At 66.2% G+C, this 52,994-nt stretch carries 65 protein-coding genes and 1 riboswitch (2 of these 66 running past the window's edge); of the genes, 22 read left to right on the forward strand and 43 right to left on the reverse strand.

Translation table 11 applies throughout. The annotated features are described in order from the left end of the window. Window positions 1-172 carry the end of a YbaK/EbsC family protein gene (locus OXS31_RS07910; RefSeq protein WP_144956426.1) on the forward strand. It extends 305 nt beyond the left edge of the window, so only the last 172 of its 477 coding nucleotides appear in the window; its start codon lies beyond the left edge, outside the window; the stop codon is at window positions 170-172. Here the strand turns inward: OXS31_RS07910 and OXS31_RS07915 are convergent. Further along, window positions 160-288: a hypothetical protein gene (locus OXS31_RS07915; RefSeq protein ID WP_007161186.1), complete on the reverse strand. Its 129-nt coding sequence runs from the start codon at window positions 286-288 to the stop codon at window positions 160-162. The genes OXS31_RS07910 and OXS31_RS07915 overlap by 13 nt on opposite strands. Before the next feature lie 145 nt (window positions 289-433). On the opposite strand from OXS31_RS07915, the gene OXS31_RS07920 reads away from it, so the two are divergent. Continuing rightward, window positions 434-1,837: a PLP-dependent aminotransferase family protein gene (locus OXS31_RS07920; protein WP_074584947.1), complete on the forward strand. Its 1,404-nt coding sequence runs from the start codon at window positions 434-436 to the stop codon at window positions 1,835-1,837. Here the strand turns inward: OXS31_RS07920 and OXS31_RS07925 are convergent. Genes OXS31_RS07925 through mpl form a run of 3 tightly spaced genes read right to left on the reverse strand, consistent with a single transcriptional unit; the run spans window position 1,834 to window position 4,113 of the window. Further along, window positions 1,834-2,133 (reverse strand): YceK/YidQ family lipoprotein, encoded by a 300-nt coding sequence (locus tag OXS31_RS07925; RefSeq protein ID WP_077171403.1) that lies wholly within the window; start codon window positions 2,131-2,133, stop codon window positions 1,834-1,836. The two genes, OXS31_RS07920 and OXS31_RS07925, sit on opposite strands and share 4 nt — an antisense overlap. Beyond that, window positions 2,126-2,758, reverse strand: coding sequence for a flavin prenyltransferase UbiX (gene ubiX / locus OXS31_RS07930; RefSeq protein ID WP_007161189.1), 633 nt, complete (start codon window positions 2,756-2,758; stop codon window positions 2,126-2,128). Before ubiX ends, OXS31_RS07925 begins: the two co-directional genes overlap by 8 nt. Further along, on the reverse strand, window positions 2,758-4,113 hold the full coding sequence (gene mpl, locus OXS31_RS07935; protein WP_144956423.1) for a UDP-N-acetylmuramate:L-alanyl-gamma-D-glutamyl-meso-diaminopimelate ligase: 1,356 nt from the start codon (window positions 4,111-4,113) through the stop codon (window positions 2,758-2,760). The genes ubiX and mpl overlap by 1 nt, the downstream gene beginning before the upstream one ends. A 207-nt stretch (window positions 4,114-4,320) precedes the next feature. On the opposite strand from mpl, the gene OXS31_RS07940 reads away from it, so the two are divergent. Together OXS31_RS07940 and OXS31_RS07945 are read left to right on the forward strand one after the other, a co-directional pair. Then, complete coding sequence (locus OXS31_RS07940) at window positions 4,321-4,695, forward strand: hypothetical protein (RefSeq protein ID WP_058791008.1); 375 nt, start codon at window positions 4,321-4,323, stop codon at window positions 4,693-4,695. A gap of 130 nt (window positions 4,696-4,825) precedes the next feature. After that, on the forward strand, window positions 4,826-5,986 hold the full coding sequence (locus tag OXS31_RS07945; RefSeq protein WP_144956421.1) for a C4-dicarboxylate ABC transporter: 1,161 nt from the start codon (window positions 4,826-4,828) through the stop codon (window positions 5,984-5,986). 185 nt (window positions 5,987-6,171) lie between these two features. Here OXS31_RS07945 and OXS31_RS07950 read toward each other — a convergent pair whose 3' ends face one another. Next, complete coding sequence (locus OXS31_RS07950) at window positions 6,172-8,064, reverse strand: sigma-54-dependent Fis family transcriptional regulator (protein ID WP_144956418.1); 1,893 nt, start codon at window positions 8,062-8,064, stop codon at window positions 6,172-6,174. Between the two features lie 247 nt (window positions 8,065-8,311). Here OXS31_RS07950 and OXS31_RS07955 point away from each other — a divergent pair, with 247 nt between their 5' ends. The 6 genes from OXS31_RS07955 (at window position 8,312) to OXS31_RS07980 (ending at window position 14,890) form a co-directional block, all read left to right on the forward strand. Beyond that, complete coding sequence (locus tag OXS31_RS07955) at window positions 8,312-9,832, forward strand: aldehyde dehydrogenase family protein (protein ID WP_077171399.1); 1,521 nt, start codon at window positions 8,312-8,314, stop codon at window positions 9,830-9,832. Window positions 9,833-10,085: 253 nt separating this feature from the next. After that, the gene (gene adhP / locus OXS31_RS07960) at window positions 10,086-11,117 is read left to right on the forward strand and encodes an alcohol dehydrogenase AdhP (protein WP_144956415.1); all 1,032 of its coding nucleotides are present in this window, start codon (window positions 10,086-10,088) and stop codon (window positions 11,115-11,117) included. A 175-nt stretch (window positions 11,118-11,292) separates the two neighbouring features. Continuing rightward, window positions 11,293-11,940 (forward strand): DedA family protein, encoded by a 648-nt coding sequence (locus tag OXS31_RS07965; RefSeq protein ID WP_007161196.1) that lies wholly within the window; start codon window positions 11,293-11,295, stop codon window positions 11,938-11,940. 4 nt (window positions 11,941-11,944) lie between these two features. Next, a complete protein-coding gene (locus OXS31_RS07970) occupies window positions 11,945-12,781 on the forward strand; it encodes a M90 family metallopeptidase (protein ID WP_144956412.1) in 837 nt (278 codons plus the stop codon). A gap of 51 nt (window positions 12,782-12,832) precedes the next feature. Next, window positions 12,833-13,360, forward strand: a complete 528-nt coding sequence (gene ppa / locus OXS31_RS07975) for an inorganic diphosphatase (RefSeq protein ID WP_007161198.1) — start codon at window positions 12,833-12,835, stop codon at window positions 13,358-13,360. A gap of 468 nt (window positions 13,361-13,828) precedes the next feature. Beyond that, on the forward strand, window positions 13,829-14,890 hold the full coding sequence (locus OXS31_RS07980) for a DUF748 domain-containing protein (protein WP_267398642.1): 1,062 nt from the start codon (window positions 13,829-13,831) through the stop codon (window positions 14,888-14,890). Between the two features lie 164 nt (window positions 14,891-15,054). Here the strand turns inward: OXS31_RS07980 and ilvA are convergent, their stop codons facing one another. Then, on the reverse strand, window positions 15,055-16,596 hold the full coding sequence (gene ilvA / locus OXS31_RS07985; RefSeq protein ID WP_267398643.1) for a threonine ammonia-lyase, biosynthetic: 1,542 nt from the start codon (window positions 16,594-16,596) through the stop codon (window positions 15,055-15,057). Continuing rightward, window positions 16,593-16,994 carry a DUF4440 domain-containing protein gene (locus OXS31_RS07990; protein WP_077171393.1) on the reverse strand — a complete coding sequence of 134 codons (402 nt, stop codon included), beginning with the start codon at window positions 16,992-16,994 and terminating at the stop codon, window positions 16,593-16,595. Before OXS31_RS07990 ends, ilvA begins: the two co-directional genes overlap by 4 nt. Before the next feature lie 260 nt (window positions 16,995-17,254). Here OXS31_RS07990 and OXS31_RS07995 point away from each other — a divergent pair, with 260 nt between their 5' ends. The 4 genes from OXS31_RS07995 (at window position 17,255) to OXS31_RS08010 (ending at window position 22,749) form a co-directional block, all read left to right on the forward strand. After that, entirely contained in the window at window positions 17,255-17,497 is a 243-nt protein-coding gene (locus OXS31_RS07995) for an exodeoxyribonuclease VII small subunit (protein WP_007161201.1), read from the forward strand. Beyond that, a complete protein-coding gene (locus OXS31_RS08000) occupies window positions 17,494-18,372 on the forward strand; it encodes a farnesyl diphosphate synthase (protein WP_077171392.1) in 879 nt (292 codons plus the stop codon). The genes OXS31_RS07995 and OXS31_RS08000 overlap by 4 nt, the downstream gene beginning before the upstream one ends. A gap of 150 nt (window positions 18,373-18,522) precedes the next feature. Continuing rightward, window positions 18,523-20,472: a 1-deoxy-D-xylulose-5-phosphate synthase gene (gene dxs, locus OXS31_RS08005; RefSeq protein WP_267398644.1), complete on the forward strand. Its 1,950-nt coding sequence runs from the start codon at window positions 18,523-18,525 to the stop codon at window positions 20,470-20,472. 120 nt (window positions 20,473-20,592) lie between these two features. After that, window positions 20,593-22,749: a methyl-accepting chemotaxis protein gene (locus OXS31_RS08010; RefSeq protein ID WP_267398645.1), complete on the forward strand. Its 2,157-nt coding sequence runs from the start codon at window positions 20,593-20,595 to the stop codon at window positions 22,747-22,749. Here OXS31_RS08010 and ribA read toward each other — a convergent pair whose 3' ends face one another. The 10 genes from ribA to nrdR all read right to left on the reverse strand — a co-directional run bounded on the left by ribA (window position 22,750) and on the right by nrdR (window position 30,416). Continuing rightward, entirely contained in the window at window positions 22,750-23,376 is a 627-nt protein-coding gene (ribA, locus tag OXS31_RS08015; protein ID WP_027601106.1) for a GTP cyclohydrolase II, read from the reverse strand. It lies immediately after the preceding gene. Between the two features lie 95 nt (window positions 23,377-23,471). After that, the gene (locus OXS31_RS08020) at window positions 23,472-24,104 is read right to left on the reverse strand and encodes a TIGR02281 family clan AA aspartic protease (RefSeq protein WP_027599166.1); all 633 of its coding nucleotides are present in this window, start codon (window positions 24,102-24,104) and stop codon (window positions 23,472-23,474) included. Window positions 24,105-24,131: 27 nt separating this feature from the next. Continuing rightward, on the reverse strand, window positions 24,132-24,641 hold the full coding sequence (locus tag OXS31_RS08025) for a phosphatidylglycerophosphatase A (protein ID WP_042137302.1): 510 nt from the start codon (window positions 24,639-24,641) through the stop codon (window positions 24,132-24,134). A 21-nt stretch (window positions 24,642-24,662) separates the two neighbouring features. Further along, a complete protein-coding gene (thiL, locus tag OXS31_RS08030) occupies window positions 24,663-25,619 on the reverse strand; it encodes a thiamine-phosphate kinase (RefSeq protein ID WP_169853342.1) in 957 nt (318 codons plus the stop codon). Window positions 25,620-25,631: 12 nt separating this feature from the next. Beyond that, window positions 25,632-26,111, reverse strand: a complete 480-nt coding sequence (gene nusB, locus OXS31_RS08035; RefSeq protein ID WP_027599169.1) for a transcription antitermination factor NusB — start codon at window positions 26,109-26,111, stop codon at window positions 25,632-25,634. Between the two features lie 8 nt (window positions 26,112-26,119). Next, window positions 26,120-26,596 (reverse strand): 6,7-dimethyl-8-ribityllumazine synthase, encoded by a 477-nt coding sequence (gene ribE, locus OXS31_RS08040; RefSeq protein ID WP_007161209.1) that lies wholly within the window; start codon window positions 26,594-26,596, stop codon window positions 26,120-26,122. Between the two features lie 109 nt (window positions 26,597-26,705). Continuing rightward, complete coding sequence (ribBA, locus tag OXS31_RS08045) at window positions 26,706-27,794, reverse strand: bifunctional 3,4-dihydroxy-2-butanone-4-phosphate synthase/GTP cyclohydrolase II (protein WP_007161210.1); 1,089 nt, start codon at window positions 27,792-27,794, stop codon at window positions 26,706-26,708. Window positions 27,795-27,804: 10 nt separating this feature from the next. Continuing rightward, window positions 27,805-28,467, reverse strand: coding sequence for a riboflavin synthase (locus tag OXS31_RS08050; RefSeq protein ID WP_027599170.1), 663 nt, complete (start codon window positions 28,465-28,467; stop codon window positions 27,805-27,807). Window positions 28,468-28,609: 142 nt separating this feature from the next. Continuing rightward, window positions 28,610-28,768, reverse strand: a riboswitch (FMN riboswitch). Between the two features lie 56 nt (window positions 28,769-28,824). After that, the gene (ribD, locus tag OXS31_RS08055) at window positions 28,825-29,949 is read right to left on the reverse strand and encodes a bifunctional diaminohydroxyphosphoribosylaminopyrimidine deaminase/5-amino-6-(5-phosphoribosylamino)uracil reductase RibD (protein WP_267398648.1); all 1,125 of its coding nucleotides are present in this window, start codon (window positions 29,947-29,949) and stop codon (window positions 28,825-28,827) included. Continuing rightward, the gene (gene nrdR, locus OXS31_RS08060) at window positions 29,946-30,416 is read right to left on the reverse strand and encodes a transcriptional regulator NrdR (RefSeq protein ID WP_007161213.1); all 471 of its coding nucleotides are present in this window, start codon (window positions 30,414-30,416) and stop codon (window positions 29,946-29,948) included. The genes ribD and nrdR overlap by 4 nt, the downstream gene beginning before the upstream one ends. A gap of 181 nt (window positions 30,417-30,597) precedes the next feature. Between nrdR and OXS31_RS08065 the strand changes: the two genes are divergently transcribed. From OXS31_RS08065 to trxA, 3 genes are all read left to right on the forward strand, one after another. After that, window positions 30,598-31,062, forward strand: coding sequence for a YbaY family lipoprotein (locus OXS31_RS08065; RefSeq protein ID WP_027599172.1), 465 nt, complete (start codon window positions 30,598-30,600; stop codon window positions 31,060-31,062). Then, complete coding sequence (locus OXS31_RS08070; protein WP_042137291.1) at window positions 31,059-31,706, forward strand: 50S ribosomal protein L11 methyltransferase; 648 nt, start codon at window positions 31,059-31,061, stop codon at window positions 31,704-31,706. Before OXS31_RS08065 ends, OXS31_RS08070 begins: the two co-directional genes overlap by 4 nt. Window positions 31,707-31,774: 68 nt before the next feature. Beyond that, entirely contained in the window at window positions 31,775-32,644 is an 870-nt protein-coding gene (gene trxA / locus OXS31_RS08075) for a thioredoxin (RefSeq protein ID WP_007161216.1), read from the forward strand. A 125-nt stretch (window positions 32,645-32,769) separates the two neighbouring features. Here the strand turns inward: trxA and OXS31_RS08080 are convergent, their stop codons facing one another. After that, window positions 32,770-33,126, reverse strand: coding sequence for a hypothetical protein (locus OXS31_RS08080; RefSeq protein WP_007161217.1), 357 nt, complete (start codon window positions 33,124-33,126; stop codon window positions 32,770-32,772). A gap of 122 nt (window positions 33,127-33,248) precedes the next feature. Between OXS31_RS08080 and OXS31_RS08085 the strand changes: the two genes are divergently transcribed. The 5 genes from OXS31_RS08085 (at window position 33,249) to OXS31_RS08105 (ending at window position 37,065) form a co-directional block, all read left to right on the forward strand. After that, entirely contained in the window at window positions 33,249-33,800 is a 552-nt protein-coding gene (locus OXS31_RS08085; RefSeq protein ID WP_027599174.1) for a DUF2796 domain-containing protein, read from the forward strand. A 7-nt stretch (window positions 33,801-33,807) separates the two neighbouring features. Next, window positions 33,808-34,515, forward strand: a complete 708-nt coding sequence (locus OXS31_RS08090; protein WP_027601111.1) for an ABC transporter ATP-binding protein — start codon at window positions 33,808-33,810, stop codon at window positions 34,513-34,515. A 1-nt stretch (window position 34,516) separates the two neighbouring features. Continuing rightward, window positions 34,517-35,770: an ABC transporter permease gene (locus tag OXS31_RS08095; protein ID WP_027599176.1), complete on the forward strand. Its 1,254-nt coding sequence runs from the start codon at window positions 34,517-34,519 to the stop codon at window positions 35,768-35,770. Window positions 35,771-35,783: 13 nt separating this feature from the next. Continuing rightward, window positions 35,784-36,278, forward strand: a complete 495-nt coding sequence (locus OXS31_RS08100; protein WP_007161221.1) for a DUF3299 domain-containing protein — start codon at window positions 35,784-35,786, stop codon at window positions 36,276-36,278. Between the two features lie 97 nt (window positions 36,279-36,375). Then, window positions 36,376-37,065 carry an OmpW family outer membrane protein gene (locus OXS31_RS08105; protein ID WP_027601114.1) on the forward strand — a complete coding sequence of 230 codons (690 nt, stop codon included), beginning with the start codon at window positions 36,376-36,378 and terminating at the stop codon, window positions 37,063-37,065. An 89-nt stretch (window positions 37,066-37,154) separates the two neighbouring features. On the opposite strand, the gene OXS31_RS08110 is transcribed toward OXS31_RS08105, so the two are convergent. The 25 genes from OXS31_RS08110 to rpsC form a co-directional block, all read right to left on the reverse strand. Next, window positions 37,155-38,084: an NAD-dependent epimerase/dehydratase family protein gene (locus OXS31_RS08110; protein ID WP_042137286.1), complete on the reverse strand. Its 930-nt coding sequence runs from the start codon at window positions 38,082-38,084 to the stop codon at window positions 37,155-37,157. Then, window positions 38,077-38,976, reverse strand: a complete 900-nt coding sequence (locus OXS31_RS08115) for a sugar nucleotide-binding protein (protein WP_267398649.1) — start codon at window positions 38,974-38,976, stop codon at window positions 38,077-38,079. The genes OXS31_RS08110 and OXS31_RS08115 overlap by 8 nt, the downstream gene beginning before the upstream one ends. An 87-nt stretch (window positions 38,977-39,063) precedes the next feature. Next, on the reverse strand, window positions 39,064-41,268 hold the full coding sequence (yccS, locus tag OXS31_RS08120) for a YccS family putative transporter (protein WP_027599180.1): 2,205 nt from the start codon (window positions 41,266-41,268) through the stop codon (window positions 39,064-39,066). Between the two features lie 146 nt (window positions 41,269-41,414). Continuing rightward, window positions 41,415-42,872, reverse strand: a complete 1,458-nt coding sequence (locus tag OXS31_RS08125; protein ID WP_042137282.1) for a catalase — start codon at window positions 42,870-42,872, stop codon at window positions 41,415-41,417. Window positions 42,873-43,071: 199 nt separating this feature from the next. Continuing rightward, entirely contained in the window at window positions 43,072-43,461 is a 390-nt protein-coding gene (gene rplQ / locus OXS31_RS08130; protein WP_007161227.1) for a 50S ribosomal protein L17, read from the reverse strand. Window positions 43,462-43,505: 44 nt separating this feature from the next. Then, complete coding sequence (rpoA, locus tag OXS31_RS08135) at window positions 43,506-44,507, reverse strand: DNA-directed RNA polymerase subunit alpha (protein WP_027599182.1); 1,002 nt, start codon at window positions 44,505-44,507, stop codon at window positions 43,506-43,508. A gap of 22 nt (window positions 44,508-44,529) precedes the next feature. Further along, window positions 44,530-45,150: a 30S ribosomal protein S4 gene (gene rpsD, locus OXS31_RS08140; protein WP_007161229.1), complete on the reverse strand. Its 621-nt coding sequence runs from the start codon at window positions 45,148-45,150 to the stop codon at window positions 44,530-44,532. Window positions 45,151-45,166: 16 nt separating this feature from the next. Continuing rightward, window positions 45,167-45,556, reverse strand: a complete 390-nt coding sequence (gene rpsK / locus OXS31_RS08145; RefSeq protein WP_003281811.1) for a 30S ribosomal protein S11 — start codon at window positions 45,554-45,556, stop codon at window positions 45,167-45,169. Between the two features lie 30 nt (window positions 45,557-45,586). After that, the gene (rpsM, locus tag OXS31_RS08150; RefSeq protein ID WP_007161230.1) at window positions 45,587-45,943 is read right to left on the reverse strand and encodes a 30S ribosomal protein S13; all 357 of its coding nucleotides are present in this window, start codon (window positions 45,941-45,943) and stop codon (window positions 45,587-45,589) included. Between the two features lie 130 nt (window positions 45,944-46,073). Beyond that, complete coding sequence (gene rpmJ, locus OXS31_RS08155; protein WP_002555468.1) at window positions 46,074-46,190, reverse strand: 50S ribosomal protein L36; 117 nt, start codon at window positions 46,188-46,190, stop codon at window positions 46,074-46,076. Window positions 46,191-46,220: 30 nt separating this feature from the next. Beyond that, complete coding sequence (gene secY, locus OXS31_RS08160; protein WP_027599183.1) at window positions 46,221-47,552, reverse strand: preprotein translocase subunit SecY; 1,332 nt, start codon at window positions 47,550-47,552, stop codon at window positions 46,221-46,223. Then, on the reverse strand, window positions 47,553-47,987 hold the full coding sequence (gene rplO / locus OXS31_RS08165) for a 50S ribosomal protein L15 (protein ID WP_007161232.1): 435 nt from the start codon (window positions 47,985-47,987) through the stop codon (window positions 47,553-47,555). A gap of 3 nt (window positions 47,988-47,990) precedes the next feature. Continuing rightward, entirely contained in the window at window positions 47,991-48,173 is a 183-nt protein-coding gene (rpmD, locus tag OXS31_RS08170) for a 50S ribosomal protein L30 (protein WP_007161233.1), read from the reverse strand. Between the two features lie 2 nt (window positions 48,174-48,175). Next, a complete protein-coding gene (rpsE, locus tag OXS31_RS08175; protein ID WP_007161234.1) occupies window positions 48,176-48,676 on the reverse strand; it encodes a 30S ribosomal protein S5 in 501 nt (166 codons plus the stop codon). Window positions 48,677-48,679: 3 nt separating this feature from the next. After that, window positions 48,680-49,030 carry a 50S ribosomal protein L18 gene (gene rplR, locus OXS31_RS08180; protein ID WP_007161235.1) on the reverse strand — a complete coding sequence of 117 codons (351 nt, stop codon included), beginning with the start codon at window positions 49,028-49,030 and terminating at the stop codon, window positions 48,680-48,682. Between the two features lie 10 nt (window positions 49,031-49,040). Continuing rightward, window positions 49,041-49,574, reverse strand: coding sequence for a 50S ribosomal protein L6 (gene rplF / locus OXS31_RS08185; RefSeq protein WP_017640286.1), 534 nt, complete (start codon window positions 49,572-49,574; stop codon window positions 49,041-49,043). An 11-nt stretch (window positions 49,575-49,585) separates the two neighbouring features. Beyond that, window positions 49,586-49,978: a 30S ribosomal protein S8 gene (rpsH, locus tag OXS31_RS08190; RefSeq protein WP_017640285.1), complete on the reverse strand. Its 393-nt coding sequence runs from the start codon at window positions 49,976-49,978 to the stop codon at window positions 49,586-49,588. A 162-nt stretch (window positions 49,979-50,140) separates the two neighbouring features. Further along, the gene (rpsN, locus tag OXS31_RS08195) at window positions 50,141-50,446 is read right to left on the reverse strand and encodes a 30S ribosomal protein S14 (protein WP_007161238.1); all 306 of its coding nucleotides are present in this window, start codon (window positions 50,444-50,446) and stop codon (window positions 50,141-50,143) included. 13 nt (window positions 50,447-50,459) lie between these two features. Next, window positions 50,460-50,999 carry a 50S ribosomal protein L5 gene (gene rplE / locus OXS31_RS08200; protein WP_007161239.1) on the reverse strand — a complete coding sequence of 180 codons (540 nt, stop codon included), beginning with the start codon at window positions 50,997-50,999 and terminating at the stop codon, window positions 50,460-50,462. A 19-nt stretch (window positions 51,000-51,018) separates the two neighbouring features. Continuing rightward, window positions 51,019-51,333: a 50S ribosomal protein L24 gene (gene rplX / locus OXS31_RS08205; protein ID WP_007161240.1), complete on the reverse strand. Its 315-nt coding sequence runs from the start codon at window positions 51,331-51,333 to the stop codon at window positions 51,019-51,021. A 12-nt stretch (window positions 51,334-51,345) separates the two neighbouring features. Further along, window positions 51,346-51,714, reverse strand: coding sequence for a 50S ribosomal protein L14 (gene rplN / locus OXS31_RS08210; protein ID WP_007161241.1), 369 nt, complete (start codon window positions 51,712-51,714; stop codon window positions 51,346-51,348). A 12-nt stretch (window positions 51,715-51,726) separates the two neighbouring features. Continuing rightward, window positions 51,727-51,993, reverse strand: coding sequence for a 30S ribosomal protein S17 (gene rpsQ, locus OXS31_RS08215; protein WP_007161242.1), 267 nt, complete (start codon window positions 51,991-51,993; stop codon window positions 51,727-51,729). A gap of 2 nt (window positions 51,994-51,995) precedes the next feature. Next, complete coding sequence (rpmC, locus tag OXS31_RS08220) at window positions 51,996-52,187, reverse strand: 50S ribosomal protein L29 (protein ID WP_007161243.1); 192 nt, start codon at window positions 52,185-52,187, stop codon at window positions 51,996-51,998. After that, a complete protein-coding gene (rplP, locus tag OXS31_RS08225) occupies window positions 52,187-52,600 on the reverse strand; it encodes a 50S ribosomal protein L16 (RefSeq protein ID WP_007161244.1) in 414 nt (137 codons plus the stop codon). Before rplP ends, rpmC begins: the two co-directional genes overlap by 1 nt. A 12-nt stretch (window positions 52,601-52,612) precedes the next feature. Continuing rightward, window positions 52,613-52,994, reverse strand: the 3' portion of a protein-coding gene (gene rpsC, locus OXS31_RS08230) for a 30S ribosomal protein S3 (protein WP_007161245.1). The gene runs 308 nt beyond the window's last position; 382 of the gene's 690 nt are visible here — the last part of the coding sequence; its start codon lies off the right edge, out of view; it ends in the stop codon at window positions 52,613-52,615.

Raw genomic sequence — 52,994 nt, forward strand, 5'->3', positions numbered from 1 at the left:
GCTGGCCACCCCGCTGCCGGTCTATTGCGACGAATCGCTGAAAGCCTTCGACGAGGTATTACCGGCCGCGGGTGCCATCCACAGCTGCGTGCGCCTCACCCCGGAGCGGCTGGCCGCCCTCAGCGAGGCGCGCTGGGTGGATGTCTGTGAGGTGGGCGATCAGCGCAGCTGATCGTTCTTTTCCACGTCGCGCCGATCCTTGTTCAGCACCACGCAGGCGTAGTAGCCGCCGCCGAGCAGGATGAGCGCGAGCAGGCTGAAGAGAATCATGAAGATACCATCGTCCATGGCTGCCTCCGAGGGATGCCAGAAAGGGATGGATAAAGCTTAGGCCTCCCGCCGCCCGCGTTACAGCAGCAGGTAGACACATGAAAAACCGGATCAGATGGGGCCCTGCTCGCTATAGTGACGGTCTCCCCTGCCCTGGCCCTGCATGAAGCGCTACGAAAGATTCGCCGACCAGCTCGCCACCCTGATGACCCGCGGTGTCCTCGCCCCCGGCGAGCGGCTGCCCTCGGTACGCAGCGCCAGCCAGACCCATGGCATCAGCCCCTCCACGGTGTTCCAGGCCTATTACCTGCTGGAGAGTCGCGGGCTGATCGAGGCCCGCGAGCGGTCCGGCTATTTCGTCCGCGAACCGGCCCGGGCGCGCGACGCGGCGCCGCTGTTGGCGCCTCTGGAAGGCACCGAGGTCGCGGTGAGCGACCTGGTCTATTCGGTGCTGCAGTCGCTGCAGGATCCGGACATCGTGCCCTTCGGCTCGGCCTTTCCCAGCCCTGATCTCTTTCCCCTGGCGCGCCTGGCCCGCAGCATGGCCCACGGCCTGCGCGATCTGCCCGCCCAAGACCTCACCGCCTACGTCACCCCCGGTCATCCCGAGTTGCGCCGGCAGATCGCCCGGCGCTACGGCCTGGCCGGCATGCCGGAGGTCGGCGAAGAACTGGTGATCACCCACGGCGCCCTGGAGGCGCTGAATCTGGGACTGCAGAGCCTGACCCGTCCCGGCGATCTGGTGGCGGTGGAAAGCCCGGCCTTCTACGCCAGCCTGCAGGTGCTGGAGCGGCTGCAGCTCAAGGCGGTGGAGATTCCCGTCGATGCCGAGCGCGGGCTCAACCTGGACGCCCTGGAAGAAGCCCTGAGTCGCTTGCCGATCAAGGCCTGCTGGTTCATGAGCGGCCTGCAGAATCCCACCGGGGTCAGTCTCGACGATAGCGCCCAGCAGCGCCTCTATGGCCTGCTGCAACGCCATCAGGTTCCGCTGTTGGAAGACGATGTCTACGCCGAACTCTACAGCGGCAGCGAACCGCACCGCCCGGTCAAGCGCTTCGACCGCGACGGTCTGGTGCTGCACTGCGGCTCCTTTTCCAAGTGCCTGGCGCCCGGCTATCGCATCGGCTGGATCGCCGCCGGTCGCCAGGCCGGCGCCGTCGCGCGGTTGCGGCTGATGACCACCATCACCCCCTCGATGCCGGCCCAGGCCGCCCTGGCCGACTACCTCCAGCACGGCGGCTATGATCGCCACCTGCGTCGTCTGCGCCTGAGTCTTGATCGCCAGCGCCAGGCCATGCTGACTGCGGCGCGGCGCTACTTTCCCGCCGACACCCACGTCAGCCGGCCCCAGGGTGGCTACTTTCTCTGGTTCGAATTGCCCACCCGGGTGGACAGCCTGGCGCTCTACCGCCAGGCCCTCGCCGAAGGCATCAGCCTGGCGCCGGGCCCGATCTTTTCCGCGCAGCAGGGCTTTCGCCACTGCATCAGACTCAATTGCGGGCATCCCTGGGACGCCCGCAGCGAGGCGGCCATGGCCAGGCTCGGCGAGTTGCTGAAGGCGTTCTAGAGGCCGCCACGCACGCTGCCCCGCCCACCGATGGCGGCCGGCAGGGACAGCGGCAGCAGCAGGGTGTCGAGCAGGGCGCTGGCGGGCAGGTCCAGCACCGGCCAGGCCGGCGCCTCGGCGCCGAAGCGCTCCCAAGCGCAGCAGCCGCCCTGCAGGGCATAGAGATCCAGCCGGGTACCGGAATAGACCACCGGCGCGCCGGGCTTGGCGGCATCCAGGGTGCGCGCCGTGGCGCAGCCGCCGAGGACCAGGACGGTCGTTAGCAGCAGGCCGAGGCGCGCGACGGCCCTAGTCATCGTTGCCGGACAGGTGATGTTCGCCCCAGCGCGGCAGCATGTCCTGGGGGATGCCCAGGGTGTTGAGGATGCGCGCCACCACGAAGTCCACCAGGTCGTCGAGGGTTTGCGGCTGGTGGTAGAAGCCCGGCGAGGCCGGCAGGATGGTCACGCCCAGGTTGGACAGCTTGAGCATGTTTTCCAGGTGGATGCTGGAGAACGGCGACTCGCGCGGCACCAGGATCAGTTGCCGCCGCTCCTTGAGGGCCACGTCGGCGGCGCGCTCGATGAGGTTGTTGCTGGCACCGGTGGCGATGGCCGAGAGGGTGCCGGTGGAACAGGGGCAGACCACCATGGCCGCCGGAGCGCTGGAACCGGACGCCGGCGGCGCCATCCAGTCGCTCTGGCCGAACACCCGCACCTGGCCCGGCGCCGCGCCGGTGTATTCGGTGAGAAAGGCCTGCATGGCCTGGGGCTTGGGCGGCAGCACCACGTCGGTCTCGGTGGCCATCACCAGCTGCGCGGCCTTGGAGATGAGGAAGTGCACCTCGCGCTCCTCCTGCACCAGGCAGTCCAGCAGGCGCAGGCCGTACTGGGAGCCGGAGGCGCCGGTCAGCGCCAGGGTGATGCGTTCCGGGCCGGCCATCATGCCTGCTCCAGGGCGGCGGCCAGCTTGCCGTGCAGGCCGCCGAAGCCGCCGTTGCTCATGATCACCACGTGGGTGGGGCCGTCCAGCTCGGCCTGGACCCGGGTGATGATCGCCTCCAGGGAATCGCAGACCACGGCCGGTACGGCGCAGGCCTCGGCGGTGCCGGCCAGGTCCCAGCCCAGATTCGGCGGGGCGTACCAGATGACGCTGTCGGCGCCGGTGACGCTGGCCGGCAGGCCGTCACGGTGGGCGCCCAGCTTCATGGAATTGGAGCGCGGCTCGATGACGGCGATGATCCGCTCGCTGCCGACCCGGGCACGCAGCCCCTGCAGGGTGGTGGCGATGGCGGTGGGATGGTGGGCGAAGTCGTCGTAGACGGTCACGCCGCGCACCTCGGCGACCTTTTCCATGCGCCGCTTCACGCTGCGGAATTCGCTCAGGGCGGCGACACCCAGGCTCGGCACCACGCCGACATGACGAGCCGCGGCCAGGGTGGCCAGGGCATTGGCCACGTTGTGCTGGCCGGTCAGTTCCCAGTTCACCGTGCCCTGCACCGCGCCGTCGAACATCACCTCGAAGCGCGAGCCGTCGTCGGCCAGCAGGCGGGCCTGCCACTGGCCACCTGCGCCAGTGGTCTGCACCGGGGTCCAGCAACCCATCTCCAGCACCCGCACCAGGGCCGTTTCGGCGGTGGGGTGGATGATCAGGCCGCTGCTGGGGATGGTCCGCACCAGATGGTGGAACTGCCGCTCGATGGCCGCGAGATCCGGGAAGATGTCCGCGTGATCGTATTCCAGGTTGTTGAGGATGGTGGTTCGCGGTCGGTAGTGGACGAACTTGGACCTCTTGTCGAAGAAGGCGCTGTCGTATTCGTCGGCTTCCACCACGAAGAAGGGCGTGCCGCCCAGGCGCGCCGAGATGCCGAAATTCTGCGGCACCCCGCCGATGAGAAAGCCCGGACTCATGCCGGCGTGCTCCAGCACCCAGGCCAGCATGCTGGTGGTGGTGGTCTTGCCATGGGTGCCGGCGACCGCCAGCACCCAGCGGCCCTGCAGGACGTGCTCGGCCAGCCACTGGGGGCCGGAGACATAGGGCAGGCCCTTATCCAGCACGTATTCCACCGCCGGATTGCCGCGCGACAGGGCGTTGCCGATCACCACCAGGTCCGGCGCCGGATCCAGTTGGGCCGGATCGTAGCCCTGGGTCAGCTCGATGCCCTGGGCTTCCAGCTGGGTGCTCATGGGCGGATAGACGTTGGCGTCGGAGCCGGTCACGCGATGGCCGGCTTCCTTGGCCAGCACCGCGAGCGACCCCATGAAGGTGCCGCAGATACCGAGGATGTGGATGTGCATGACAGGCGGGCTCCGCTGCAGATTGAACGGCGGCAAGGTTAGCACGGGGGGCCGCGCCGCCGGAGCGATGGCCGTCGCGGATACCCGGCGCTGCGCCGGCCCCGGACGGCAGGATTTCGACTAGAGTGCGCAAGGCATCCCTGGCTTTGCGGATGCCCGAGTAGCCGTGGCTCCGTTCGCCCTGATAACAAGCACAAGAGGTCGACCATGCTGAAACACCTGCTGATCACCGCTGCAACCCTTTCCTTCGCCAGCCTGGCCCTGGCCGCCGCGCCGACCAAGGTCGCCGACACCGCCCTGGGCAAGGTGCTCGTCGACGGCAAGGGCATGACGCTCTACACCTTCGCCAAGGACAGCGCGGGCAAGTCCGCCTGCAACGGTCCCTGTGCCCAGAACTGGCCACCGCTGACAGCCGAAGCGGGCGCCAAGGCTGCCGATGGCTACAGCCTGGTCACTCGCGACGACGGCAGCCAGCAATGGGCCTACCAGGGCAAGCCGCTGTATACCTGGGTCAAGGACAGCAAGCCGGGCGATACCACCGGGGATGGCGTCAATCAGGTCTGGCACGTGGCCAAGCCCTGATGCCCGGGCGCTGTCTGCCCCGTGCGGGCAGCGCCTTATCTATCCTATGGTTTAATATTTCATGATCATTCATTTTTAATGATAAGCGAGCAGGCATAGCCTGAGGGCCTTCCCTTTCAGGAGCCCGGCCATGCCGTTTTTCGCCGCTGTCCCAGCGCAGGCCCTCAGACCCTTCAGCCAGCTCGACCGCCCCCTAGAGGTCATCCGCCAGTTCACCCCCCACTGGTTCGCCGTGACCATGGGCACCGGCGTGCTGGCCCTCGCCCTGGCCGCCTTTCCCTGGCGGTTGCCTGGATTGCCCGCCCTCGCCGAGGGCCTCTGGCTGCTCGCTGTGCTGTTGTTCTGCCTGTTCGCCGGGCTCTATGCCGCGCGCTGGCTGCTGTTCTTCGACGAGGCCCGCGAGATCTTCGCCCACGCCACCGTCTCGATGTCTATCGGCACCATCCCCATGGGCCTGGCCACGCTGATCAACGGCCTGCTGCTGTTCGGCCTGCCGCGCTGGGGCGCGGCGGTGCTGCCCCTGGCGCTCGGCCTCTGGTGGCTGGATGTGGCCATGGCGCTGGCCTGCGGGGTGCTGATCCCCTATCTGATGTTTACCCGCCAGGCGCATCGCATCGACCAGATGACCGCCGTCTGGCTGTTGCCGGTGGTAGCCGCGGAGGTGGCGGCGGCCAGTGGTGGCCTGCTGGTGCCGCATCTGGCGGCCGGCGAGCACTTCACCGTACTCGTCGCCAGCTATGTGCTCTGGGCCTATTCGGTGCCGGTCGCCCTCAGCCTGCTGGTGATCCTGCTGCTGCGCCTGGCGCTGCACAGGCTGCCGCCGGCCAGTATGGCGGCGTCGAGCTGGCTGGCGCTGGGTCCGATCGCCACCGGTGCCCTGGGTCTCCTGGTACTGGGCAGCGCGGCGCCCGCGGTGTTCGCCGCCCATGGCCTGGCCGGCATTGGCGAGATCGCCCGGGGCCTGGGCCTGCTGGGCGCGCTGCTGCTCTGGGGCCTGGGACTCTGGTGGCTGGCGCTGGCGGTGCTGGTGACCCAGCGTCAGGCCCGCGAGGGCATGCCCTTCAACCTGGGCTGGTGGGGCTTCACCTTTCCCCTGGGCGTCTATGCCCTGGCCACCCTGCGCCTGGGCGAGGCCCTGGCGGCGCCCTTCTTCACCGGCCTGGGCGCCGCGCTGGTGGTGCTGCTGGCCCTGCTGTGGCTGCTGGTCGCCAGCCGCACCCTGGCCGGCGCCTACCGGGGCGGTCTGTTTGTCTCGCCCTGCATCGCCCACCTGTGCAAGAAGGTGCGCTAGAGCCTTTTCAAAGGCTCGCGAGCTAGAGACAAACAAGGCCTAGGCGGCCCCGCGAAAATAGCTGAGGAAGCGGATCGGACTCGCGCTCGAGTTTACAAAGAGTAAATGAGCATTCCGACGGGGCTGGCCTTCCAGGCCATTTTTAACGCCGTTTGGCCGACGCGCAGCAGACTTTGAACAGGCTCTTAGTCCTGGGGGCGCTGCAGGCCGTGTTGATGCAGCCAGCGATAGAGGGTGTTGCGACTGACCCCCAGGCGCTTGGCGGCGCGGGTCATCTGCCAGTGGCAGTCGTCCAGCACCGCGCGCAGCTCCTCCCGGGCGCTGTCGACCGGCGTCGCGCTGGACGACAGGGGCAGCCGGGCGCCACAGCAGTCGGCGGGTAGCTCGTCCAGGCCGATATGGCCGTCTTCGCTCAGGGCCACCAGGGTGCGCAGCACGGTGCGCAACTGGCGGACGTTGCCGGGCCAGGGCTGGGCCAGCAGGCAGGCGCGCGCGGCCGGATCGAGGCGGATCGACTCGCCACGCGCCTCTTCGGCCAGCAGCTGATCGAGCAGTTCGCCACGGTCACTGCGCTCGCGCAGCGCCGGCAGGGTCACCACCAGGCCGCGCAGGCGATAGTAGAGGTCTTCGCGAAAGCTGCCGGCGGCCACCAGGGCTTCCAGATCGCGGTGACTGGCGCTGACCAGGCGCAAGTCCAGGGCCCGCGGAGCACCGCCGCCGAGGGGGACCACCTGGCGCTCTTCCAGCACCCTGAGCAAGCGGGTCTGCAGCGCCAGCGGCATGTCGCCGATCTCGTCGAGAAAGAGGATGCCGCCATCGGCCTGCTGCAACTTGCCGGCCATGCCTTCCTTGCGCGCCCCGGTGAAACTGCCGCCGCGATAGCCGAACAGCTCGCTTTCGATCAGCGTCTCCGGGATGGCCGCGCAATTGAGGGCGACGAAAGCCTGGCCGGCGCGACTGCTGGCGCGGTGCAGGGCGCTGGCGAAGGCTTCCTTGCCGGTGCCGGTCTCGCCGTGCAGCAGCACCGGCACGTCGCGCTCCAGGACCTTGAGCGCCCGGCTGAAATCCCGCGCCAGGGCCGGATCGGCCAGGCAGATGCCGCTGGGCAGGGGCGCCTTGGGCACCGCCACCGGGGTGACCGGCCGTACCTGGGGACCGCGCACCAGGCCGTGGAAGCCCTGGCCCTGGCGGCCACGCAGCGCCCAGCAGGCGCTGGGTTGCGGACGGGCGCGCTCCAGCAGGTCGTCCTGCCGCAACTCGAACAGGCTCTCCATCCGCTGCCCCAGCACCGCGCTACGCGCCAGGCCCAGCAGCATCAGGGCGGTCTCGTTGGCGGCCTGGACGCGACCCTCGGCGTCGAAGGCCAGCAGCCCTTCGCTGAGCAGGCCGACATAGGCCGCCTGGGCATGGAAGCGCAGCAGATAGCCGTCGGCGTAGCGGTCGAGGAAGTAGCAGCTCTCGATCAGCTTGGCCGAGAGATTGACCAGCGCCATGGTGTGGAACTGACCCTGGCGCGAGGCTTCCTGGCGGGCGGTGGAGACGTCCAGCACCGCCAGCAGTTCGCCGGCCGGATCGAAGACCGGACTGGCCGAGCAGGTCAGCTGGGTATGCCGACTGCGAAAGTGTTCGTCGCGATGGATGGTCAGCGCCTGGCGCTCCACTACGCAGGTGCCGATGCCGTTGGTGCCCTCGCAGGCCTCGCTCCAGTCGGCGCCCAGCCACAGCCCGGCCTGCTGGAAGGTCTCGCGCTCGGCCTCGGCGGTGACGCAATCGAGGATCAGCCCGCGGGCATCGGTGAGCAGCACGGCATGGCCGGCGCCGCCCAGTTGCTGGTGCAGGGCATTCATCTGCCCACGGGCGATCTGCAGGACCCGCTGCTGGCGCTGGCGGTGCTCGTCGAAGCGGGCGCGCTCCAGCACCCAGGGCGCTACCGGAGCGGCCGGGTCGAGCTGGTGTTCGTCGAGACAGCGCCGCCAGGAGCGGGCGATGGCCGGATCGCTGGCCGGGCCGTCGAGGACGGCGCCGCGAGCGAGTTCGAGCACCTGGCTGGCATGACGATCGGACGGGGTGGCGGCCATTGTTGTTGTCCTCCGCGGGGGCGTCTGCGCGGCCCCCAGCATAGGCCAAATCGGTCGGACTGGGCACTCTGTCACCCCCAGGTGACAGGCTGTCACGCCAAGGGGTGACACCTCTGTCACAGTGACAGGGAGCGGCTTTCCCCGAGACAGGCCGCAAGGCCGCAACCATGCGGGTTCGCCCGACTTGGCCCGCACCTTGCTCAGGATCGGTGCGCCGCTTCATACAAGAACAAACAGGAGACCCACCATGCGCTACGCAGCTCCCGGCACCCAAGACGCCCTGCTGACCCTGCAGGCCCGCTACGGCAACTACATCGGCGGCGAATTCGTCGCCCCGGTGAAAGGCCAGTACTTCACCAACACCTCCCCGGTGAACGGCTCGGTGATCGGTGAATTCCCCCGCTCCGACGCCGCCGACATCGAGCGCGCCCTGGACGCCGCCCATGCCGCCGCCGATGCCTGGGGCCGCACCTCGGTGCAGGAGCGCTCGCTGATCCTGCTCAAGATCGCCGACCGCATCGAACAGAATCTGGAAAAACTGGCCGTCGCCGAAACCTGGGACAACGGCAAGGCGGTGCGCGAGACGCTCAACGCCGACGTGCCCCTGGCCGCCGACCACTTCCGCTACTTCGCCGGCTGCATCCGCGCCCAGGAAGGCAGCGCCGCCGAGATCAACGACAAGACCGCCAGCTACCATTTCCACGAGCCGCTGGGCGTGGTCGGCCAGATCATCCCCTGGAACTTCCCGCTGCTGATGGCTGCCTGGAAGCTGGCCCCGGCGCTGGCCGCCGGCAACTGCGTGGTGCTCAAGCCCGCCGAGCAGACCCCGCTGTCCATCACCCTGTTCGTCGAACTGGTCGGCGACCTCCTGCCACCGGGCGTGCTCAACGTGGTGCAGGGCTACGGCAAGGAGGCCGGCGAGGCCCTGGCCACCAGCACCCGCATCGCCAAGATCGCCTTTACCGGCTCCACCCCGGTGGGTTCGCACATCCTCTCCTGCGCGGCCAAGAACATCATCCCGAGCACCGTGGAGCTGGGCGGCAAGTCGCCCAACATCTACTTCGAAGACATCATGCAGGCCGAGCCGAGCTTCATCGAAAAGGCTGCCGAAGGTCTCGTCCTGGGCTTCTTCAACCAGGGCGAGGTCTGCACCTGCCCCTCGCGCGCCCTGGTGCAGGAATCCATCTACGCCCCCTTCATGGAAGCGGTGATGAAGAAGATCGCCCAGATCAAGCGTGGCGATCCGCTGGACACCGACACCATGGTCGGCGCCCAAGCCTCCCAGCAGCAATTCGAGAAGATCGTCTCCTACCTGGAGATCGCCCGTCAGGAAGGCGCCGAATTCCTCACCGGCGGCAACGTCGAGAAGTTGCAGGGTGACCTGGCCAGCGGCTATTACATCCAGCCGACCCTGCTCAAGGGTCACAACAAGATGCGCGTCTTCCAGGAAGAGATCTTCGGCCCGGTGATCGGCGTCACCACCTTCAAGGACGAAGCCGAGGCCCTGGCCATCGCCAACGACACCGAGTTCGGCCTCGGCGCCGGCGTATGGACCCGCGACATCAACCGCGCCTACCGCATGGGCCGGGGCATCAAGGCCGGTCGCGTCTGGACCAACTGCTACCACCTCTATCCCGCCCATGCCGCCTTCGGTGGCTACAAGAAATCCGGCGTCGGCCGGGAAACCCACAAGATGATGCTCGACCACTACCAGCAGACCAAGAATCTGCTGGTCAGCTACGACATCAATCCGCTGGGCTTCTTCTAGGAGCGACCGGCAGACCCCGGGGTACGGCCGCCACTGACTGTGCCCCGGGGCCAACGCCGCTCCGCGAAGACGACGCCTGGATCGCGCGCCTCAGCAGGACGTCGGGGCGCGCCTCCCGCCTGACCTGGATCAACACCCCCTCCCCGTGGGTGGCCGACGCTAGACGCAACGGCCGCCCGTGGTGGACAGGTGCGTCCCGGCGCAGGCCCCGTCTGGCTTCATCCACGCATCATGCCTCCATGAGGGACTCGTCATGCCCAAAACAATGAAAGCCGCTGTCGTCACCGCCTTTGGCAAACCCCTGGAATTCCGCGAAGTCGAGGTGCCGACCCCGGGTGCCGGCCAGGTACTGGTCAAGATCGCCGCCAGCGGCGTCTGCCACACCGACCTGCACGCCGCCCAGGGCGATTGGCCGGTCAAGCCCAATCCGCCCTTCATTCCCGGCCACGAAGGCGTCGGCCATGTGGTGGCGGTGGGCGCCGGGGTCACCCACGTCAAGGAAGGCGACCGGGTCGGGGTGCCCTGGTTGTATTCCACCTGCGGCCACTGCGAGCACTGCCTGGGCGGCTGGGAGACCCTCTGCGAATCCCAGCAGAACACCGGCTACTCGGTGAACGGCGGCTTCGCCGAATACACCCTGGCCGACGCCGGCTACGTCGGCCGCCTGCCGGACAACGTCGGCTTCGTCGAGATCGCGCCCATCCTCTGCGCCGGGGTCACCGTCTACAAGGGCCTGAAGATGACCGATACCAAGCCGGGCAACTGGGTGGTGATTTCCGGCATCGGCGGGCTTGGCCACATGGCGGTGCAGTACGCCCGGGCCATGGGCCTCAACGTGGCGGCGGTAGACGTGGATGACAAGAAGCTCGACCTCGCCCGCCGGCTGGGCGCCGAGGTCACGGTCAACGCCCGCGAGCAGGATCCGGCGGCCTACCTCAAGAAGGAGATCGGCGGCGCTCACGGCGCCCTGGTCACGGCGGTCTCGCCCAAGGCCTTCGAACAGGCCATCGGCATGACCCGCCGCGGCGGCACCATCGCCCTCAATGGCCTGCCGCCGGGCGATTTCCCGCTGTCGATCTTCGACATGGTGCTCAACGGCACCACGGTGCGCGGCTCCATCGTCGGCACCCGCCTGGACCTGCAGGAGGCGCTGGACTTTGCCGGCGAGGGCAAGGTCAAGGCCACGGTGAGCACCGAACCGCTGGAGAACATCAATGACATCTTCGCCCGCATGCACGGCGGCGGCATCGAGGGTCGGGTGGTGATCGACATGGCGCTGAGCTGAGACCTGGCTCGCCACTCCCGCGCCCATCCGGGCGCGGGACTGAACCTTTGCCCTACCCTGACCTCTGAGCGGCTGGCGTTTTTTCCCGGCGCCGATCTCGACCAGGCCACAAAACCCGGTCCCGGCTGCCTTTATAATCGCCGCCGGACCCTCGCAACCACGGTAGGCACGCCCCATGGAATTCAACCCGATCGATCTGATCCTGCACCTCGACGTCTATCTCAGCGGGTTGGTCGCCCAGTACGGCACCTGGATCTACGCCATTCTCTTCGCCGTGATCTTCTGCGAGACGGGCCTGGTGGTCATGCCCTTCCTGCCCGGCGACTCCCTGCTGTTCATCGCCGGCGCGCTCTCCGCCCTCGGCGACATGGACCCCTATCTGCTGGCCGGACTGCTGATGTTCGCCGCGGTGGCGGGCGACAGCACCAACTACCTGATCGGCCGCTTCGCCGGCGACAAGCTGTTCAGCAACCCCCATTCCAAGGTGTTCCGCCGCGACTATCTGCTGCGCACCCAGGCCTTCTACGAGCACCATGGCGGCAAGACCATCACCCTGGCGCGCTTTCTGCCCATCATCCGCACCTTCGCCCCCTTCGTCGCCGGCGTCGGCCGCATGCACTATCCCTACTTCCTGGCGTACAGCGTGCTCGGCTCGCTGCTCTGGGTCGGCGGTCTGGTGAGCCTGGGCTACTTCTTCGGCAACGTGCCCTTCATCAAGCAGAATCTCACCCTGATGGTGCTGGCCATCATCGGCATCTCCCTGCTGCCGATGATCCTCGGTCTGATCAAGAGCCGACGCGCCGCGGTCCAGAGCGGAGTCTGAGTCCTTGGGTTTCTGGCGCGCCTGGCGCGAGCGGCGCCTGCTTGCGCGGGTCGCCATCGCCGACGAGCTCTGGGCGCGCCTGCGTCAGCGCCTGCCGATCCTCGATGGCCTGACCGTCGCGGAAGACGCCTGGCTGCGCGAGCACTGCGTGCTGTTTCTCGCCGAGAAGCGCCTGACCCTGCTCCAGGGCCTGGAACTGGACGACGGCGACCGCCTCTTGCTGGCCGCCCAAGCCCTGCTGCCGCTGCTGCACCTGCCGGAAGCGGCGCTCTACCCCAACGTCCGCGAAATCGTCGTCTACCCGGACGCCTTCGTCAGTCCCCAGCGCCATCGCGACGAGGGCGGCCTGGAGCACGAATGGGACGAGGAGCGCGACGGCGAAGCCTGGGATCGCGGCCAGGTGGTGCTGGCCTGGCCCGGCATCCAGGCCAGTGGCGGCTGGGAGGCCTACAACCTGGTCATCCACGAATTCGCCCACCTCCTCGACCTGCTCGCCGGCGGCCTGTGCAACGGTCAGCCACCACTGCACCCAGGCATGCCCCAGGCGGCCTGGACCGGCGCCCTGCAGCACGCCTATGACGAACTCAATCGCCAGCTCGACGCCGATCCGGACGCCGAGACCGCACTCGACCCCTATGCGGCGGAAAGCCCCGAGGAATTCTTCGCCGTCGCCTGCGAGTACTTCTTCAGCGCGCCCGACCTGCTCGGCGAACACTATCCGGCGGTCTATGCCCAGCTGCAGCAGCTGTTCCGCCAGGATCCGCGCCAGCGTCTCACCGTCAGCCTGGCGAGCGTGCAACAGCCGACACCCCCGGGGTCCGAGGCTCGAACCCCGATCTGAAAGCGCCTATACTCCCGGCCACTTTTCCCAACCGACCAGAGGGACCCGTTCATGAGCTACAGCAAGATTCCCGCCGGCAAAGACCTGCCGAACGACATCTACGTCGCCATCGAAATTCCGGCCAACCACGCGCCGATCAAGTACGAGATCGACAAGGACAGCGACGCCCTCTTCGTCGACCGTTTCATGGCCACACCCATGTTCTACCCGGCCAACTACGGCTACATCCCCAACACCCTGGCCGACGATGGCGATCCCCTGGACGTGCTGGTCGTGACCCCCTACCCGGTCGCTCCCGGCGCCGTGATCCGCGCCCGTCCGGTCGGCGTGCTGCACATGACCGACGAAGCCGGCGGTGACGCCAAGCTGATCGCCGTCCCCCACGACAAGCTGAGCGTCCTGTACAAGGACGTGAAGGAATACACCGACCTGCCGGCCCTGCTGCTGGAGCAGATCAAGCACTTCTTCGAGAACTACAAGGATCTGGAGAAGGGCAAGTGGGTCAAGGTCGAAGGCTGGGGCGACGCCGACGCCGCCCGCGCCGAGATCACCAAGGCCGTGGCCGCCTACAAGGGCTGATCCACGCCGCTGTCGCAAAGCCCGGTTCGCCGGGCTTTTCTGTTTACGGACGTCACAGCGGCCACGCCGGGCTTCCTATCCGGCGGCAAAGCGACTACCCTGCACCCCTCGTCGCCATCCGCGACCCTGCGCCGATCCGCCATCTGCCGATCGCCGCCGGAGGCCCCAGGCCTCTTTCTCATCTGCCCGGCAAGGGCAACCCGGGCGGGCCGGGCTCACCAAAAATCAGCTCAACCCGCCCTCGAAAGCCGGCCACAAGCCGGCTTTTTTGCGTCTGCGATTCGAGCAGTGCTCAGCCAGGCCCAGCAGACCGACGACCGGCGCCGAGGTCTGGTGTTCGCCAGGCGGCAAGCCAGAGCCCTTCGTTGCCAGCGCCGCGACCGGCTCCTCCCGTCACGCCTGGTCGCAAGAAACTCAGGCGGGGCGCCCAGGGTCGACCGGGGACGAAGTTTGTCCCGAGCCACCGTCATGTCCCGTCGTCTGCGCCTGCCTCTTTATATTCTCCTCGGCCTGGTCGTCCTGCTGCTGTGCTTGCACCTGGCCGCACCCCTGCTCATCCGTCACTACCTCAACGACAAGCTGGCGGACATGGGCGACTACCGCGGCCAGGTAACCGACGTGGACCTGGCCTGGTGGCGCGGCGCCTATCGCATCGAGGGGCTGGAGATCGTCAAGGTCAACGGCAAGGTGCCGGTGCCCTTTCTCAAGGCGCCCAGCATCGACATCGCGGTGAGCTGGCGCTCGCTGTGGCGGGACCATGCCATCGTCGGACGCATCCTCTTCGATCGCCCCGAACTCAACTTCGTCGACGGCGGCGCACGCAAGGACCAGTCGCAGACCGGTGAAGGCACCGACTGGCAGGACCAGGTGGACAAGCTGATCTCCATCACCCTCGACGAGGTGCGGGTGGTCAATGGACGGGTGACCTTCCGCAACTTCAATTCCAAGCCCCAGGTGAATCTGGCGGCCACCGACGTCAATGCCAGCCTCTACAACCTGACCAACGCCGCCGATGCCCAGGGCGAACGCATCGCCCACTTCGAAGGCAAGGCCGCCGTGCTCGGCAGCGCGCCGCTGGAAGCCAGTGCCCGCTTCGATCCCTTCAAGGACTTCACCGACTTCGACTTCCGTCTGCGCGTGACCGACATCGACCTGCCCAAGCTCAACGACTTCGCCCGTGCCTATGGCAAGTTCGATTTCCGCGCCGGCAGCGGTGACGTGGTGGTCGAAGCCAAGGCGGTGGATGGCCGGCTCAGCGGCTACGTCAAACCCCTGATGAAGAACGTCGATATCTTCGACTGGCAGCAGGATGTCGAGAATCGCAACAAGAACGCCCTGGAAAGCGCCTGGGAAGCCGTGGTCGGCACGGCCCAGACGCTGCTGAAGAACCAGCCCCGCGACCAGTTCGCCACCCGGGTGGATCTCTCGGGCAGCGTGAAGAACCAGGACATCAGCCCGCTGCAGGCCTTCTTCAATATCCTGCGCAACGCCTTCGTGCGGGCCTTCAGCGCCCGCTACGACGCGGATTGAGGTCCGGCGTCTTGTGCCCGGGCTTCGTAGCGTGGAAAACCGCGCAGCGTTTTCCACTGATAGGCCCCAGTGCCAATCGCGGCCATGGGCCGCTCCTACAGGCTCAGGTGTGACCGTAGGTCCGAGGTAGGAGCGGCCCATGGCCGCGATCCTTCTGACTCGGTCTATCCAATGAACAACCGATACGCCGGATTCTCCGTCTCGTCCCAGTAGCGATAGCCGATGGCATCCAGGGTCGCCAGCAGCTCTTCCCGCTCGGCTTGGCTGGCTTCCAGCCCCGCGAACACCCGGCCGTCCGCCGCGCCGTGGTTGCGGTAATGGAACATGCTGATGTTCCAGCGCCCGCCCAGGCGTTCGAGAAAGTCGAACAGTGCCCCGGGACGCTCGGGGAATTCGAAGCGGAACACCTGCTCCTGGCCGACCCGCGCGGCATGGCCGCCCACGGTGTGGCGGATATGCAGCTTGGCCAGCTCGTTGTCGGTCAGGTCCAGCACCGGAAAACCCTGATCGCGCAGGCCCTGGATGAGGGCGTCGCGCGGATCGCGCTGAGGATGGGTCTGGACGCCGACGAAGATGTGCGCCTCTTCGCCGGTGTGATAGCGATAGTTGAACTCGGTGATCTGCCGCCGGCCCAGGGCCTCGCAGAAGGCGCGGAAGCTGCCCGGCCGCTCGGGAATGGTCACGGCGATGATGGCTTCGCGCTGCTCGCCCAGTTCGGCGCGCTCGGCCACGTGTCTCAGCCGATCGAAATTGATGTTGGCGCCGGAGTCGATGGCCACCAGCACCTGGCCGCTCGAACCTTCCCGCTCGGCGTATTTCTTGATCCCCGCCACGCCCAGGGCGCCCGAGGGCTCGGTGATGGAGCGGGTATCGTCGTAGATGTCCTTGATCGCCGCGCAGATCTCATCCGAGCTGACGGTGATGACCTCGTCGACATAACGGCGGCAGATCTCGAAGGTGTGATGGCCGATCTGGGCCACGGCCACGCCGTCGGCGAACAGCCCCACCCGCGGTAAGACCACCCGCTCGCCGGCGGCCATGGCCTGCTGCAGGCAGTTGGAATCGTCCGGTTCGACGCCGATGATCCTGATCTCGGGCCGCAGGTATTTCACGTAGGCCGCGACACCGGCGATCAGACCACCGCCCCCGACCGGGACGAAGATGGCATCCAACCGCCCCGGATGCTGGCGCAGGATCTCCATGGCCACGGTGCCCTGACCGGCGATGACGTCGGGATCATCGTAAGGCGGGACGAAGGTGTAACCCTGCTCCTCGACCAGGCGCAGCGCCTCGGCCAGGGCCTCGGGGAAGGCGTCGCCGTGCAGCACCACCTCGCCACCGCGCGATTGCACGCCGATGACCTTGAGCTCCGGCGTGGTGCGTGGCATCACGATGATCGCCCGCACCCCCAGTTCGCGGGCCGCCAGGGACAGGCCCTGGGCGTGGTTGCCGGCGCTGGCGGTGATGACGCCACGGGCCTTTTCGCTGGCCGAGAGGCTGGCCAGCTTGGTGTAGGCACCACGGATCTTGAAGGAGAACACCGGCTGCAGGTCTTCGCGCTTGAGCAGCACCTGGCAGCCCAGTCGTTCGGACAGCGCCCGCGCCGGTTGCAGGGGCGTTTCGATGGCCACGTCGTAGACGGGGGCTTCGAGGATCTTGCGGGCATAGCGCTGCAAGAGATCGGTGGCGGGTTCCTGGACGGTCATGGCGCGGCCTCCATCTGGGCATCCAGCAGCCCAGTCCCATAGGAGTTATCTACTGCACAACGCCACTGGTCATCGGCTTCCCGTCGAAAGACATAGGTAGCCTGACGCTGCGCCACGGGCTGGTCTGCCGATCCCAGCGCCAAGCGCGCGAGAACTAACGCAGTGTCACAAGTGGCCAGAACCTGAAAACAGGATTGCCGCACCTGCAAGTCATCTCCGAAATGCGCGGCGATGCGCTCGAAGGCCCCGATGATAGCAATGCGGCCATTCACCTGGAGCCCTGGCCTGAGTACCAATAGGGCATCCTCGGTATAGAAGTCGGCCAGCGCCGCGAAATCGCGGCTATTGATGAGAGCATCTGCTCTCTGGATACGAGCACACAGCGCAGCGGTAGACATGGAGCTCTCCTGGTCTTCGCATTGGCCCAGGAGTCAGAAAGTACAAACCCGCCTCTCGGGCGGGTCTGGTTGCGCAGCTAACGCTGTCCCGCCATCAGGTAATGGCGGTAATAATGCTGGGGCGTTGGTGGCTACGCGTTTTCATGACCGCTACCCTAGGGCCTGGCCGGGCATGGCGTCAAGCGGCGCCGATGGCTGTGGCACAATGGCCGACCCATTGCCCCCTTCCCGCGACCCGATCGCCTCTGTCGAGAATCCCGATGGCCCGCAAGAAAGCTCCCGACTTCGAACAATCCCTGGCCGAGTTGCAGACCCTGGTGGAACGCCTGGAAAGTGGCGAGCTGTCCCTGGAGGACTCCCTCGGCGCCTTCGAACAGGGCATCCGCCTGACCCGCGAATGCCAGGGCGCCCTAGCCCAAGCCGAGCAGAAGGTGCAGATCCTGCTGGAAAAGGACGGCGAACTCAGCGCCGCGCCCTTCGCCCCGGTTGGGGACGACGCATGATCGAGGCCTACCAGCAGCGCTGCCAGAGCCGCGTCGACACCGCCCTCGCCCCGCTCTTCACCGCCCCGCGCGCCGAACTCGCCCGGCTCTATGCGGCCATGGCCTACAGCGTCATGGGCGGCGGCAAGCGGGTGCGGCCGCTGCTGGTCTATGCCGCCTGCGAAGCCCTGGGCGGCGATCCGGCGCGCGCCGACCAGGCCGCCTGCGCGGTGGAGCTGATCCACGCCTATTCCCTGGTCCACGACGACCTGCCGGCCATGGACGACGACGACCTGCGCCGCGGCCGGCCCACCACCCACAAGGCCTATGACGAGGCCTGCGCCATCCTCGCCGGCGACGGCCTGCAGACCCTGGCCTTCGAGACCCTGCTGGCGGCGCCCCAGGACGCCGCGGTGCGGCTGGAGATGGTCGCGGTGCTGGCGCGCGCCAGCGGCCCGGCGGGCATGGTCGGCGGCCAGGCCATCGACCTGGAATCGGTCGGCCGGCGCATCGACCAGCCGGCGCTGGAGACCATGCACCTGCACAAGACCGGCGCCCTGATCGCCGCCAGCGTGCAACTCGGCGCCCTGGCCAGCGAAGCCGCCGGTGCCGGCGAGCGTGAGGCCCTGGGCCGCTATGCCGAGGCCATCGGCCTGGCCTTCCAGGTCTGGGACGACGTGCTCGACATCGAAAGCGATACCCAGACCCTGGGCAAACGCCAGGGCGCCGATCTCGCCCGCGACAAACCGACCTACCCGGCGCTGCTCGGCCTGGACGCGGCCAAGGCCTATGCCCTGGAGCTGCGCGACACTGCCCTGGCCGCCATCGAGGCCCTGGGCGAGCCCGCCGAACCCCTGCGCGCCCTGGCCCGCTACATCGTCGCCAGGCGCAGCTAGCCGCTTCCCGGCGGAAAAACTCGTGACCCGGGCCGCATTTGCCCCCGGGTCCGTTGTCACAGGGGCATAACAAGACGCCCTGTCCGCTGTTGGGATGCCACGCGGGCATCGGGTAAACTGCCTAATTCTCTGCGCAAAGTGATCAGCCAGATGCCCAAGACGTTTCACGAGATTCCCCGCCAGCGTCCCGCGACGCCCCTGCTCGACCGCATCGACTCGCCGGTCCAGCTGCGCCAGCTCGGTGACGCCGAGCTGGAAGCCGTCGCCGACGAACTGCGCGCCTTTCTCCTGTGGACCGTGGGCCAGACCGGCGGTCATTTCGGCGCCGGCCTCGGCGTCATCGAACTGACCGTGGCCCTGCACTACGTCTTCAACACCCCGGAAGACCGGCTGGTGTGGGACGTCGGTCACCAGGCCTATCCGCACAAGATCCTCACCGGTCGCCGCGAGGGCATGGCCAGCCTGCGCCAGAAGGACGGCCTGGCCGCCTTCCCCCGCCGCAGCGAGAGCGAGTACGACACCTTTGGCGTCGGTCACTCCAGCACCTCCATCGGCGCCGCCCTGGGCATGGCCATCGCCGCCCAGCTGCAAGGCATCGAGCGCAAGTCGGTGGCGGTGATCGGCGACGGCGCCCTGACCGCGGGCATGGCCTTCGAGGCCCTCAACCACGCCTCGGATACCGGCGCCAACATGCTGGTTGTGCTCAACGACAACGACATGTCCATCTCGCGCAACGTCGGTGGCCTGTCCAACTACCTGGCGCGACTGCTCTCCAGCCGCACCTACCAGCACCTGCGCGAGAACGGCAAGAAGGCCCTCTCCAAGCTGCCCGGTGCCTGGGAAATCGCCCGCCGCACCGAAGAGGCCGCCAAGGGCATGCTGGTACCCGGCACCCTGTTCGAGGAACTGGGCTGGAACTACATCGGCCCCATCGACGGTCATGACCTGCCGACCCTGGTCACCACCCTGCGCAATCTGCGCGACGCCAAGGGCCCGCAGTTCCTCCATGTCATCACCCGCAAGGGCAAGGGCCTGTCCATCGCCGAGGCAGACCCCATCGGCTACCACGCCATCACCAAGCTGGAGCCGCTGGACGCCAAGCCCAAGCGCCCGGGCGCGCCCAAGTACTCCAACATCTTTGGCGACTGGCTGTGCGACATGGCCGCCGCCGATGCCAAGCTGGTGGGCATCACCCCGGCGATGAAGGAAGGCTCCGACCTGATCCGCTTCGCCGAACGCTATCCCGAGCGCTACTTCGACGTGGCCATCGCCGAGCAGCACGCGGTGACCCTGGCCGCGGGCCTCGCCTGCGACGGCATGAAGCCGGTGGTGGCCATCTACTCCACCTTCCTGCAGCGTGGCTACGATCAGCTGATCCATGACGTGGCGGTGCAGCATCTGGACGTGCTCTTCGCCATCGACCGCGCTGGCCTGGTCGGCGAAGACGGCCCGACCCATGCCGGCAGTTTCGACCTGTCCTACCTGCGCTGCATCCCCGGCATGGTCATCATGGCGCCCAGCGACGAGAACGAGCTGCGCCGCCTGCTCACCACCGGCTATCGCCATCAGGGTCCCGCTGCGGTGCGCTACCCGCGTGGCAGCGGTCCCAACGCCGCCCTGGATCCGGGCCTGGAACCCCTGCCCATCGGCAAGGGCGTGGTGCGTCGCCAGAGCAGCCTGAAAAACGGCACCACCGTCGGCTTCCTGGTGTTTGGCGTGCAACTGGCCGAGGCCCTGCAGGTCGCTGAGCGCCTGGACGCCAGCGTGGCCGACATGAGATTCGTCAAGCCGCTGGACGAAGCCCTGATCCGCCAGTTCGCCGCCGACCACGACCTGCTGGTCACCGTCGAGGAAAACAGCGTCATGGGCGGTGCCGGCAGTGCGGTCAACGAATTCCTGCAGGCCAATGCCCTGGTCCAGCCGGTGCTGAATCTGGGTCTGCCGGACAGCTACATCGAACACGCCAAGCCGGCCGACATGCTGGCCGAGTGCGGTTTGGACGTCGCCGGGATCGAGCGCGCGGTACGCGAGCGCCTGGCACGGCTGGAAGCCGCCCAGGCCGATACCTCGCCACGCCTGGCCCGCGGTGCCTCCGCCTAAAGGGCCGCGCACCGCTGATCTGAAGGCACCGACACCTCGTCCAGCCGCTCTAGTGCGCGGCTGGAGCCCCCACCATGCTGGCTGCTGACTGCAATCAGCGTGGCGACAAGGATGGGTGTTATGAGTGACATGGATCTGAGCGGCCCCGAGCGCCGCTGGCTGCCCTGGCTGGGGCGCAATGGAAAGATTGCCCGTGGCTGGGCCTGCCTGCGCAACGGAGGTCGACAGGCACGCCTGGAAAAGACCTTTGCCGGCCTGGCCGGCACCCGTCGTGATCTGCTGCTGACCTGGACCCAGAGACACTGGCAGCAACTGGAACGGATCGCCGCGGCGGTGGAGACCGGCTGGCCCGCGCTGGATCCCCAAATCCTGGACGACGCCCTGCTGCACCTGGGCGCGGCCTCCGAACTCTTCGTGGTGGATACCCAGGGCCTGGTCCTCGCCTCCACCGCACGTCAGCGCCAGGGGCAGCGGCACGACGCCGCGGCCCTCGCCCGCGGTCTGCAGGCGCCCTTTCTGCAAGGCCCCTATCGCGATCCGGTCACCCTTGCCCTGGGCCCGACCACCTCGGCCTTCCACGATGCCGTCACCCTGCTGTTCCACCAGCCGCTGCGCCAAGCCGGCAAGCCGCTGGGCTGTCTCTGTCTGCGCCTGCCCAACGATGTCCTCAGCGATCTCATTCAGCGCGAGGCTGGGCATGTCTTTCCGGATTCCGGCGACAACTACCTGTTCATGGTCAAGGCGGTCGCCGACCCCAGCATAGCGCCCGGCACCGCGCTGTCGCGCTCGCGCTTCGAAGACGCCACCTTCACCGCCGGCGATAACCTCAAGCAAGGGGTCGCCACCCCCTTCGGGACGGTACGGATCCGCGAGCACACCGAGTTCGAGCTGAAATTCACCGCCCCGGCGACCAAGGAACTGCACCCTGGGGTGCGCGAGACCATTCGCAAGGGGCGCAATCTGTTCGTCGCCTATCCGGGCTATTCCGATTACCGCCACGTCCCGGTGATTGGCGCCGGCCTCACCCTGCAATTGCCCGGTTCGCCGGATACCTGGGGCCTGCTCTGCGAAGCGGATCTGGAAGAAGCCTATCGTGGCGGCAGCCTGACCCAGCACCTGCTGCTCGGCGCCCTGCTGCTGGCCGGTGGCGCCTGGGGCCTGCAGGCCGCACTCAGCCTCTGGCAACCGCTGTGGCAGAGCGGCTTCGCCCTGGGCAGTGCAGCCCTCGCCCTGGCGCTCTACGGCGGTTTGGTGGTGCGGCCCTGTACCCGTCGCCTGCAACGCCTGGGCGACTTCTTCCTCGACATCGCCGAATGCGGCGCCAGTCTCGACCAGCGCCTGGATCGCCAGGGCTTTCGCGCCGACGAGACCGGCGAGCTGGCGGTCTGGATCAACAGCTTCGTCGATCGCCTCGACACCTCGCTGCAGACCGTCAAGCAGGTCACCCGCGCCCTCAGCGCCGATGCCGCCAGTCTGCAGCGCGGGGCCCAGCACGCCAGCCAGGAAGCCGAACAGCAATGGCAGGCGGCCGAGGCCAACACCCAGGCCATGCAGACGATGCTGCAGGGCAGCCAGGAGATGGCCGCCCATGTGCGCGACAGCAGCGGCCTCTCGACCCGGGCACGCAACGGCAGCGACCACGGCAATCTGCTGGTCGGCCAGGTGGCCCGCGATCTGGAAATCCTCGATGGCACCATCGGCACCTCGGCCAGCACCATCAGCGCGCTCAACGAGCAGACCCACGCGGTGCGCCATGTCACCGACACCATCCGCGGCATCGCCGAACAGACCAACCTGCTGGCGCTCAACGCCGCCATCGAAGCGGCCCGCGCCGGCGATCAGGGACGCGGCTTCGCCGTGGTCGCCGACGAGGTGCGGCGCCTGGCCAATCATTCGGCGGATTCCACCCGCGAGATCGCCAGCATCCTCGACCAGATCCGCCTGCTGTCGGAACAGGCGGTGGCCGCCATGCAGCGCTGCAAGGCGGACGCCCAGACCTCGCGCAGTCGTTCGGACCAGGCCCAGGAGGCCTTGGGCGCCATCGATCGCGATGTCGGCGCGCTGCAGGAGCACCTGACCCACATCGGCCACACCCTGGAGGCCCTGGATACCAGCGGCAACCAGCTGCAGCTACGCAGCCAGGCGGCCCAGGACCAGGCACGGCGCAGCGCCGAGCTGGCCCAGACCACCCTGGGCGCCAGTCGCAACGTGGATCAACAGGTACTGGAATTGCAGGAAGCCGCGCAGCGCCTGGAACCGGCGCGCGCAGCCGGCTGATCAGGAGGCCGGATCGGCGGTCTCTTCGTTCTGATGCAGATTGCCGAGCATGTGGCCGAGCTTGCCGGCCTTGGTCAGCAGATAGCGGCGGTTGTGCGGATTGAGGCCTTCCTGCAGCGGCACCCGCTCAGCGACCGGGATGCCCAGGACCTCGAGCGCCTTCACCTTGCGCGGATTGTTGGTCATCAGCCGCAGCGAGGTGATGCCGAGGTGTTCGAGCATCGGCTTGCACAGCGCATAGGTACGCTGGTCGGCGCCGAAACCCAGGCGCTCGTTGGCTTCCACGGTATCGGCGCCGGCATCCTGCAACTCATAGGCGCGGATCTTGTTGAGCAGGCCGATGCCGCGTCCTTCCTGGCGCAGATAGAGCAGCACGCCACGCCCGGCTTCGGCGATGGCGCGCAGCGCCGCTTCCAGCTGGAAGCCACAGTCGCATCTCAGGCTGAACAGCGCGTCGCCGGTCAGGCACTCGGAATGCAGCCGTCCCAGGACCGGCTCGCCATCGGCCACGTCACCGAAGGTCAGGGCGACGTGCTCCTTGCCATCGGTTTCGTCGAGGAAACCGTGCATGGTGAACAGGCCAAAGGGGGTGGGCAGTTGGGAGGCGGCGACAAAGACGACGGACACCTGCGGGCTCCTGGCGGGGAAAGACGTACATTGTAACCTTTTCCCCGGCTCCGGCGTCATCGCCAGGGGTTATGACGTCGATACCCGATGATCTATCAGCGTGCCTGGACGTAGAAGATGCCCTGGGCCTCGCGCCAGCCCACGCGGTTGAGGAAACTCATGCCCAGCAGGCCCTGGCTGGGATAGTTGCCTTCCAGGACCATGGCGTCCACCCCGACCACCTCGACATCGCCCAGGCGCACCTGCTTGAGCGTGGTGCGCCAGGCGCGGGCATGGCCGCTGGCGGTCTCCACCCAGCCCGGGGTGCCGTCGCGATAGCTGATGCCCAGCTGATCGGCCTGGGCGCCACTCAGGGCGACGCTGGTGGCGCCGGTGTCCACCAGCAGCGACACCGGACGGCCATTGACGTTGGCGGTGACCTGGTAATGGCCGTTGTTGCTGCGCGGCACGCTGAATTCGCGGCGCTGCGGGGCGCTGTAGCCATCGCTATATTCGCGGTCGAGGGTAAAGGCCTGGGTCCGGCCGTCTATGCGCAGCACCGCCTGCTGGGGATCCGCGCTGACCACCTCGACGTCGTCCAGGCGCTGGCCGACCCGCAGCAACTTGCGCTGGCCATTGACGTTGACCACCGCCGCGCCGTTGAACAACCCCACGACCCTGACCTGGGGTTGCGCCCAGGCGAGCGAACCGACGGCCAACAGGAGGCCGTACGCGCCCAGTCTTTTCACTGCCCTGCTCCTTGGGCCTGCGTCTCGTCAGCCGACGAGATGACCCCAACCGATGTGTAATCCCTGAACCACCAGCCAGGCGAGGATGCCGGCCAGTACATCGTCGACCATGATGCCGACGCCGCCGCGGACATTGACATCCAGCCAGCGGATTGGCCAGGGCTTGCAGATGTCCAGCACGCGGAAGGCGACGAAACCCACCAGCAGCCAGATCAGGCCCGGCGGCGCCAGCCAGAAGGTGATCCAGATGCCGACCATCTCGTCCCAGACGATGCCCTCGTGATCGTGCACGCCCAGCTCGCGGGCGACCTTGCCGCACAACCAGCAGCCGAAGACGGTCACCAGCACCAGCAGCAGCGGATAGCTCCAGCCGCCGAGCAGCTGCCAGAGCGGCAGGAAGGGCAAGGCGATCAGCGAACCCCAGGTCCCGGGCGCCTTGGGCAGGGTACCGGAACCCAGGCCGAAGGCCAGGAAGTGCCAGGGATCGCGCCAGACCGACGGAGGGACCGGCTGGGCGGGGGCTTGCTGTTCGCTCAAGAGAGGACTCCGCGCGGGGCGCTAGAAATGTTGGAAGCCGGCCTGCGCCGGGATCATGGGTTGACCGTCGGCGGCGAGGACGACAACGCCACTGCCCGCCTCGACTCGCCCGATCACCTGCGCCTGGGGCCAGGCGGCGGCCAGGGCCGGCGCCTGGTCCGGCGGCAGGGTGAAGACCAGCAGATAGTCGTCGCCTGCGCCGAGGGCCAGGCGCAGCACCTCGTCGGCGGGAAAGAGTTCGGCCAGCGCCGAACTCACCGGCAGCCGCGCCGCCTCCACGACCAGGCGGACGCCGGAGGCCGTGGCGATATGGCCGCAATCGGCCACCAGGCCATCGGAGACGTCCTGGGCCGCCGTCGCCCGACCCCGCAGCCAGAGGCCGAGGTCGAATTGCGGCTGGGGGGCCCAGTAGCGTGCCAGCAGGTGCCGACTGGCGGCACCCTCCGCGGCACGCTGACCGAGGACGAAGGGCAAGGCCCCACCGGCCTCGCCCGGCGCACCGCCCAGGCACAGCAGATCGCCCGGGCGGGCGCCGCTGCGCAAGAGCGCCTGACCGGCCGGTACCTGACCGAAGACCGTGAGAGTGAGGGACAGCGGACCGCGGGTGGTGTCACCACCGACCAGGCGCAGCTCGCACTGCTCGGCCATCTGCGCAAGGCCTGCCGCCAGGCCTTCCAGCCAGGCGGGCTCGATGCTCGGCAGGGTCAGCGCCAGGGTGAAGCCCAGCGGCGTAGCGCCCATGGCGGCGAGGTCGCTGGCGCTCACCGCCAGGGCGCGCTGGCCGAGGCCATGGGCATCCGGGCAGGGATCGGGAAAATGCACCCCGGCGGTCAGGGTATCGGTGGAGACCGCCAGCTGTTCACCCGGGACGGGTGCCAGCAGCGCGCAGTCGTCACCGATGCCCAGTGCCACGCCGGGTCCGCCACGGGCGCAGGGCGCCGCGGCGAAATAGCGACGGATGAGTTCGAATTCACCCATGCCCGCGGGCGATCAGCGCTTGCCGCGCAACTCGGCGCTGCGCAGCTTGGGCGCCAGCTTGTCCAGCACGCCGTTGACGAACTTGTGGCCGTCGGTGGCGCCGAAGATCTTGGCCAGCTCGATGCCCTCGTTGATCACTACGCGATAGGGCACGTCGATGCGCTTGAGCAGCTCGTAGCAGGACAGTCGCAGCACGGCCAGCTCGACCGGGTCGACCTCGTCCATGGCGCGGTCCAGGCAGGGCAGGATCAGACCGTCGATCTCGCCCTTGTTGGCCGGGACACCGTGGAGGATTTCATGGAAATAGGCGCCGTCGACCTTGGCGAAATCATTGTCGACGCGAAACTGCGCCTCGATCTCGTTGATCGCCTGGCCCGCCATGTGCCACTGGTACAGGGCCTGGACCGACAGGCTGCGCGCTTCGCGGCGGGCAGCCAGTTTGCCGGTGGGGGCCTTCTTGCCCGCGGGCTTGCCGGCCGCGGGCGGAGTCAGATCGCCGCTCACTTGGCCTCCAGCTGCGCCAGCAGGCTGACCATTTCCAGAGCGGACAGGGCGGCTTCGGCGCCCTTGTTGCCGGCCTTGGTGCCGGAGCGCTCGATGGCCTGCTCAATGGAATCGACGGTCAGGACGCCAAAGGACACCGGCACGCCGAATTCCATGGAGACCTGGGCCAAACCCTTGGTGCACTCGCCGGCCACGTATTCGAAGTGGGGGGTGCCGCCACGGATCACCGCGCCGAGGGCGATGATGGCGTCGAATTCGTCGCGCTGGGCGATCTTCTGCACCGCCAGCGGGATCTCGAAGGCGCCGGGGACGCGGATGATGGTCAGGTCGTCCGGCTTGATGCCGTGACGCACCAGGGCGTCGATGGCGCCCTGCAGCAGGCTTTCGACGACGAAGCTGTTGAAGCGACCGACCACCAGGGCGAAACGGCCCTGAGGAGCGATGAAGGTGCCTTCAAAGGTCTTGATGTTCATGTGCGGGTCCAGTTGTCAAAGAGCCGGACGGCCGGCAGTGCCAGGCCGTCCGTGGAAATCCAGGTGAAGCGCGCCATGCCACCCGGGCGGGGCGCGCCAGGCGGAAGGGTCATTCTTCAGGAGGCAGATAGTCTACTACTTCCAGGTCGAAGCCGGATATGGCATTGAACTTCATCGGCGAGCTGAGCAGACGCATCTGACGAATGCCCAGGTCGCGGAGGATCTGCGAACCGGCCCCGACTGTGCTGTAGGTGGACAGCGCCTTGGGCACCGGCAGCGGCTCGCGCAGGTGCGCCAGCAGGTCGTCGCCCTCGATCGAGTGACCAAGCAGCAGCACCACGCCGGTGCCTTCGCGGGCCACGCGCTCCATGGCACTGCGCAGACTCCAGCGACCTGGCTGGTGCACCTGCAGGAGGTCGCGCAGCGGATCCATGTTGTGCACCCGTACCAGCGGCAGCTCCTGGCCGGCCAGGTCGCCACGGATCAGCGCCAGGTGGACGTCGCCCTCCACCTCGTCGCGGTAGGTCACCAGCTTGAACGGACCGAGTTCGGTCTCCAGCTGCTGCTCGTCGATACGCTTGACGGTGTGCTCGTGGAGCAGACGGTAGTGGATCAGATCGGCGATGGTGCCGACCTTGAGGCCGTGCTGCTCGGCGAAGGCTTCGAGTTCGTCGCGCCGGGCCATGGTGCCGTCGTCGTTCATCACCTCGCAGATCACCCCGCTCTCGGCGAAACCGGCCATGCGCGCCAGGTCGCAGGCGGCCTCGGTGTGGCCGGCACGCGCCAGCACGCCGCCGGGCTGGGCCATCAGCGGGAACATGTGGCCGGGGCTGACCACGTCGCCGGCCTTGGCGTCCTTGGCGATGGCGGCCTGCACGGTGCGCGCGCGGTCGGCGGCGGAGATGCCGGTGCTGATGCCTTCGGCGGCCTCGATGGACACGGTGAACTTGGTGCCGAAGCCGGAGGCGTTGCGGCTGGCCATCATCGGCAGGTTGAGGCGTTCGCAGAGGCCCTTGCTCATGGGCATGCAGATCAGGCCGCGGGCATGGCGGGCCATGAAGTTGATGTGTTCGGCGGTGACGCATTCGGAGGCGATGATGATGTCGCCTTCGTTCTCGCGGTCCTCGTCGTCCATGAGGATGACCATCTTGCCCGCGCGGATGTCCTGGATGATGTCTTCGATGCTGGAAAGTGCCACGGTGTCGTCCTTAGCGCTGCAGATAGCCGTGTTCGGCGAGAAAGTGTTCGGTGACGCCGCCCTTGCTGGACTCGGCGGCCTTGTCGCCCAGCAGCAGGCGCTCCAGGTAGCGGGCCAGCAGGTCCACCTCCAGATTCACCCGGCGTCCGGGCCGGTAGTCGGCCATGATGGTCTCGCCGAGGGTATGGGGGACGATGGTCAGCTCGAATTCGGCGCCGTCCACGGCGTTCACCGTGAGGCTGACGCCGTCCACGGTGATTGAGCCCTTGAGCGCGATGTAGCGGGCCAGCTCGGCCGGGGCGCGCAGGCGGAATTGCACGGCGCGGGCGTTATCGGCGCGGGAGACCACTTCGCCGAGTCCGTCCACGTGGCCGCTGACCAGGTGGCCGCCAAGGCGACTGGTGGGCATCAGCGCCTTTTCCAGGTTGACCCGGCTGCCGGGCTTGAGACCGCCCAGGCTGGTGAGGCTCAGGGTCTCGCGACTGACGTCGGCCCAGAAGCCGTCGCCGGGCAATTCCACGGCGGTAAGGCAGACGCCATTGACGGCGATGCTGTCGCCGAGCTTGACGTCGGTAAGGTCGAGCTTGCCGGTGGCGACATAGAGGCGCACGTCGCCGCCCTTGGGCGTGAGAGCGCGGATCTCGCCGAGGGCTTCGATGATTCCGGTAAACATCAGCTCAGGCCTCCGAGAGGTAGAGCCGGAAAGGCGGTGCAGCTAGACATCGACGAACTCCTGTTTCGGTGAAAAAACAGGGCGCACGGACAGAAGGGAAATCAGACGGACGAGGGGCTCGCACCCCTGCCAGGCGAGGCTATCCCGTTCTCTCTCATCCGGACTATGACCGTCGGCCCCGGAATCCAACCGGGTCTGCTGACCTCCCCCGCCGCAGAGGACGAGAGAGCGCTCGCGGGCTCGTCCCGACTGATCGGGCGTTACCGCCGGTGGGGAATTGCACCCCGCCCTGAGAACTCGCCGCCCGCAGGCAGCGCAGGTTTTGTAACACAGTTCGCCGCCGCGGGGCCAGGGGCGTCAGGTGTCCCTGGCCGGTCGGGCGATCAGGTGCAGGTCCGCGCCCACCGGCGTGGCACTGAGGATTTCCAGCTGCGGCGCCTGGGCCAGGTGCTCCAGCGGCCAGTCCAGCAACGGCCGGGCGCTGGAACCGAGGAACTTGGGCGCCAGGAACAGGTGATATTCATCGACCAGTCCGGCCTGGGCGAAGGCACCGGCCAGACGCGGTCCGGCTTCCACCAACACATCGTTGACCTGCTCGCTGCCCAGGCGGGTCAGCAGCGCCGCCAGATCGACCTGGCCCTGGGCGCCGGGCAGCGCCAGGTAGTCGTGCCCGGCCGCCGCATAGGCCGGCGCCTCGCCGGCCATACCGACGACCCGCGCCGCGCCGGCCTGGAAAAAGGGGACGTCCAGCGGTACCCGGCCACGACCGTCCACCAGCAGCCGCTGCGGCGTGCGCAGGGTGGCCAGCTCCAGTTCTGGGCCACTCAGGCCCAATTCGCTCGGGCGCACGGTCAGGCGCGCGCCATCGGCCAGCACGGTGTCGGCGCCGGTGATCACCACCCCCGCCTCGGCACGCAGTCGCTGCACGCTCTGGCGCGCCGCCGGCCCGGTGATCCACTGGCTTTCGCCGTTGGCCATGGCGGTGCGGCCATCCAGGCTCAGTGCCAGCTTGACCCGCACGAAGGGCCGCCCGGTCAGCATGCGCTGGATGAAGCCGGCATTGAGCGCCCGCGCCTCGGCTTCCAGCACCCCGGCGCGGGTGGCGATGCCGGCGGCGGCGAGGCGCGCCAGGCCGCGACCGGCCACCAGCGGATTGGGATCGGTCATGGCCGCCACCACCTCGGCCACCCCGGCGGCCACCAGGGCATCCGCGCAAGGCGGGGTGCGGCCATGGTGGCTGCAAGGTTCCAGGGTCACATAGGCGGTGGCGCCACGCGCGGCCTCGCCTGCCTGGCGCAGCGCATGCACCTCGGCATGGGGACCGCCGGCCTGGCGATGCCAGCCCTCGCCCACCACCTGGCCGTCACGGACGATCACGCAGCCCACCCGCGGATTGGGCGCCGTGCTGTAGCGGCCGCAGGCGGCCAGCGCCAGGGCGCGGGCCATCCAGAATTCGTCGTTCACCGCGTCCGTGTCGCTCATACCGGTTGCTTGCCCGGATCCTGGGCCAGCCGCTCGATTTCGTCGCGGAACTCGGCCAGGTCCTGGAATTGCCGATAGACCGAGGCGAAGCGGATGTAGGCCACCTGATCCAGCTTGCGCAGTTCGTCCATCACCAGTTCACCCACCACCCGGGACCGGATTTCCCGCTCGCCGGTGGCGCGCAGGCGGTGCTTGATCAGGGCGATGGCCTCTTCCAGACGCTCGACGCTGACCGGGCGCTTCTCCAGGGCGCGCTGCATGCCGGCGCGCAACTTGTCCTCGTCGAAGGGCTGGCGGGTGCCGTCCTGCTTGATCAGCCGTGGCAGGACCAGTTCGGCGGTCTCGAAGGTGGTGAAGCGTTCCTGGCAGGCCAGGCACTCACGCCGCCGGCGCACCTGCTCGCCGGCCGCAACCAGCCGGGAATCCGTGACCTTGGTGTCGTGGGCGCCGCAGAAGGGACAATGCATGGGGGAGTCGACCGCCGGAAGGGAAAGCCCTCATGGTACCCGATCACCCCCTGGCGGGAACCTCCGGGTACCAGACGAATCGACAGCCAGGAGCCGCCGGGCTATAAGAGCGCACTGTGTTCGACGACCCCTCTCCAGCCTCCCGTGCCGCCCTCGCCGGCGGCGACCTCCGGATCCCGCCATGACCCCACGCGTCCTCCTGCCCCTGCTGCTCACCGGTCTGCTCGTGGCCTGCTCCAGCCCACCCGAAACCACGCCGCCGCAGCCCACCACCCCGGCCGACGAGCCGGTCCCGGTGGCCGGCGCTCCCACCCCGGCCAATCTGCGCGAGATCTCCGGGGTGCTGCGCAATGCCCAGGGCCTGGTCCCGGCCGGCGCCCAGGTGGAGATCGCCCTGCTGGCGGTCAATGCCAAGGGCCTGCCGCAGCGCCTGCTGGCCAGCGAGACGGTGACCGGCAAGGGCGCGCCCCTGGCCTTCCGCCTGCCCTTCAATCCCGAGATCTTTCCCACCCGCCCGGATCTCAAGGTGGAATTCCACGCGCGCCTGATCCAGGCCGGTCAGCTGGCCAGCTATCTGCCGCCGGTGAATGTCGGCGGACCGACCACGCAGAATCTCGGCGAACTGGTGCTGAACCAGACCCCGTGACGCCCCCGGCCGACCTCGTCGCCGCCCTGACGGCTCTGCTCGGCGACGCCCGTCTCTGTCTGCAGGCGTTGCCCGACAGCGACCTGTCGCTGTGGTTGATCGATCCGGCCAACATGGCGCGGGCCTTTTCCCCCGCGGAAACCCAGCGCCTGCTGGAGGCACCACCCTACTGGGCCTTCTGCTGGGCCAGTGGCCTGGCCCTGGCGCGCTGGATCGTCGCCCATCCCGAGCACGTTGCCGGGCGCCAGGTCCTGGATTTCGGCAGCGGCTCGGGCATCGCCGGACTCGCCGCCGCCCGGGCCGGCGCGGCGCGGGTGGTCTGCTGCGACCTCGATCCCCTGGCCCTGGCGGCCTGTCGCGCCAATGCCCAGGCCAACGCCGTGCAGATCGAGACGCTGGACGATTTCTCTGCCAGCACCGAGCGCTTCGATCTCATCCTGGCCGCCGACGTCCTCTACGACCGTGCCAATCTGCCCCTGCTGGACCTCCTGCAGGCGCGCGCCGAGCGGATCCTGCTGGCCGATTCGCGGGTACGCGATCTCGCCCACCCCGGCTTCACCCGCGTCGCCATGCTCCAGGCCTGCACCCTGCCGGATCTGGCCGAGCCGGACGAATTCCGCCGCGTGGCGCTCTATCGGGGCTGAGCCGGCCCGCCTTGTTTCCAAGCCCGGCGCCCCCACCTATAGTGCAACTTTCGTCTGCCGAGTCCGCCATGAGCCAGGTCCCCTACATTTTCGACGCCACCCTCGACACCTTCCAGCAACAGGTCATCGATGCCTCCTTCAGCACCCCGGTGCTGGTGGACTTCTGGGCCGAGTGGTGCGCGCCCTGCAAGGTGCTGATGCCGCTGCTGGCCAAGATCACCGAGTCCTATGGCGGCGCTCTGCACCTGGCCAAGGTCAACTGCGACATCGAGCAGGAACTGGTGATGAGATTCGGCATCCGCAGCCTGCCCACCGTGGTGCTGTTCAAGGATGGCCAGCCGGTCGACGGCTTCGCCGGCGCCCAGCCGGAATCGGCCATCCGCGCCCTGCTCGAACCCCATGTCCAGGCCCTGCCGCCGGCCGAGGAAGATCCGCTGGACGCCGCCCAGGCCTTGTTCGCCGAGGGTCGTTTCGCCGAAGCCGAGGCGCTGCTCAAGGCCGTGCTGGAAGAAGACAACAGCGACGCCCTGGCGCTGATCCTCTATGCCCGCTGCCTGGCCGAGCGCAATGAACTGGACGATGCCCAGGCCGTGCTGGACGCGGTCAAGGGTGACGAACACAAGCAGGCTCTGGCTGGTGCCCGTGCCCAGCTGACCTTCCTGCGCCAGGCCGCCAGCCTGCCCGAGGTCGCCGACCTCAAGAGCCGCCTGGCTCGCGATGCCGGCGACGACGAGGCCGCCTACCAACTGGCCGTGCAGCAACTGGCCCGCCAGCAATACGAACCGGCACTGGATGGCCTGCTGGAGCTGTTCCGCCGTAATCGCGGCTACGGCGACGATCTGCCACGCAAGACCCTGGTGCAGGTCTTCGATCTGCTGGGCAACGACCACCCGCTGGTCGCCACCTATCGCCGCCGCCTGTACCAGGCGCTGTACTAAGCGCCGGTCGACAATGGCTGCGTCGCCTCGGACGCAGCCTTATCCACTGCGGGCGTCCTTCCAGCGCGGTGGACATTCGGTAGCGTGGAAAACCGCGCAGCGTTTTCCACTCCCCCGCTCCAGCCTCACCCCTGCCAGATATAGAACTGCGCCTCCCCCACCCGCTCCATACGCACCTGGGGACTGTGCCTCAGCCGCACCAGCAGCTGCTTGGCCACGCCCAGATTGCCGGTGAGCTTTTCCAGCGCCACGAGGATGTCCGGCCCGCTGAGCCGTCCGGCGGAGCTGAGCAGCTTCACCACCTGATCCCAGAGCATGTCGCCACCCGACTTGGGTCCGCTGGGTGCGGCGCTCACGGCCGCGGCAGGCAGGGGCGCCTCGGTCGGCCGCAGGGCGGCGGCCAGGCGTTGCCAGTCGGCCTCCTCCAGTTCCACCGTGAGATCCACGGGCTGGCTGCCGATGGTTCCGCGAATGCGTACCATGGTGTTCTCCTCGTCGTGCAGAGGCCCATGCTCCCACAGCCATCGGCCCACGCCAAACCGAGGTTGCAGCGCATAAATGCAACAACATAACATAGCGCCTCTCCACCCTTTGGAAGTCCACCATGCGCCTGCCCCTGCTGACCCTCTGTCTTGCCGCCGTGCTCGCCCAACCGGCCTTTGCTCATGGTACCGATGACGACCATGACGAACACGAGCACGGCGCCCTGGGCGCCCATGTACACGGCGAATCCCACCTCGACGTGGCCCAGACCGACAGCGGCCTGGAACTCCAGTGGCGCAGTCCGGCGGCCGATCTGCTGGGCTTCGAACATGCCCCGCGCAATCGACAGGAAGAAGACGCCGTCGCCGCCCTGCGCCAGAGTCTGGAAAATCCCCAGGCCCTGGTGAAGCTGCCCGCCGCCGCCGATTGCCGCCTGACCGAAGCCAGCGCCATCAGCCCGCTGTTTGCCAAGGATTCCAGCGCCAGCGGCCATCTCGACGTGGAGGCCAGCATGAGCTTCAACTGCAGCAAGCCGGGCGCGCTCGCCAGCCTGGATCTCTCCGGCTGGTTCGCCCGCTTCCCCAACAGTCACAGCGTCGAGGTCCAGGCCATCGTCGCCAGCGGCCAGCAGGGCGCCGAACTGACCGCCCGGCAACCGCAGCTCAAGTGGTAGGACGGTCGTGACCTCTGCCCCCTTGGTCGAGATCCAGGACCTCGGCTTCGCCTGGCCGGGCCAGGCGGAATGCCTGGACATCCGGCACTTCCAGCTGGCGCCCGGCGAGGCGCTGTTTCTCGAAGGCCCTTCCGGCAGCGGCAAGACCACCCTGCTCGGCCTGCTCGGCGGCGTGCAGCGCCCCAGTCGCGGCCAGGTGCGCCTGCTCGGTCAGGACCTGGGAGCCCTCGCCACCGCCCGGCGCGACCGTTTTCGCGTCGACCACACCGGCTTTCTCTTCCAGCAATTCAATCTGCTGCCCTTTCTCTCGGTCTTGGACAACGTCCTGTTGCCCTGCCAGTTCTCGGCGCTGCGCCGCGAGCGCGCTTCGGCGCGGCATGGCGATCCCCAGGGCGCGGCCCTGACCCTGCTCCGCGCCCTGGGGCTGAGCGATCCCGCGCTGCCCCGCCGTCCGGCCCGCGAACTCTCCATCGGCCAGCAGCAGCGCGTCGCCGCCGCCCGCGCCCTGATCGGCCAGCCGGAACTGGTGATCGCTGACGAACCCACCTCGGCGCTGGACAGCGACCACCGCGATGCCTTCCTGCAACTGCTGTTCGCCGAGTGCGCCGCCGCCGGTGCCGGCCTGCTGTTCGTCAGCCACGACCGCAGTCTGGCCAGTCGCTTCGACCGCCACCTGACCCTGGCCCAGCTCAACGCCGCCCGGCCGGAGACCTAGGATGCCGCTCCTGCAACTGGCCTGGGCCAGCCTGCGCAATCGCCGCGCCACCGCCCTGCTCACCGTCTTCACCATCGCCGTCTCGGTGGCCCTGCTGCTGGGTGTCGAACGCCTGCGCACCGAGGCCAAGGCCAGTTTCGCCAGCACCATCGCCGGTACCGACCTGGTGGTGGGCGCGCGTTCCGGCGCGGTCAACCTGCTGCTCTACTCGGTGTTCCGCATCGGCAACGCCACCAACAACATCCGCTGGGAGAGCTACGAGAAGCTCGCCGCCGATCCCCGCGTCGCCTGGACCATCCCGCTGTCCCTGGGCGATTCCCACCGCGGCTACCGGGTGCTGGGTACCGACGGCAACTACTTCACCCACTACCACTACGGGCGCAACCAGCCGCTGCGGCTGGCCCAGGGCCGGCCCTTCGCCGACGTCTTCGAGGTGGTGCTGGGCGCCGAGGTAGCCAAGGCGCTGCACTATCGGCTGGGCGACAAGGTCGTGCTGGCCCATGGCGTCGCCACCATCAGTCTGACCGAGCACAGCGACCACCCCTTCACCGTGGTCGGCATCCTCGCTCCCACCGGCACCCCGGTCGATCGCACCCTGCACATCCCGCTGAGCGGCATGACCGCCCTGCACCTGGACTGGCGCGGCGGCCTGCCCGGGCCTTCGCTGAGCGACGCCGAGGTGCGCCGGCGCGATCTCACGCCCCAGGACCTGACCGCCGCCCTGGTCGGCCTCAAGAGTCGGGTGGCCACCTTTGCCGTGCAGCGCGCGGTCAACGAGTACCGTGGCGAGCCGCTGCTGGCCATCCTGCCCGGCGTGGCCCTGCAGGAGCTCTGGGGCCTGCTCGGCACGGCGGAACAGGCGCTGCTGGTGATGTCGCTGTGCGTGGTGCTCACCGGGCTGGTGGGCATGCTCACCGCCCTGCTCGCCAGCCTCAACGAAAGACGCCGGGAGATGGCCATCCTGCGCTCGGTGGGCGCCCAGCCGCGCCACCTGTTCGGCTTGTTGCTGGCAGAGGCCCTGACCCTCACCCTGGCCGGCTGTCTCGCCGGGCTGGCGCTGCTCTATGGCGCCATCGCCCTGGGCCGGCCCTGGCTGCTGGCGGAATACGGCCTGGCATTGCCGCTGGACTGGCCCTCGCTCTACGATGGGCAACTGCTCGGCGGTATCCTGCTCGCAGCCCTGGTGCTCGGCTGCATCCCGGCCTGGCGCGGCTGTCGCCAGGCCCTCACGGACGGGTTGTCCGTGCGACTCTAGACGAGGCCCCACCATGCGCCTGGCGCTCCTGCTGTTGCTCTGCTGGCTGCCCTGGGCCCAGGCCGAACCTCGCCAACTCGCCTGGCGCGAACTGGTGCCGGCCGATGCGCCGCGCTTCAATCCCGGCAGCGTCGACCACGGCCTCGGCGAAGACGGCCCGGCCGCCAGCCAGCCCTGGCCGGACGCCCCCACGGTGGCCGCCCTGGATGGCCAGGAGGTGCGCCTGCCCGGTTACGTGGTGCCGCTGATGGTCACCGACGAGGGCGAGGTCACCGAATTCCTGCTGGTCCCCTATTACGGCGCCTGCATCCACGTACCGCCGCCGCCGGGCAACCAGATCGTCTACGTGAAAGGCAGCCACGACCTCTGGCTGTCCAAACTGCACCTGCCCTACTGGGTGGAAGGCCGCCTGGGCGTGGGCAGCCAGCGCAGCGAGGTGGCCGTCGCCGGCTATTGGCTGCAGGCCCAACGCATCCAGCCCTACATTCTCAAGGGCGACGGTTCCTGAGGCGATCTGCCCCACCCTTGAGCGAGATCAAGAGTCCGCCGTTTCAGCTTCGCTAGGCTGCTCCCAGCCCTTTTTCAATGCCTTCGGAGCCCTCGCCATGCGTCCCCTCTTCCGTCTCAGCCTGCTCGCCCTCGCCCTGGCCGCCCCCTTCGCCCAGGCCCACCAGGCCGGCGACATCATCCTGCGCGCCGGCGCCATCACCGTGGATCCCCACGAGCGCAGCTCCGACGTCAAGATCGACCGAGGCGCCCTGAGCGGCGCCAATCTGGGCGGCAAGGCGACCATGGACAGCGACACCCAGCTGGGGCTGAACGTCGCCTACATGCTCACCGACCACCTGGGCCTCGAATTGCTGGCGGCCACGCCCTTCGAGCACCAGGTCAACATCAAGGGCACCGGGCTGGACGCCGCCAACGGCAAGCTCGGCAGCCTCAAGCACCTACCGCCGACCCTGAGCCTGGTCTACTACCCGCTGGACGCCAAGGCGACGTTCCAGCCCTATGTCGGCGCCGGCCTCAACTACACCTGGATCTACGACGAGCACGTCGGCAGCGGCGCCAGCGCGGCCGGCTTCGACAACTTCCGCGCCGACAACTCCTGGGGCTGGTCCGCCCAGGTCGGCGCAGATCTCATGCTCACCGACCGGGTGATGCTCAACGCCCAGATCCGCTATATCGACATCGCCACCACCGCCCATGTCGACAACACCGCCCTCGGCGCCCGCGCCAAGGTCGATCTGGACGTGGATCCCTGGGTCTACATGGTCGGCCTGGGCTATCGCTTCTAGGCCAGCGCAGGCCACTCGCCCGCAGGTTGGCGCTGGGCAGCTTCAGCGTCGACGCCCAACCGGCCAGGGATTGCCCCTGGCCGCGTCCACTAATCCCGCAGCAGTGCTGCCAGCCCCGTGCCCATGCTCGTGGGCTGACTGAAATCGAAGCGCTCGCGCAGGCGGCGGTTGTCCGCCTTCGAATGGCGGATGTCCCCGGCCCGCGCCGCGCCGTGGGTCACCGGCGGCAGGCCACCCAGCACCTGGCCGATCTCCGCCAGCAGGCCGTTCAGGCTGATGGTCTCGCCGCGTCCCACGTTCACCGCCCCAGCCGCCACCTCGGGGGCTTCCAGCGCCTGTACCAGGATGCCCACCAGATCGGCGACATAGACGAAATCGCGGGTCTGCTCGCCGTCACCGAACACCGTGATCGGCGTCTGCCGGCGGGCGCGTTCGGTGAAGATGCTGATCACCCCCGAATAGGGCGAAGACGGATCCTGACGCGGACCATAGATGTTGAAGAAGCGGAAGATCGCCGGCTCCAGACCGTGCTCGCGACGATAGAAGTCGAAGTAGTATTCGCCCGCCAGCTTGTCCGCCGCATAGGGCGTCAGCGGCGCCTTGGGCAACTCCTCGTCGATGGCCTGCCCCTGGCCGTTGGCGCCATAGACCGCCGCGCTGGAGGCATAGACCACCCGCTTGATCCCGGCCTTGCGCATAGCCTCGCACAGATTCAGGGTGCCGATGAAGTTGGCCCTGTGGGTGCCCACCGGGTCCTCCACCGACGCCTGCACCGAGGCCACCGCGGCCAGGTGCACCACCGCCGCGCAGCCGGCCATCGCCGCTTCCAGGGTCGCGACATCGGCCACGTCTCCCACCCGCAATTCGATGCGGTCGTCGTCCAGCGGCAGATTCTCGCGCTTGCCGGTGCTCAGGTCGTCCAGCACCCGCACCCGCCTGCCCCGCGCCAGCAGCGCGTCCGCCAGGTGGGAGCCGATGAAACCGGCACCGCCAGTGATCAGAATGGGCGCATCACTCATCTAAACCTACCTCGTCCTGCCGAAAGCCCTGCAACAGCGCCGGCAGCTCCTGCTGCCAGCGCCGCGCCTTGATGCCAAAGGTGTTGAGCAGCTTGCGACTGATCAACACCCCCTGTTGTGGCTCTTCCGCGGCATCCGCACGCTCGAGGTGCGTCACCTCCTGCCACTCGCAGCGCACCGGCCGGTCGAATTCCTGCCAGAGCTGGGCGACGGTCTCGGCCAGACCCAACTCCGACACCGCTTCCTGGGCGCCGTAGTGATAGGTCCCCCAGAGCGGTGCGCCGCAGTCGAGCTGCTTGACCACAGCCAGCAGCACCCGGGCGGCATCGCCCACGGTGGTCGGATTGCCGCGCCGGTCGCCCGCCATCGGCACCACCTGCTCGGTGCCCAGCTGCCGCAGCAACCGCCCCAGGCGACCGTCCCAGGAGTCATCCAGGACCCAGCCCAGGCGCAGCAGGATGTGCATCGGGCACAGCGCCCGCACCAGCTGCTCGACCCGCCAGAGCGCCTCGCCCCGTGCCCCGGGGGGCCGCGGAAGATCCTTTTCACTATAGCCGGCCACGCGCGAGCCATCGAACAGCTGATAGCTGGACGGCTGGATCAGCGGAATCTGATAGTGCTGGCAGAGGCCGGCCAGGCGTTGCACGGCCAGCGCCTGACGCTGCATCAGCGCCGGATCGAAGTCCGCGGCCTGCAGCCAGTCGTGGTAATAGGCGAGATTGATCACCGCCCCTGGTCGGACCCGGTCGAGGACCTCGGTCAGCCCGGCGGCGTACCAGCCCTCCGTGGGAGTCTCGGGGGCGACGAATTCGATGCCCGCTTCGGCACCGGCGGCGAGTAGCGCCTTGCCCAGGGCGCTCTCCCCGCCCACTACTAGAAGACGCATACGCATGTGTTGGAACAGCCTTCAAACCAGCATAAACAGGCGTCGAAAGACTCGACGGACATCGGTCAACATAGCGCGTCGCGCCAACCTTGCTCAAGCATCGGCGGTACCTGCGGCCGGTTGCTCGCGGGTTTGTTCGCGCAGGGTATGGTTGGCGGCGCTCTTGAGATTGGGCAGCAGGCGGCAGATCAGCGCCAGCTGGGTGCACACCAGCCGGTAGCCGTCGTCGTTGTCCTCGGCCGCAGCCTCCAGCTCATCGGCCAGGCTGGTCTCCTCCTCGGCGGTCGGCGGCAGACTGCGGCGTTCCGCCACCGCCGCCGCGATGGATTCCATACCCTCGGCGATGCGGGTCACGGCGCGCTCCACCAGGGCATCGTGCTCGGCCGCCTCCAGCTGGCGGCGATGGGCGCCCAGGGCCGACAGGTAGCCCAGCAGGGTGTTGGACAGCGCCAGATAGCGAAAGCCCGCTTCCAGGTTACGGCGGAAGTGTCCGGGATCGCGCAGCATGTTGGCCAGCGCGGCCGACAGCGTCGCATCGGCGTTGTGGGCGTTGCGCCGCGCCACCCGGTAGTCGAGATCGTCACGCTTGCCGGTGCGGTACTGCTCGTGCAGTCGGCGCAGATAGAGCGCATTGGTACGCAGGGTATTGGCCATCACCTGGTGCAGCCGCCGCCCCTGCCAGTCCGGCAGGACGAAGAACACCGCCAGTACCGCGATCAGGCAGCCCAGCAGGGTATCCAGCAGCCGCGGCCAGATCAGCATGAAACCGTTGCCCACCTGGTTGAAGCAGAACAGCACCATGAGGGTGATGGCAGCGGTGGCGACGGTGTAGCGATCCGTCCGGGTGATAAAGAACACCAGGCCGCCCACCAGCGCCAGCAAGAGCTGGATCTCCGGCTGCCCGAACAGCTCCAGCAGGGCGCTGCCCAGCAACAGCCCGATCACCGTACCCACGATCCGCTGCACCAGCCGCACCCGGGTCGCTCCGTACTGCGGCCGGCAGACGAACACCGTAGTCAAGAGGATCCAGTAGCCATTCACTGGGTGGATCAGGTGCAGCACGCCATAGCCGGCCATCAGCGCCAGCGCCATGCGCAGGCCATGGCGGAACAGCAGCGAGGTCGGGGTCAGCTGCAGGCGGATACGCTGGAACACCTCGCGGAGGGAGCGTGCCGCCGGATCCAGCAGGCTGGTATCCAGATCCGCCGCCCCCGAGTCGCTGTTGCCGGCCTCGGAGAATTGTCGCTCCAGGGTCGAAAGATTGTGTCCGAGCAGGTCCAGGGAGCGCAGCAGGCCCCGCCAGCGCGGATTCTGCTGCTGCTTGAGATACTCCAGCGAGGCCTGCAGATCGGTCAGGCCCTGCTGACTCTGCTGGCCGTATTCGAAAGGCTGTCCGAGCCGGATCGCCTCGCCCATGTTCAGGCAGGCCGTGGCCTGCAACTTGAGCAGGCGCTGGCAGCGAAAGAGGATGTCGCTGTGAAAGAAGGCCTCGGTCAGGGCACTGTAGGGATAGTGCGAAGAGCTGGCGCGCTCGTGGATGTCCTGCGCCATGAAATACAGGCGGAAATAGCGCCCCGAACGCGCACCGGGCCGTCCCGAGCGGCCGAAGCGATTGAGGATGGTCGCCTTGGCCTGGTTCAGCGCCTGCACCACCTTGCCGTTCTGCTGGGCCAGCAGCACCCGACGCCGGTGCAGGTCCACCCCGCGCACCGGCTCGAGCATCTCGGCCTTGAGCCTGAGTAGCGTCCCCAGTTCGCCATAGAGAGCGGACAGATTCTGTCGCACCGGCTGGTGGGCGAAGAGCGCGCACCAGAGCACCGAGAGCAGGCCGTACCACAATGCCCCGGCCAGCAGGTGTGCCGGCTCGTACCACAGCGGCACCTGGGCGCCGAGGCGCTGATCCACCCCGATCATGGCATAGATGGACAGGATCACCGTGGCCTGGGCCACCGAGGCGTAGCGCTCGCCGATGGCGCCCAGCATCGTCAGGCTGAAGGTGGCCAGGCCCAGGCCCACCACGAAGATCCAGGGATAGGGAAACAGCAGCTCGACCGCGAAGGCCGCCACGGTAAAGCACAGCAGCGTCACCGCCAGCGACTTGAGTCGCCCCAGCCAGCTGTCGTCGGTTTCCGCCAGGGCGCTGGCGATGATGCCGAGGAATACCGGCGACAGCGCGCGCAGATCGCCCAGCGACCAGCAGACCGCCATGGCGCCGCTCAGGGCGACAAAGACGCGAACGCCATAGCTGGCCTTTTCGTGCGCCCAGAGCTGGCGCAAAGACACTCCAAACACAGTCATGACGGGAGAGCGAGCCTCGTGTTTTCGCGCTTGATGCGAACCTTAGCACTGCGACGTCGCAAGCGGCGTCCGAGACAGCCTTTCCCGCACTTTTTTCGCGGACGACAAAAAGCCCGGCGGTTGCCGGGCTCTTTTCTACCTCTGGATCAGGCCACTTCGCTAGGATCTATCCCCAGGCCCTTGGCCACGCCCACGCCATAGGCGGGATCGGCCTTGAGGAAGTGACCGATCTGCCGCAGCTGCACCTCGCGGGTCACCGTACCCAGGGCGCCGACGATGTTGCCGATCAGCAGCGCCTGCTGGTCGGCATTCATCAGGCGGAACAGCGCTCCGGCCTGGCTGAAGTAGTCCGCGTCCACCCGGTGATCGTAGCGATCGGCCGGACCGGCGAAATTCAGCGCCGGCTCGCGATACTGGGGCGCCTGCTTGGGCGTGTGGCCATAGCTGTTCGGCTCGTAGTTCGGCTGCGAACCGCCATTGCCATCGAATCTCATGGCCCCGTCACGCTGGTTGTTGGCGTAGGGGCAACGGGGTGCGTTGACCGGCAGTTGCTGATAGTTGGTGCCCACCCGGTAGCGCTGGGCGTCGGCATAGGCGAATACCCTGCCCTGCAGCATGCGATCGGGCGACAGCCCCACGCCCGGCACCACGTTGCTCGGCGCAAAGGAGGCCTGCTCCACCTCGGCGAAGTAGTTCTGCGGATTACGGTTGAGCTCCAGCACCCCCACCTCCTGCAGCGGATAGTCCTGCTGCGACCAGACCTTGGTCACGTCGAAGGGATTCTCGGCACGGCTAGCTGCTTCCTGTTCGCTCATCACCTGGATGCACAGCGTCCAGCGCGGGAATTCGCCGCGCTCGATGGCCTGGAACAGGTCGCGCTGGCTGTAGTCCGGATCGGTACCGGCCAGGCGTGCCGCGTCGGCCGGCGCCAGGTTCTTGATCCCCTGCTGGCTCTTGAAGTGAAACTTCACGAAGTGCCGCTCGCCCTGGGCGTTGATCAGGCTGAAGGTATGGCTGCCGAAGCCATGCATGAAGCGATAGCCGTCCGGAATGCCGCGATCGGAGAACAGGATGGTGACCTGATGCAGCGATTCGGGCGACAGCGACCAGAAATCCCACATCATTTGCGGACTCTTCAGGTTGCTCCAGGGATCGCGCTTCTGGGTATGGATGAAGTCGGGGAATTTCAACGGATCGCGGATGAAGAACACCGGGGTGTTGTTGCCGACGATGTCCCAGTTGCCTTCTTCGGTATAGAACTTCACGGCGAAACCGCGGGGATCGCGCTCGGTATCCGCCGAGCCGCGCTCACCGCCCACGGTGGAAAAGCGCAGCAAGGTCTCGGTCCGCTTACCCACCTCGGCGAACAGCCTGGCGCTGCTGAGGTGCGTGATGTCCCGGGTGACGGTAAAGGTGCCATAGGCCGCGGAGCCCTTGGCATGCACGCGTCGCTCGGGAATGACTTCACGGTTGAAATGCGCCAGCTTCTCGATCAGATGGAAGTCGTCGAGCATCAGCGGACCGCGCGGACCGGCGGTGCGGGAATTCTGGTTGTCGGCCACCGGAATGCCGCTGGCGGTGGTGAGGATCTTGGTATCAGTCACAGGTATCTCCCTCTAAAAGCGTTGGCTGATCGCTTGAGGGAAGTATCGCCAGGGCAATACTTTAGGACTAATTTATTGATCCTAGCATCCTGATAGAAAAATCTGCGATCAGAAGTCGGATGCGAAGGGCCTGGTCTTCACCAAACGCCGGGCATGAAAAAGCCGGGCAAGAGCCCGGCTTTTTCCAGAACGCAGCTACTTATTCAGCAGCCTGTTCCACGGTACCGCCGACCGGACGGTCGATCAGCTCGACATAAGCCATGGGCGCATTGTCGCCAGCGCGGAAGCCGCACTTCAGGATACGCAGGTAGCCACCCGGACGGTTGGCGTAGCGCTTGCCCAGGTCGTTGAACAGCTTGCCAACGGCAGCTTTCGAACGGGTACGGTCGAAAGCCAGACGACGGTTGGCGACGCTGTCTTCCTTGGCCAGGGTGATCAGCGGCTCGGCAACGCGGCGCAGTTCCTTGGCTTTCGGCAGGGTAGTTTTGATCAGCTCGTGCTCGAACAGCGACACAGCCATGTTCTGGAACATGGCCTTGCGGTGTGCGCTCGTGCGGCTCAGATGACGACCACTTTTACGATGACGCATGATTGAAATTCCTTCCCAAACTATCGTTCGGTGAACAATGACGATCAGGCAGTAGCCTTGTCGTCCTTCTTAAGGCTTGCAGGGGGCCAGTTGTCCAGGCGCATACCGAGCGACAGACCACGGGAGGCCAGGACGTCCTTGATTTCGGTCAGGGACTTCTTGCCCAGGTTCGGGGTCTTGAGCAGCTCCACTTCGGTACGCTGAATCAGGTCACCGATGTAGTAGATGTTCTCCGCCTTGAGGCAGTTGGCCGAACGAACGGTCAGTTCCAGATCGTCCACCGGACGCAGCAGGATCGGATCGATCTCGTCTTCCTGCTCGACCACGACCGGCTCGCTGTCGCCCTTGAGGTCGACGAACGCTGCCAGCTGCTGCTGCAGGATGGTGGCGGCACGACGGATGGCTTCTTCCGGATCCAGGGTACCGTTGGTTTCCAGGTCAAGCACGAGCTTGTCCAGGTTGGTACGCTGTTCGACCCGGGCGTTTTCCACCACATAGGCCACGCGACGAACCGGGCTGAACGAAGCATCGAGCTGCAGACGACCGATTGCGCGGGTTTCGTCTTCTTCGCTCTGACGCGCGTCGGCGGGCTCATAGCCACGACCGCGGGCGATTTTCAGCTTCATGTTCAGCGAACCGTTGTCCGCCAGGTGGGCGATGACGTGCTCACCGTTGACGATCTCGACGTCGTGATCGACCTGAATGTCAGAGGCCAGAACCGGCCCCTGACCTTTCTTGCTCAGGCTCAGGGTGACTTCGTCACGGCCGTGCAACTTGATGGCCAGACCCTTGAGATTGAGCAGGATCTCGATCACGTCTTCCTGCACGCCTTCGATGGCGCTGTACTCGTGCAGGACACCGTCGATCTCTGCTTCGACTACCGCGCAGCCAGGCATGGAGGACAACAGGATACGCCGCAGCGCGTTGCCCAAGGTATGGCCGAAACCACGCTCGAGAGGCTCGAGGGTGATCTTGGCACGGGTCTGACTAACCGCCTGCACATCGATATGGCGGGGGGTCAGGAACTCATTTACCGAACTCTGCATGGATGCACCTACTTTCTAGCCCTTACTTGGAGTAGAGCTCGACAATCAGGTTTTCGTTGATGTCGGCGGAGAGATCACCACGGGCCGGCACGCTCTTGAAGGTGCCTTCCTTTTTCTCGGTGCTCACTTCGACCCACTCAACACGGCCACGCTGGCCGCACAGCTCGAGAGCTTGAGCGATACGCAGCTGGTTCTTGGCCTTCTCGCGGACCGCGACGACGTCGCCGACCTTGACCTGATAGGAGGGAATGTTGACGGTCTGACCGTTGACGGTGATCGACTTGTGGGAGACCAGCTGGCGCGATTCAGCGCGAGTGGCACCAAAGCCCATGCGATACACCACGTTGTCCAGACGGCACTCGAGCAGTTGCAGCAGGTTTTCACCGGTAGCGCCCTTGCGACGGGCAGCTTCCTGGTAGTAACCGGCGAACTGACGCTCGAGGACACCGTACATGCGGCGGACTTTCTGCTTTTCACGCAGCTGCAGACCGTAGTCGGACAGACGACCGCGACGCTGACCATGCTGGCCAGGAACGGTTTCCAGCTTGCACTTCGAGTCGAGGGCACGAGCGCCGCTCTTCAGGAAGAGGTCAGTGCCTTCGCGGCGGGACAGTTTGCACTTGGGACCAATGTAACGAGCCATTTCTCACTGTCTCCTATTACACGCGACGCTTCTTCGGCGGACGGCACCCGTTATGCGGGATGGGCGTCACGTCGGTGATGCTGGCGATCTTGTAACCACAGGCATTCAGGGCGCGAACAGCGGACTCGCGGCCGGGGCCGGGACCTTTGACGTTCACGTCCAGATTCTTCAGACCATATTCCAGAGCGGCTTGGCCGGCACGTTCGGCTGCAATCTGGGCAGCGAACGGGGTGCTCTTACGGGAGCCACGGAAGCCGGAGCCACCGGAGGTCGCCCAGGACAAAGCATTGCCCTGACGATCGGTGATGGTCACGATGGTGTTGTTGAAAGACGCATGGATGTGGGCGATGCCATCAACCACTGTCTTTTTGACTTTCTTACGAGGACGAGCAGCAGGTTTTGCCATGACTAGATTCCTGTCGATTCGCGGATGCGATTACTTGCGGATCGGCTTGCGCGGGCCCTTACGGGTACGGGCATTGGTCTTGGTGCGCTGACCACGGACCGGCAGACCACGGCGGTGACGCAGACCGCGGTAGCAACCCAGATCCATCAGGCGCTTGATGTTCATGTTGATTTCGCGGCGCAGGTCACCCTCGGTGAGGATTTTGGCGACCTCGTTACGCAGCTGATCGACCTGCTCGTCGCTCAGTTCTTTGATCTTGGCGGTCGGCTCGATGCCGGTGGCCGCGCAGATCTTCTGAGAGGTGGTGCGACCGACACCATAGATGTAGGTCAGCGAGATAACAGTGTGCTTGTTATCTGGAATGTTGACGCCTGCAATACGGGCCATTCAGAAAAACTCCAATTGACAGCTACCGACGCCCCGGAAGCCAAGAAAAGGGCGCGCGATATTAACGCTGTAGGAACAAATGATCAACCCGGCAGCACACTAGCTGCCGGGTTAGACGCGTGATTCACACTCAGCCTTGGCGCTGCTTGTGACGCGGTTCAGCGCTGCAGATCACGCGCACGACGCCTTCGCGGCGAATGATCTTGCAGTTACGGCACAGCTTCTTGACCGATGCACGAACTTTCATGACAACTCCTCTAACCTTACGGGTAACGGATCAGCGCATCATGCCGCTGCCGTAGCCCTTCAGGTTGGCTTTCTTCATCAGGGACTCGTATTGATGAGATACGAGATGGGATTGGACCTGGGACATGAAGTCCATGACCACTACCACCACGATCAGCAACGAGGTCCCGCCGAGATAGAACGGCACGTTCGCCGCGACCACCAGGAACTGGGGCAACAAGCACACCGCCGTCATGTACAGGGCACCGAACATGGTCAGTCGGGTCAGCACGCCATCGATATAGCGCGCGGACTGCTCACCAGGACGAATACCCGGGATGAACGCCCCGGATTTCTTCAGGTTCTCTGCCACGTCCTTGGGGTTGAACATCAGCGCCGTATAGAAGAAGCAGAAGAAGATGATCCCTGCACTAAACAGCAAGATGTTCAGCGGCTGACCGGGCGCGATGGCCTGAGCCACGTCCTGCAACCAACCGAGACCTTCGGACTGACCGAACCACGAACCGAGCGATGCCGGAAACAGCAGGATGCTGCTGGCGAAGATCGCCGGGATGACCCCGGCCATGTTCACCTTGAGCGGCAGATGGCTGTTCTGCGCAGCGAAGACCTTGCGACCCTGCTGACGCTTGGCGTAGTGCACGGCGATACGACGCTGCCCACGCTCGATGAACACCACGAAGGCGATGATGGCGACCGCCACCACACCGACCATGATCAGCGCGAAGATGTTGATATCGCCCTGCCGTGCCGACTCGAAGGACTGACCGATGGCGCGAGGCAAGCCCGCGACGATACCGGCGAAGATCAGCATCGAGATGCCGTTGCCGATACCGCGCTCGGTGATCTGCTCACCCAGCCACATCATGAACAGTGCGCCGGCGACGAAGGTGGTGACAGCTACGAAGTAGAAGCTGAAGCCCACACTGAACGCCACGCCCTGACTGGCAAGTCCAACCGACATCCCGGTGGCCTGAACGAGCGCCAGAACCAGTGTGCCGTAACGGGTGTACTGGCTGATCTTGCGACGACCAGACTCACCCTCTTTCTTCAATTGCTCCAGCTGTGGGCTGATCGCGGTAAGCAGCTGCATGATGATCGATGCCGAGATGTACGGCATGATCCCCAGTGCAAAGATGCTCATCCGCTCCAGCGCACCGCCAGAGAACATGTTGAAGAGGCTAAGAATGGTCCCCTCGTTCTGCCTGAACAGTGCGGCCAGCTGATCGGGATTGATACCCGGAACAGGGATGTGCGCACCGATCCTGTAGACGATGATCGCCAGGAACAGGAATCGGAGGCGGGTCCACAGCTCGGACATACCACCGGTCTTGCTGAGCGCAGAGAGAGCACCTTGCTTAGCCATTTATTCCTCGATCTTGCCGCCAGCTGCTTCGATGGCTGCACGTGCGCCCTTGGTGGCACCAATGCCCTTCAGGGTGACGGCACGAGTGACGTCGCCGGACAGCACAACCTTGACACGCTTGATGTCTCGGCTGATCACGTTGGCGTCTTTCAGCGCCTGCAGATCGACGACATCGACATCAACCTTGGCCAGCTCGGAGGTACGAACCTCGGCGCGGTCCAGGGCCTTCAGCGAAACGAAGCCGAACTTGGGCAGACGACGGTGCAGCGGCTGCTGGCCGCCCTCGAAGCCGGGGGCAACCTTACCACCGGAACGGGAGGTCAGACCCTTGTGGCCGCGGCCACCGGTCTTGCCCAGGCCGCTACCGATACCACGACCGGGACGCAGCTTCTCGCGGCGAGCGCCGGGAGCGGAACGCAGATCATTCAATTTCATGACTTAACCCTCCACACGCAGAAGGTAATAGGCCTTGTTGATCATGCCGCGATTCTCAGGGGTGTCCTGAACTTCGACGGTGTGACCAATGCGACGCAGGCCGAGACCCTTGACGCAAGCCTTGTGATTGGCCAGACGGCCATGGACGCTCTTGATCAGCGTGACCTTGACGGTTGCGTTAGCCATGATCAGAGAATCTCCTCGACGCTCTTGCCACGCTTGGCGGCAACAGCTTCCGGCGCCTGCATGTGCTTGAGACCTTCGAAGGTCGCGTACACCACGTTTACCGGGTTGGTGGAGCCGTAGCACTTGGCCAGGACGTTCTGCACACCAGCGACTTCCAGCACGGCGCGCATGGCACCGCCGGCGATGATGCCGGTACCGTCGGAAGCGGGCTGCATGTACACCTTGGAGGCGCCATGGGCGGCCTTGACCGGGTACTGCAGGGTGGTGCCGTTCAGATCCACCTGGATCATGTTGCGGCGAGCAGCTTCCATAGCCTTCTGGATGGCAGCAGGCACTTCACGCGCCTTGCCACGGCCGAAGCCAACGCGGCCTTTGCCATCGCCAACCACGGTCAGAGCGGTGAAGGCGAAGATACGGCCGCCTTTCACGGTTTTGGCTACGCGGTTAACTTGAACCAGCTTCTCGATGTAGCCTTCGTCGCGCTTTTGATCGTTATTTGCCATGACTTAGAACTCCAGCCCGCCTTCACGAGCAGCGTCGGCCAGCGCTTTGACGCGACCATGGTACTTGAAGCCAGAACGATCAAAGGCCACCTGGGTAACGCCAGCGGCCTTGGCACGCTCGGCGACCAGCAGACCAACTTTCTTGGCCGCCTCGACGTTGCTGGTAGCGCTTTCGCGCAGTTCTTTGTCCAGCGTAGAAGCGCTGGCCAGGACCTTGCTGCCGTCGGCCGCGATGACCTGGGCATAGATGTGCTGGGAAGAGCGGTACACGCACAGACGCACCACTTCCAGCTCGCGCATCTTCAGGCGAGCCTTGCGAGCGCGACGCAGTCTGGTTTCTTTCTTGACGGTCATTTGCTATGCCCTACTTTTTCTTGGCTTCTTTACGGTGGACGACTTCGTCGGCATACCGTACGCCCTTGCCCTTGTAAGGCTCCGGCGGACGGAAACCACGAATCTCAGCCGCAACCTGGCCGACCAGCTGCTTGTCGATACCCTTGATCAGGATTTCGGTCTGGTTGGGGGTTTCTGCGGTGATGCCTTGCGGCAGGTCGTAGTCCACAGGGTGAGAGAAGCCCAGAGCGAGGTTCAGCACCTGACCTTTGGCTTGGGCCTTGTAGCCCACACCGACCAGTTGCAGCTTGCGCTCGAAGCCCTGGCTGACGCCGACCACCATGTTGTTGACCAGGGCACGGGTAGTGCCGGCCATCGCACGGGTCTGCTGATCGCCATTGCGAGCAGCGAAACGCAGCTCACCGGACTCTTGAGTGACTTCAACGGACGGATGGACCTTCAGCTCCAGAGCGCCCTTGGCACCCTTGATCGAAAGGGCCTGACCGGCCAGATTAACTTCGACGCCTGCAGGCAGTCTTACAGGGTTTTTAGCAACGCGAGACATGCTGATTCCCCTTAGAAGACTGTGCAGAGCACTTCGCCGCCAACACCAGCAGCACGGGCTGCGCGATCAGTCATCACACCTTTGTTGGTGGAAACGATCGACACGCCCAGACCGCCACGCACTTTCGGCAGCTGGTCAACGGCTTTGTACTGGCGCAGACCGGGACGGCTGCTACGCTTCAGCTCTTCGATGACAGGCTTGCCTTCGAAGTACTTCAGCTCGATGGACAGCGACGGCTTGGATTCCGCGCTGACCTGAAAATCCGCGATGTAACCTTCGTCCTTGAGGACTTTGGCGACGGCAGCCTTCAGCTTGGAAGAAGGCATGCTCACAACGGCCTTTTCAGCCATCTGGGCATTACGGATACGAGTTAGCATGTCTGCTAACGGGTCCTGCATACTCATGGGCTATTAGCTCCTAATACAGAAATTGAGCCTACCGGCTCTCAAAATCACCCCTCGGCAATAGGCCGATTCGGGCGAGCCGAGCATTCTAGAGATCGGCCTGAAACGAATCAAGCCCCAAAAGGGGCTTGATTCAGTTACCGCGATGAAAGGCGCTAGCTGTTACCAGCTGGCCTTCACCAGGCCGGGCACGTCACCGCGCATTGCTGCTTCACGCAGCTTGATGCGGGACAGACCGAACTTGCGGTACACGCCATGCGGACGACCGGTCAGGCGGCAGCGGTTACGCATGCGGCTGGCGCTGGCGTCACGGGGCTGCTTCTGCAGGGCGACCTGGGCATTCCAACGCTCCTCGGGAGAGGCGTTGACGTTGCCGATGGTCGCCTTCAGCTCGGCGCGCTTCTTGGCGTACTTGGCAACCGTTTGCTGACGCTTCAGCTCACGGTTAATCATGCTTTGCTTAGCCATTTGAAGACCTCAATCAGTTACGGAACGGGAAGTTGAACGCGCGCAGCAGCGCACGGCCTTCCTCGTCGGTACGAGCGGTGGTGGTCAGGGTGATGTCCATGCCACGCAGCGCATCGATCTTGTCGTAATCGATTTCCGGGAAAATGATCTGCTCTTTCACGCCCATGCTGTAGTTGCCACGACCATCGAAGGACTTGGCATTCAGGCCGCGGAAGTCACGCACGCGCGGCAGGGAGATGGACAGCAGACGATCCAGGAATTCATACATGCGATCGCTACGCAGGGTCACCTTGACGCCAATCGGCCAGCCTTCGCGGATCTTGAAGCCAGCAATGGAATTGCGGGCATAAGTCACGACCGGCTTTTGACCAGCGATCTTTTCCAGGTCAGCTACAGCGTTGTCGATGATCTTCTTGTCACCGACTGCTTCGCCCAGACCCATGTTCAAGGTGATCTTGGTGATGCGCGGAACTTCCATCACGTTACCCAGCTGAAGCTGCTCTTTCAGCTTGGGCGCGATTTCCTTCCGATAAATCTCTTTCAATCGAGCCATGGTGATCTACCTAGCAGCTTCAGGCCTGGACCGCTTTTTGGGTCGACTTGAAGATACGAATCTTCTTGCCGTCTTCGACTTTGAAACCAACGCGGTCAGCCTTGTTGGTCTCGGAGTTGAAAATGGCAACGTTGGAGACATGCAGAGGGGCTTCTTTCTCTACGATGCCACCCTGAACGCCCAGCATGGGGTTGGGCTTGGTGTGGCGCTTGACCAGGTTGACCCCGCCAACGACCAGACGGTCATCTGCGAGCACCTTCAGCACCTTGCCACGTTTGCCCTTGTCCTTGCCGGCAATGACGATTACCTCGTCGTCACGACGAATCTTTTGCATGTCGGCTACTCCTTACAGCACTTCGGGGGCAAGGGAGACGATCTTCATGAACTTCTCGGAGCGAAGTTCACGGGTCACCGGCCCAAAGATACGGGTGCCAATCGGCTCTTGCTTGTTGTTCAGCAGAACCGCGGCGTTGCCGTCGAAGCGGATGATGGAACCGTCGGTGCGGCGGACGCCGTGCTTGGTACGCACGACGACAGCAGTCATCACCTGACCTTTCTTCACCTTGCCGCGCGGAATTGCTTCCTTGACGGTGACTTTGATGATGTCGCCGATGCCGGCGTAGCGGCGGTGGGAACCGCCGAGCACCTTGATGCACATCACGCGACGAGCGCCGCTGTTGTCGGCGACGTCAAGCATGGATTGAGTCTGGATCATGGCTCTCTACCCTTATACCTGAACGGCGCGCTCGACGACGTCAACCAGGGTCCACGCCTTGGTCTTGGCCAGCGGGCGGGTTTCGCGAATGGTGACCAGGTCACCAATGCGGCACTGATTGGTTTCGTCGTGAGCGTGCAGCTTGGTGGAACGCTTCACGTATTTGCCGTAGATCGGGTGCTTTACGCGACGCTCGATCAGTACGGTCACGGTTTTGTCCATCTTGTCGCTGACCACTCGGCCGGTCAGCGTACGGACAGTTTTTTCAGCTTCAGCCATGATCACTTACCTGCTTGCTGGTTCAGCACAGTCTTGACGCGAGCGATGTCGCGCTTCACTTGCGAGAGCATGTGAGACTGACCCAACTGGCCAGTTGCCTTCTGCATACGCAGATTGAACTGGTCACGCAGCAGGTTGAGAAGCTGCTCGTTCAGCTCCTCTACGGATTTCTCACGCAAATCTTTCGCTTTCATCACATCACCGTCCGCTTAACAAAGGAGGTTTCGACGGGAAGCTTGGCAGCGGCCAGGGCGAACGCCTGACGAGCCAGATCCTCGGAAACACCCTCGATCTCGTACAGGACCTTGCCCGGCTGGATCTGGGCTACCCAGTACTCGACACTACCCTTACCTTTACCCATCCGCACCTCGAGAGGCTTCTTGGTGACAGGCTTGTCAGGGAAGACGCGGATCCAGATCTTGCCGCCACGCTTCACGTGACGGGTCAGCGCACGACGTGCGGATTCGATCTGGCGAGCGGTCAGACGGCCACGGCCGACAGCCTTCAGCGCGTACTCGCCGAAGCTGACCTTGCTACCGCGATGAGCCAGACCACGGTTGTGGCCGGTCATCTGCTTGCGGAATTTTGTACGCTTGGGTTGCAGCATGTTGCGTACTCCTTACTTAGCAGCAGCTTTTTTGCGCGGAGCCGGGGCGACGGGCTTGAGCTCTTCCTGGCGGCCACCAATGACCTCACCCTTGAAGATCCAGACCTTCACACCGATCACACCGTAGGTGGTGTGAGCTTCCGCAGTGGCGTAGTCGATATCGGCACGCAGGGTGTGCAGGGGCACACGACCTTCGCGATACCACTCGGTACGGGCGATTTCAGCACCGCCCAGACGACCGCTCACTTGAATCTTGATGCCTTTGGCACCAATGCGGATCGCGTTCTGCACGGCGCGCTTCATGGCGCGACGGAACATCACACGACGCTCAAGCTGCTGCGCAACGCTCTGCGCAACCAGGGCACCGTCGAGCTCCGGCTTGCGGATCTCTTCG

The sequence above is a fragment of the Pseudomonas sp. GM_Psu_1 genome, from assembly GCF_026544185.1.
Classification (GTDB): domain Bacteria; phylum Pseudomonadota; class Gammaproteobacteria; order Pseudomonadales; family Pseudomonadaceae; genus Chryseomonas; species Chryseomonas oryzihabitans.

What these genes read in the sequence shown, in the direction of transcription:
- yccS (WP_027599180.1), bottom strand. Translation starts at nt 41,268, where the DNA reads ATGACTGTGTTTGGAGTGTCTTTGCGCCAGCTCTGGGCGCACGAAAAG.
- OXS31_RS08010 (WP_267398645.1), top strand. Translation starts at nt 20,593, where the DNA reads ATGAGTGACATGGATCTGAGCGGCCCCGAGCGCCGCTGGCTGCCCTGG.
- nrdR (WP_007161213.1), bottom strand. Translation starts at nt 30,416, where the DNA reads ATGCATTGTCCCTTCTGCGGCGCCCACGACACCAAGGTCACGGATTCC.
- OXS31_RS07955 (WP_077171399.1), top strand. Translation starts at nt 8,312, where the DNA reads ATGCGCTACGCAGCTCCCGGCACCCAAGACGCCCTGCTGACCCTGCAG.
- rpsD (WP_007161229.1), bottom strand. Translation starts at nt 45,150, where the DNA reads ATGGCTCGTTACATTGGTCCCAAGTGCAAACTGTCCCGCCGCGAAGGC.
- OXS31_RS08095 (WP_027599176.1), top strand. Translation starts at nt 34,517, where the DNA reads ATGCCGCTCCTGCAACTGGCCTGGGCCAGCCTGCGCAATCGCCGCGCC.
- OXS31_RS07995 (WP_007161201.1), top strand. Translation starts at nt 17,255, where the DNA reads ATGGCCCGCAAGAAAGCTCCCGACTTCGAACAATCCCTGGCCGAGTTG.
- OXS31_RS07980 (WP_267398642.1), top strand. Translation starts at nt 13,829, where the DNA reads ATGTCCCGTCGTCTGCGCCTGCCTCTTTATATTCTCCTCGGCCTGGTC.
- OXS31_RS08105 (WP_027601114.1), top strand. Translation starts at nt 36,376, where the DNA reads ATGCGTCCCCTCTTCCGTCTCAGCCTGCTCGCCCTCGCCCTGGCCGCC.
- OXS31_RS08100 (WP_007161221.1), top strand. Translation starts at nt 35,784, where the DNA reads ATGCGCCTGGCGCTCCTGCTGTTGCTCTGCTGGCTGCCCTGGGCCCAG.
- ilvA (WP_267398643.1), bottom strand. Translation starts at nt 16,596, where the DNA reads ATGACCGTCCAGGAACCCGCCACCGATCTCTTGCAGCGCTATGCCCGC.
- OXS31_RS07965 (WP_007161196.1), top strand. Translation starts at nt 11,293, where the DNA reads ATGGAATTCAACCCGATCGATCTGATCCTGCACCTCGACGTCTATCTC.
- rpsE (WP_007161234.1), bottom strand. Translation starts at nt 48,676, where the DNA reads ATGGCAAATAACGATCAAAAGCGCGACGAAGGCTACATCGAGAAGCTG.
- dxs (WP_267398644.1), top strand. Translation starts at nt 18,523, where the DNA reads ATGCCCAAGACGTTTCACGAGATTCCCCGCCAGCGTCCCGCGACGCCC.
- OXS31_RS08085 (WP_027599174.1), top strand. Translation starts at nt 33,249, where the DNA reads ATGCGCCTGCCCCTGCTGACCCTCTGTCTTGCCGCCGTGCTCGCCCAA.
- OXS31_RS07945 (WP_144956421.1), top strand. Translation starts at nt 4,826, where the DNA reads ATGCCGTTTTTCGCCGCTGTCCCAGCGCAGGCCCTCAGACCCTTCAGC.
- rpsM (WP_007161230.1), bottom strand. Translation starts at nt 45,943, where the DNA reads ATGGCCCGTATTGCAGGCGTCAACATTCCAGATAACAAGCACACTGTT.
- OXS31_RS07940 (WP_058791008.1), top strand. Translation starts at nt 4,321, where the DNA reads ATGCTGAAACACCTGCTGATCACCGCTGCAACCCTTTCCTTCGCCAGC.
- OXS31_RS08065 (WP_027599172.1), top strand. Translation starts at nt 30,598, where the DNA reads ATGACCCCACGCGTCCTCCTGCCCCTGCTGCTCACCGGTCTGCTCGTG.
- thiL (WP_169853342.1), bottom strand. Translation starts at nt 25,619, where the DNA reads ATGGGTGAATTCGAACTCATCCGTCGCTATTTCGCCGCGGCGCCCTGC.
- rplX (WP_007161240.1), bottom strand. Translation starts at nt 51,333, where the DNA reads ATGCAAAAGATTCGTCGTGACGACGAGGTAATCGTCATTGCCGGCAAG.
- OXS31_RS08000 (WP_077171392.1), top strand. Translation starts at nt 17,494, where the DNA reads ATGATCGAGGCCTACCAGCAGCGCTGCCAGAGCCGCGTCGACACCGCC.
- rpsH (WP_017640285.1), bottom strand. Translation starts at nt 49,978, where the DNA reads ATGAGTATGCAGGACCCGTTAGCAGACATGCTAACTCGTATCCGTAAT.
- rpmC (WP_007161243.1), bottom strand. Translation starts at nt 52,187, where the DNA reads ATGAAAGCGAAAGATTTGCGTGAGAAATCCGTAGAGGAGCTGAACGAG.
- rpsK (WP_003281811.1), bottom strand. Translation starts at nt 45,556, where the DNA reads ATGGCAAAACCTGCTGCTCGTCCTCGTAAGAAAGTCAAAAAGACAGTG.
- rplR (WP_007161235.1), bottom strand. Translation starts at nt 49,030, where the DNA reads ATGACCGTCAAGAAAGAAACCAGACTGCGTCGCGCTCGCAAGGCTCGC.
- rpmJ (WP_002555468.1), bottom strand. Translation starts at nt 46,190, where the DNA reads ATGAAAGTTCGTGCATCGGTCAAGAAGCTGTGCCGTAACTGCAAGATC.
- OXS31_RS07950 (WP_144956418.1), bottom strand. Translation starts at nt 8,064, where the DNA reads ATGGCCGCCACCCCGTCCGATCGTCATGCCAGCCAGGTGCTCGAACTC.
- rpsN (WP_007161238.1), bottom strand. Translation starts at nt 50,446, where the DNA reads ATGGCTAAGCAAAGCATGATTAACCGTGAGCTGAAGCGTCAGCAAACG.
- OXS31_RS08115 (WP_267398649.1), bottom strand. Translation starts at nt 38,976, where the DNA reads ATGCGTATGCGTCTTCTAGTAGTGGGCGGGGAGAGCGCCCTGGGCAAG.
- ubiX (WP_007161189.1), bottom strand. Translation starts at nt 2,758, where the DNA reads ATGGCCGGCCCGGAACGCATCACCCTGGCGCTGACCGGCGCCTCCGGC.
- rplN (WP_007161241.1), bottom strand. Translation starts at nt 51,714, where the DNA reads ATGATCCAGACTCAATCCATGCTTGACGTCGCCGACAACAGCGGCGCT.
- OXS31_RS07920 (WP_074584947.1), top strand. Translation starts at nt 434, where the DNA reads ATGAAGCGCTACGAAAGATTCGCCGACCAGCTCGCCACCCTGATGACC.
- secY (WP_027599183.1), bottom strand. Translation starts at nt 47,552, where the DNA reads ATGGCTAAGCAAGGTGCTCTCTCTGCGCTCAGCAAGACCGGTGGTATG.
- ribE (WP_007161209.1), bottom strand. Translation starts at nt 26,596, where the DNA reads ATGAACATCAAGACCTTTGAAGGCACCTTCATCGCTCCTCAGGGCCGT.
- OXS31_RS07915 (WP_007161186.1), bottom strand. Translation starts at nt 288, where the DNA reads ATGGACGATGGTATCTTCATGATTCTCTTCAGCCTGCTCGCGCTCATC.
- OXS31_RS08110 (WP_042137286.1), bottom strand. Translation starts at nt 38,084, where the DNA reads ATGAGTGATGCGCCCATTCTGATCACTGGCGGTGCCGGTTTCATCGGC.
- rplP (WP_007161244.1), bottom strand. Translation starts at nt 52,600, where the DNA reads ATGCTGCAACCCAAGCGTACAAAATTCCGCAAGCAGATGACCGGCCAC.
- rplE (WP_007161239.1), bottom strand. Translation starts at nt 50,999, where the DNA reads ATGGCTCGATTGAAAGAGATTTATCGGAAGGAAATCGCGCCCAAGCTG.
- OXS31_RS07925 (WP_077171403.1), bottom strand. Translation starts at nt 2,133, where the DNA reads ATGACTAGGGCCGTCGCGCGCCTCGGCCTGCTGCTAACGACCGTCCTG.
- rpsQ (WP_007161242.1), bottom strand. Translation starts at nt 51,993, where the DNA reads ATGGCTGAAGCTGAAAAAACTGTCCGTACGCTGACCGGCCGAGTGGTC.
- OXS31_RS07990 (WP_077171393.1), bottom strand. Translation starts at nt 16,994, where the DNA reads ATGTCTACCGCTGCGCTGTGTGCTCGTATCCAGAGAGCAGATGCTCTC.
- rplO (WP_007161232.1), bottom strand. Translation starts at nt 47,987, where the DNA reads ATGAAATTGAATGATCTGCGTTCCGCTCCCGGCGCTCGCCGCGAGAAG.
- ribD (WP_267398648.1), bottom strand. Translation starts at nt 29,949, where the DNA reads ATGAGCGACACGGACGCGGTGAACGACGAATTCTGGATGGCCCGCGCC.
- ppa (WP_007161198.1), top strand. Translation starts at nt 12,833, where the DNA reads ATGAGCTACAGCAAGATTCCCGCCGGCAAAGACCTGCCGAACGACATC.
- mpl (WP_144956423.1), bottom strand. Translation starts at nt 4,113, where the DNA reads ATGCACATCCACATCCTCGGTATCTGCGGCACCTTCATGGGGTCGCTC.
- OXS31_RS08050 (WP_027599170.1), bottom strand. Translation starts at nt 28,467, where the DNA reads ATGTTTACCGGAATCATCGAAGCCCTCGGCGAGATCCGCGCTCTCACG.
- adhP (WP_144956415.1), top strand. Translation starts at nt 10,086, where the DNA reads ATGCCCAAAACAATGAAAGCCGCTGTCGTCACCGCCTTTGGCAAACCC.
- rplQ (WP_007161227.1), bottom strand. Translation starts at nt 43,461, where the DNA reads ATGCGTCATCGTAAAAGTGGTCGTCATCTGAGCCGCACGAGCGCACAC.
- rplF (WP_017640286.1), bottom strand. Translation starts at nt 49,574, where the DNA reads ATGTCTCGCGTTGCTAAAAACCCTGTAAGACTGCCTGCAGGCGTCGAA.
- trxA (WP_007161216.1), top strand. Translation starts at nt 31,775, where the DNA reads ATGAGCCAGGTCCCCTACATTTTCGACGCCACCCTCGACACCTTCCAG.
- OXS31_RS08080 (WP_007161217.1), bottom strand. Translation starts at nt 33,126, where the DNA reads ATGGTACGCATTCGCGGAACCATCGGCAGCCAGCCCGTGGATCTCACG.
- rpoA (WP_027599182.1), bottom strand. Translation starts at nt 44,507, where the DNA reads ATGCAGAGTTCGGTAAATGAGTTCCTGACCCCCCGCCATATCGATGTG.
- rpmD (WP_007161233.1), bottom strand. Translation starts at nt 48,173, where the DNA reads ATGGCTAACGCAACCGTCAAGGTCACGCTGATCAAGAGCGTCCATGGC.